Here is a 45,357-nt window from a genome sequence, read left to right as displayed (position 1 = left end):
AATCCAACCGCTTAATTTTGTCACCCTGAGAAAATCTCCACCAGAATTATTCAACTCTCTGCTCTTCCTCTGCGCCCTCTGCGCCCTCTGTGGTTAAAAAAAATCCTCAAAAACTAATCCAACCGCTTAATTTTGTCACCCTGAGAAAATCTCCACCAGAATTATTCAACTCTCTGCTCTTCCTCTGCGCCCTCTGCGCCCTCTGTGGTTAAAAAAAATCCTCAAAAACTAATCCAACCGCTGCAACTTAGCACTCCTGGGATCGATAATTTTTCGACCCAAACCCGAAAACTTAATAGCCAAATTAACCTTCTCTCCATCCCCCAAAACATGAGTAATTTCTCCCAGCCCAAAAGCAGGATGAACAACTCGATCCCCCGCTTTCCAATCTACCAATTGTAAATTTTTACTCTGTTGAGAACGCCGGGAATTCGATGCTGAACTATTGGTTTTACCAGGGGAAGCAGCAGTTTTTCCAGCCTTAGTTTTCCCCGCACTTCCAGCGATAAATTCTCGTGGCAATTCCCCTAAAAATAGCGAAGGAGTACAATGTTCGCGGAAACCTCCCCACAGGCGGCGTTCGCGAGTGTGAGTTAAAAAGAGTAGTTCGCGAGCGCGAGTGATCCCAACATAACACAAACGCCGTTCTTCTTCTATGGCTCTGGGGTCATCTAAACTGCGGAAATTGGGAAATAAACCTTGTTCCATTCCGACTAGAAATACTACGGGAAATTCTAACCCTTTGGCAGAGTGTAGCGTCATCAGCGACACGCGGGAATCTTCTTCTTGTAAGTCGTCTAAATCTGAAGCTAAGGATACTTTTGACAAAAATGCTGTGAGGGTGGCTTCTTCGTTTTGTTCTTCAAATTGCAGCACCGCATTGTACAATTCTTGGACGTTTTCGATGCGATTTTCGGCTTCTTCGGTTCCTTGATTTTTGAGGTCTTGAATATAACCAGAATCTTCGATAATTCCTTGGACAATTTGCGAAGCAGGCAAGGTTTCAACTTGCGATTGCCAATGGGAAATCATTGTGGCAAACTTAATCATAGCTTTTGCCGATCGCCCTGCGATGGTATTCACATCAGACTCATTCTTGAGGATTTCCCACAGCGGAATGCCCAATTGAGTTGCAGCATCTTCGATTTTCCCAAATGTAGTATCGCCAATACCGCGCCGGGGAGTATTAATGATGCGTTTGAGGCTCACGCTGTCGTCGGGGTTGGCAAGGGTTCGCAGGTATGCTAGGATGTCTTTGATTTCCTTGCGATCGTAGAACTTCAAACCGCCGACAATATTGTAGGGAATATCTAAACGCATTAATGCTTCTTCAAAGGAGCGGGATTGAGCGTTGGTGCGGTAGAGAATCGCAAAATTACTCCCTTGTTCAAATTCCGAATTTTGACGCTTCAAGGTTTGAATTTGACCACCCACAAATTCTGCTTCCTCTATTTCATTGTCAGCGCGCCAAATCGTAATCGGAGCTCCTGGTTCGCGAGTGGCACGCAGAACTTTGTCGATGCGTTCGGTATTGTTTTGAATTAAGTGGTTTGCCACTTCCAGGATATTCGATCGCGATCGATAATTCTCTTCTAATTTTACCATTGTCTTAGTTTTTGCGTCAGACAAACCATCCCCAAAATCTTCTTGAAATTCCAGCAATATGGTATAATCTGCCATGCGAAAACTGTAGATTGATTGATCGACATCACCGACTATAAATATAGAGCGATTTTGCCATCTATCGAAGTTTTTCGGGTCGGCATTATTTGTCACCAAGAGCCGAATTAAATCAGATTGAGTCCGGTTAGTATCTTGGTATTCGTCCACTAAAATATGACAAAACTTTTGATGCCAATAATTTAATACTTGCTCATTTTGGCGTAAAAGTTGCACAGGAACTAGGATTAAATCGTCAAAATCTAAAGCATTGTTTGCTGCTAAAGCATCTTGGTAACGAGTGTAAACGTCAGAAATTACGCGACCTCTATAATCCGGTTCTGCTAACAAGTATTCCTGGGGCGACCAACCTTTGTTTTTAGCATTGCTAATCGCGTATCGTACTTTGCGAGGGTCAAATTTCTTGTCATCGAGGTTGAGGGTTTTGGTGACAATTTGTTTGACCAGAGTTTGAGCATCTGATTCGTCAAAAATTGAAAAGTTGCGTTTCCACTGTCTGCCTTTTTCGTCTTGATATTTCTCAATGTCATAGCGAAGAATCCGGCCGCACAGAGAGTGGAAAGTTCCCATCCAAATGTGTTTGGTAATGTTACGATAAATTTGCGATCGCAATCTAGTTTGCACATCCGGTGCTAACTCTTCCAAAGGTAAGCCATATTCTGCTTCAGCTTGTTGAGTGGCCAGCAGTTTCTCAATTCTTTCTTTCATTTCCCTGGCGGCTTTATTGGTAAATGTCACCGCCAGAATATTTTCAGGATTGACTCGATTGGTGCGAATTAAATTAGCAACTCGGTAAGTTAGAGCCCGCGTTTTGCCAGAACCTGCCCCGGCTACTACTAACATTGGCCCGTTATAGTGCACGACTGCTTGACGTTGAGATGGGTTGAGAGTGCTCAGAAAGTCGGTAGTTTGAGTCATAAGAAGGAAGAAGGAAAATACACCTAAAGTAATAGTTTCAGTGCTTCAGAATATCCTATTTTTTTAACGTTTAAATATTTGTTTGAGGGAAATTGCAGCTAATATTCCGAATCCAATCCAGATGGCGACAATTACGACAGCAGCAGCGCGATTTATCCGTTTTTCTCGCTTTATTTGTGCGGTGGCTTGTTCTCGACACTCGGCTAAAACCTGTGGCGGAATCATTTTGATTACTAGCCAAATCCCCAAAGGGACAATGATTAAATCGTCTAAATAGCCCAAAATTGGTATGAAATCGGGAATTAAGTCGATCGGGCTGAAGGCATAGGCAACCGTAACACCGGCTAACATTCTCGCATACCAAGGCACTCTGGGGTCAATACTGGCTAAATAAATAGCGTAAGTTTCTTTTTTTAGTTTTCTAGCAACTTGTTTTAATGATTGCATATATTAATGACTCTACGCTCAATTCCCAATCCCCAATCCCCAATTCCCAATTCCCAATTCCCCAATCGCAATTTAAGTTTCTAAAAGTGTAACCGTGCGGATGTCTCAAAATTTCCATTGCAACATAAGATTATACCATCTATTGTATCTCAAGAGAATCAAGTTTATGAATCCAATTGTCCGATCGCGCGATCGCATAAATTTCCGCAGTCTGCTAACAGCTTTATGTTTAACCTTAACTCTCGTTAGTTTCACCGGATTGGGCGAGGCGAGGGCTCAAGAACAGCGGCTCAGAACGCTAACAGTTACTGGGCGGGGGATCGAAGTAATTCCGACTACACAGACTCAAGTTCGTTTGGGTGTTGAGGTGCAGGGGAAAACGGCGGCGGAGGTGCAACAGGAAGCGGCGAGGCGATCGTCTGCTGTGGTAGAGTTACTGCGATCGCGCCAAGTCGAAAAACTCGAAACCACCGGCATCACCCTCAATCCCAGCTACAGCTACGAAAACAATCAGCAGCGCTTGACTGGCTATACAGCGACGAATACCGTCACTTTTCGGATTAATACTCAATCTGCCGGAACTTTGCTCGATGATGCAGTGAATGCCGGGGCCACGCGCATTGATGGTGTGAGTTTTGTGGCTGTCGAAAGTGCGATCGAATCTGCTCGAAAACAAGCACTCCGCAAAGCAACCCAAGACGCTCAATCCCAAGCCGATGCCGTCTTGAGCAGCATCAACCTCAAGCGGGGAGAAATTGTCAGTATTCAAGTTAATGGTGCTTCCGCACCGCCTCCTATGTACCGGCAATTGGCTGGTACTCGTGGTGTTGCTGCTGAGGCTACAACACCCGTGGTGGGAGGGGAACAGCAGATTGAAGCATCGGTGACTTTGCAAATTAGTTATTGATTGGGGGCTGCATTCTAATTGAACCTAAAATGCGAGATATGTTAGAAACCAGACTTTTTAAATAAGTCTGGTTTCTGGGTATTTTAGTTTGTTATTTATGTCTAATAATTGCTATATAAAACAGCTTAAGTATCAGACTAATATGATAATATTAAATCATTCAATATCAAAATCTATTTTTATGACGCGATTTATTCACGATCGCTTTGCCAAAGAATACCTGGAAGAATTACTGTCACCAATCGGAACCGTCTATATCGGTCGTGATGTGACTTCGGAAGTCCGAGAAGTAGATGTTTATTTCACTCCAGGTACTGCAATTCCAGAATACTCAGCTACCCTGGGATTATTGGGAAAAATGGCTAGCACGAGTGCAATTTTTGAACCGTTTCGCAATCCTGTAAGTGTCAGCGAAGTTATTAGCTGCATGAGTAAGCTATGGGATTTGCGAAGTGAATTGGAGCGACAAGCCAGAAGAGAAAATACTCACTATGATGACGATCAGTTACCCAGGCTGTGGATTCTAACGCCTACAGCATCGAAACCATTGCTGGAGGGTTTTGGCGCGATACCCAACCCTGAGAATTGGGTGAATGGCGTCCATTTTTTGCCGACGCATTTGAAATCCGCAATTGTGGTGATTCACCAATTGCCAGAAACTCCAGAAACCATGTGGTTGAGGATTTTAGGGAAAGGGGGAGTGCAGCAAAGGGCGATCGCCGAATTGAGCAGTTTAGCAACGGACGATCCGTTACGGATTATCGCGCTAGAATTATTGTATCGCCTACAATCACATTTAGTAGTCGAAACTCAAGAAGAATCAGAGCCAGAAGAGCGGGAGTTAATTATGGCCATTGCACCACTTTTTCGAGAACAAATACAAGCTGCACAGCAACAAGCTAGAGAACAAGGGTTAGAACAAGGGTTAGAACAAGGGTTAGAACAAGGCAGACAAGCACAACAGCGCTTGATTTTAGAAAATTTTCTGCAAGTAAGATTTGGAGAAATTAACTCAAAAATGACGGCTTTTTTATCTCCAATATCAAACTTTTCCGCAGCGGATTTTACGGTACTGTTGCTGGCAATATCGATGCTGACAGTCGATGAAGCAGGAAGACAACAAGCGGTCAGATTATTAGCCGAAAATGTCTTGAAAATGCGCCAAAGTGAGTTGGGCGATCTTCTGCCTACAGCCCTTACTAATTTACTAGCATTATCTGTGGATGAATTGACCTTGTTTGTAGAACAATTACCTCGGTTATCGGCGGATGAATTGAGAGCAAGGTTGGGATAAAAACCGGGATAAGACCTGTTCGGGTAGTCATCAACTCTACCCGAATTTTCCGCCATCTCGTGAAAGTCATCCGAAAAATCTATGGGCGATCGATCCCTAACTTTTAGCGTGACATACAACCAAGTGCCGTATATAATGGAGAGATTAGATAAACCGTATTTTGTATGACTAAAACTACTAAATCGGAACCATCAGCCCTATTAGAGGCTCGTATCAGTCCAGAGATTAAAGCCCTTTGGCAAAAAGCCGCTGACTTAGAAGGACGTACCCTAACAGATTTCGTTATCGCCAGCGTTCAAGCAGTCGCTTCCAAAGTTATTGAACAGCACCAAAGGCTGAAACTTGACTTTGACGACAGCGAGGCTTTCGTGAATGCCCTCCTGAATCCAACCCAGCCGAATCAAGCTCTCAAAGCAGCAGCCTTGCGCTACAAACAAGTGATGGGCGATGGTACTCATAATTGAACCCTTAGATAGCAGCAGGCATCACAGAGAGCTTTTTTGTTGCGGCCAAGATAGTTTGGACAACTACATTCGCAAACAGGCTTCTCAGGATCTCAAAAACAAAGTCGCAATCGTATTCGTTTTAGTGGACTCTCCAAACACTGATGTCATTGCCTATTATACGCTTTCTGCCTACACCATTGAACTCACAGATTTGAGTGAATCGTTTGCAAAAAAAACTGCCTCGCTATCCCCTTCTACCTGCTACATTGCTCGGTCGTTTGGCAGTTGATCGTACTTACCAAGGTCAACATCTCGGCGAGTTGATTCTGATAGATGCTTTGACCAAAGCACTCTTAGCAACTGCACAAGTTGCATCTCTCGCTGTCATTGCAGAAGCTCTGGATGAGCGAGCAGCCAATTTCTATCAAAAATATGGTTTTCAAAAGTTCAAACAAAACCCGATGAAGCTTTATCTACCAATGAAATCGGTTGAAGAACTTTGTCAAAATTCTAACATTTAGTTGATTTTGTTAAAAACCGATCGCACATCCCATCCCCAACCTCGCCACAGACACCCCACCGGCCCCAACAACCCCCAGAACTTCAATTACTACCAGATCGGCGATCGAAGTAACCGAGATCGACTACAGTAAACAGAAATTATTATTAGCGGTGATTAGAGTGATTGAAACTTTAGCAACAGGAATCGCAGCAGCAGGTTCGCTGCTAGCATTAGGCGGGCTAGGCCTGGAGTTGAACTATCGCCTGCTTCCCCGTGGAAATAAACTAGAACTCACAGCCGGAGAATGGCACTTAGCCATAAACGAAGCCAACCACTATCTGTTAATAGGGGAAATGGAGTTCCAGAACCTGACACAGCGGTTTGAGATCATGTTGCCGGAAGTGCACGCAGAGGTGAAACTGATCTCAGATGCTAGTTTAGATGATGTGACTTCCAAGACCAAGGTGATTCCTTGCCACAAAGACGCATCAGCTAGAGCCGACGATTACTGGTTCGGCTACATAGTCAAAGCCCAAAAATCGACGAAAATCAAAGTCTCCATAGACATTCACGGACAAGATTTGAGCAAGCTACAGTCAGCTTGGGTGCAAGTACATTTCACCACCTACGGCCCAGGCGGCCGCATCCCGAAAGTCCGCCACGTCGTAGTACCGCTGCAATTTCCCAACTCCGAGACAGTACCCAATGCGCGTAATGTCGGAGTTGCAGAAGTGTTGCCAATTCGCACCCACATCCTGACGGAAATAGACAATCCCGTCGAAATTGTCAAGCGTTACGTGCTTCCCCGCGCGCAGAAAGGCGATATTGTCGCCCTAGCAGAAACTCCCTTAGCTTTGATGCAGGGACGTTATCGCCATCCCAGCGAAGTCAAACCCGGATGGGCGGCGAAGCGAGTGTGCTTGTTTTTCTTACCGATGTCCAGTTTGGCTACAGCCTGTGGGATGCAGACGTTGGTGGATGTAGTTGGTCCTTGGCGGGTTGTTGGAGCATTTGCGATCGGCGCTGTAGCTAAAATATTTGGTAAACCCGGAGTCTTCTACCAACTAGCAGGGGAACAAGCTAGACTGATTGACGATGTTACCGGAACATTGCCTCCCTTTGACCAATTTATCGTGCTTGGACCGGACAATCCCCAGCAAGTTGTAGAGCAAATTCAACGAGAAACCGGACTTGCCGCGGCGATCGTAGACGCTAATGACTTGAAAGCAGTTAAGATATTAGCAGCGACCTCCGATTTATCGGTAACATTTTTAGAGCAAGCCTTGCGTAGCAACCCCGCAGGCAATGCAGATGAGCGCACACCGGTGGTTGTAATTCGACCCACGCCAAAGCACTCTTGAGTTAAAAATTAAAAATTAAAAATTTAAAAAGTGATTTTTAATTTTTAATCCAAGGAAAAAGGGGAGAAAACAGAAAAATTTTGAGTTATCAGCAATGAATTCAAAACTCAAAATTTCCTTAATTCTTCCCCTTTGGAACTTTTTAATTTTTAATTTTTAATTTTCTATTCCCCACTTTCCTGCTATGACTTCACTCCCTTCCCCAAACCAAAACCAGGTTGCGATCCGCCCGTTTCAGTATCGCGACATAGAGGCGATGGAACAACTTTGCGCGGAAACAACCGACGAGGCAGAAAACCCCAAGGGCGCAAGCCCGGACTTGGTATTGAATCGCAAGTTGCAGCAACTTCGCCGTTGGTACGGACTGCTAAAGATTTTGAGCCTGTTTCCTAACCCTTTTCAGTCGCTGTTTCGGGCTCATGTTGCTGAAGAAGAGGGTATTGTTAAGGGCGTAATTCAGATTTCTCCCTTCAACCGCACTCGCAGCACTTGGCGGATCGATCGCATCGGCGTAGACTCAGAAGCCCGTAGCAAAGGAATTGGTTCCATGCTACTGCGACACTGCTTCGAGGCAGTGTGGGAGGCTAGGACATGGCTGCTAGAGGTGAATGTGGGCGACAAATCAGCCCTGGCTTTGTATCGGCAAAATGGGTTTCAACCTTTAGCCCAGATGACATATTGGACGATCGCCCCAGAACGTCTTCAAGAAATGGCCATTTCTACCCCAGATTTGCCCAACCTACTGCCAGTGAGCAACGCCGACGCTCAGTTACTTTACCAACTAGATACCGCATCCATGCCACCGCAAGTGCGGCAAGTATTCGATCGCCATATTCAAGATTTCAAAACCAGTTTTTTAAGTGCTTTAATCGAAGGTGTCAGACAGTGGTTAGGCAAAACAGAAGTAGTCAGTGCTTACGTGTTTGAACCACAGCGCAAAGCTGCGATCGGCTACTTTCAAGTCCAGCTATCCCGCAGCGGTAACGAGCCTCACATCGCCCAATTGACAGTACACCCAGCCTACACCTGGCTCTACCCAGAACTGCTATCCCAAATGGCCCGCCTCGTCCAAGATTTTCCAGTACAAAGCCTAAACCTAGTTTCTGCCGATTATCAACCCGAACGAGAAGCATATTTAGAGCAATTTGGAGCCGTGCGTGTGGAACACAGTTTGCTGATGTCGCGATCGGTATGGCACAAATTACGCGAGTCCAAATTGGTCTCACTCGAAGGACTCCAACTATCAGAAATGCTGCAAAGCTTCCAACCAACTCGCAAACCCGTACCCGGTAGGATGTCGTGGCTAGGACCGATCGCAGCCGAACCAGCCGCCGGCCCCCCATCCTCAGAGATTAAACCCCTGTTGACTGACTCAGGAAACAACCAAGGCAATCAAATTAACCCCTTGAACTTTCAAAACTCAGAATCAGCAGCAACAGATACTAGCAACATCTTACCTGTAAAATTCCCAGAATTACCTCAAGACCGAGACTCCCAAGAAAGAAGTTAATAATTAATATTTGAAAGCAGAAAGTAGAAAAAAAAATCAATTACTTCCTGCTTTCTTCTCTTCTCCCTTCCCTTCTTTCTTAGCGTCCTTCGCGTCTTCGCGGTTCGTTAAACAAGAATTTTGGGAGGACTAACTAACTCTCAAATCAATCGATCATGTCAGACCAAAAATTGTGGATTTCAGCACTAGGATTAGACATCGGACTCAAACGAGTCGGCATCGCCGGGTGTGATGGCACTGGTTTAATCGCTACGGGTATTACAACTCTAGTGCGCTCCTCCTTCGATCGAGACGTAGCTTACATCAGACAGCTCGTCCAAGAGCGGAATGTGCAAATTTTGGTGTCAGGCTTGCCCTACTCCCTGAGCGGAGACGTAGGCCCCCAAGCCCGACAGGTACAGAAATATGCCACTCGCATCGCCAGAGCCTTAGAACTGCCTCTAGAATACGTGGATGAGCGCTTGACTTCTGTTCACGCAGAGGAACTCATCCAAGCACAAGGAATTTCGCCGTCCCAAAACAAAGGTTTGATCGATCGCAAAGCCGCAGCCCTAATATTACAGCGCTGGCTAGACGAGAGAAGGCAAGCATAGGCAGATCGATCGATTGTCGATCGCCCCATGGCCCAAGCCCCATTAGCAATTTCGCAGCAGCTTAACAAAGCCGTGATATCCTAGTTGTGCAAGTTTGCTACGCACACCTGTAACCGTTGACACACGGCCGAAAATTTCCCAGTAAACTCGGTACTGAAGAAGGAAAATAAGATACACGCGATGTCCTCATCCCCATACCGCAAACAGAATAGCAAATCCGACGCAGTTTCCGTCACCCTGACTGACGAAGTTGGGCGATCGCTGACTTGCAACATAGAATATTCTATGGACTTAGAAGGTCAAGAATACGCCTTACTGCTTCCAATTGACTCCCCAGTAGAAATTTTTACTTGGAACGAAGACGACGCAGACGAAGCAGCCATTCCAGTAGAAGACGAGACCGAAATTGACAAAATTTTTGATACCGCTAGAGTTGTCCTGCAAGAGCAGAACTTGACACTCCAGCGCACGGCTGTGACTCTGACGGTAATTGGCGAATTGCCAGATTTTCCCGACGAGGATGCGGAGCCAGATGCCGACCCAGAGCAGGAGTCAGATTTTGAGGAATTGATGTGGTTGACCAGCTTCTATCACGAAGAGCAGGAATATGCTATTTATACGCCTCTCGACCCGTTCTTTATCTTGGCTAGAATGAATGATGACGGTCAGCCAGAATTGCTCTCGGAAGAAGAGTTTGAAAGACTGGAACCTATGTTACCTATGCTAGAAGACCAGTTCTTTGACGAGCTTGATTAGATCTTAATTGAAGGCAGAAGGGACTATGGATCGAGAACAACTGACAAAAAGCAGCGCGCGCGAGGGCCGAAAAGGTACTCCGCAAGTTTCTAAATGGTTGTTTTATCTAGCGTTACTCCCGGCGGTTTGGGGTGTGTGCGCTTGGCAGGGCTGGGCTTGGTGGAGCTGGGCTTGTGCCCCTGCTAAACTAGCTGCTGAGTCAACGACCCCAGCAGTCAAAAATGCTGTTTCTATCCAAATTCCCGAAGGTACTTCTAGCCAACAAATCGGACGAGATTTGGAAGCTGCGGGGTTAATTAGATCGGCCTCCGCATGGAATATGTGGGCCCGCTGGTTGACTCTGCAAAACCGGGAGGGAGGTTTTAAAGCAGGGACTTACCAACTGTCACCAACTCAGCCACTGAGCGCTGTGGCGGACAAAATTTGGAAAGGTGAAGTTGTACAGCAAAGTTTCACGATTCCCGAAGGTTGGTCGCTCACACAAATGAGCGCTTATTTTGAAGCACAAGGTTTTTTCCCAGCTAAGAGTTTTATGGCGGTGGCGAGTCAAGTTCCCTACGCTCAATACCCTTGGCTACCGAGCGGTTTGCCTCATTTGGAAGGTTTTTTGTACCCGGATACTTATCAGTTAGATGGGGATGCTGTCACCCCAGAAGCTGTGATTAAGCAAATGCTCAGCCGTTTCGAGCAGGTGGCTCTGCCTGTCTATCAAAAAAATCAGAAAAATACTAAGCTGGATTTGAAAGAGTGGGTCACTTTGGCAAGTATTGTGGAAAAAGAAGCGGTGGTGGCCAGTGAGCGCCAGCGCATTTCTGGGGTATTCAACAACCGTCTGAAAAAGGGTATGCCCTTGGGTTCTGACCCGACAGTTGAATATGCTCTCGGCATCAGGCAAACTAAGGAGAAGCCTCTGACTTTTAAGCAGGTAGAAACGCCTTCTCCTTACAATACTTATATAAACGCAGGACTACCACCAACTCCGATCGCAGCTCCGGGAATCGCGAGTCTGGAAGCGACTCTAGCTCCTGAAAATACCGAATATCTGTATTTTATGGCGCGGTATGACGGCACTCACATTTTCAGCCGCACTCAGGCGGAACACGATGCTGCTGTGGCTCAAATTGACCAAAAAGTGCGATCGGGGCAATAGCAGAATATGAGACAATTGTTAATTGGTAATGGGTAATGGGTAATTGGTAATTGGTAATTGGTAATTGGTAATTGGTAATTGGTAATTATCACCAACAAAAAAGAAGCAATAAATAACAAGTAATACATTCTCAATGCCCAATCCCCAATTCCCAATGTAAAATCTAAAATCTAACATCTAAAATAATTATGTCTTGGGGTAAACTACTACAGCCCGATTTAGTTCTTGGCACTGCTGTCGTGAATTTAACGGCTGATATTCTTCAGAAATATCACATAAAAGGATTAGTGTTAGATGTGGATGAAACTCTCGTCCCTATCACAGCATCAAATGCTTCTCCCGAACTCAGTTTGTGGGTAAAAGAGATTAAGCCCGTCGTATCCCTATGGTTGGCCAGCAATAATTTAAGTCAGAATCGGATTGGTCGAATAGCTGATTCTTTGAATCTACCATACATCACTGGTGCTGCTAAACCCTCGCGGCGCAAATTACGCAGAGCACTGGATGCGATGGATTTGCCCGTGGGACAGGTGGCGATGGTGGGCGATCGACTTTTTACCGATGTTTTAGCCGGTAATCGTTTGGGTATGTTCACTATTTTAGTAGAACCAATGGTGGATGCTGGGGATGCGGTGCGGAAATATCCGGTGCGCTCTTTTGAAGTTTGGGTTTCTCAAGCTTTGGGCGCATCTCTGAAAACTAAAGATTAGTCATTCAACCAATAACCAATAACAACTAACCAATAACAAATGACTAAAACCATTGTTGTTAAAATAGGAACTTCGACACTCACTCGATCGACTACAGGAAACTTAGCCCTTTCCACCATTGCTACATTAGTCGAAGTTTTGACAAATTTGCGACACCAAGGTCATCAAGTAGTTTTGGTTTCTTCCGGTGCAGTTGGAGTTGGCTGCGCGCGCTTGGGTTTGACAGAAAGGCCACGAAATATCGCTCTCAAACAAGCTGTAGCCGCCGTAGGACAAGGGCGGCTGATGCGGGTGTACGATGACTTGTTTACTACTCTACAACAGCCGATCGCCCAAGTTTTACTAACACGCCACGATTTAGTGCAGCGTAGTAGTTATGTTAATGCTTCCAATACCTTTGGGCAACTGTTGCGATTAGGGGTGATTCCGATTGTCAACGAAAACGATACTGTAGCTGTAGACGAACTCAAATTTGGCGATAACGATACGCTTTCAGCATTAGTAGCCAGCTTAGTCGAAGCAGATTGGTTATTCGTGCTCACAGATGTCGATCGACTTTATTCCGCCGATCCCCGCAGCAATCCCGACGCCCAACCCATAGCCCTAGTCCAAAGTATGGCACAGCTCACAGAATTTCAGGTACAAACCGGAGATTCCCGCAGCGGTTGGGGCACAGGCGGAATGGTGACAAAAATTGAAGCAGCCAGAATCGCCACAGCATCAGGAGTCCGCACCGTCATCACCAACGGGTGCTTTCCCGCGAACATTGAAAAAATCCTCAACGGAGAGTCCATCGGTACCCAATTCGAGCCTCAACCGCGCCCTGTAAACGCGAGGAAACATTGGATAGCCAACGTGCTAATTCCTGTGGGGAAACTCTACTTAGATCCGGGTGCTGTCAACGCAATTACTCAAGGTGGAAAATCGCTGCTAGCCGCCGGAATTTCGCAAATAGAAGGAGAGTTTCAAGCAGAAGATGCCGTCCGGTTATGCGACACGGAAGGCAAAGAAATTGCCAGGGGACTGGTGAATTATCACAGTTTAGAATTGAGACAAATTCAGGGCTGTAAGTCAGATAAAATTGCCGAAATTTTAGGTTATCCAGGAGTAGAAACTGTGGTTCACAGAGATAATTTAGTCATTGTTTAAGCGATTTTAGGAAGATACTCTTAACGGAAAAAATCTGCCTCCTTTTCTTTCTTCCTTCTTGGGAGGGGCTGTTTCATTCTCAAAAAAACGATGATGGGGCATAATACCCACCCCTAGCCCCTCCCTGGAGGGGAACCGAAGATGGAGAATAATACCCACCCCTAGCCCCTCCCTGGAGGGGAACCGGAGATGGGGCATAATACCCACCCCTAGCCCCTCCCTGGAGGGGAACCGGAGCTCGTCGCTCGCGAGGAGGGTAAGCACACACCATGCTTTCAAGCGATTGTTGATACTAATGGGGGGTGACTTCTTCCTTCTATTTATCACAAAAAATCCAAACAGTCGATCGAGGAATCTAACCCCACAAAGGAAGCCACTTGCAGCACCGTATTGCAAGAATTGGTTTTGGTGTGTCTAAATAATTCGTTCATCGCGTCTGTAAACAATTCAAATACTTTTTCAGCTAATTCTAAAGCTTGTTGTTTTTCCCACTCAGTCATTTGAATTTCTTTAAGTAATTGCAACATTTCGGGTGTATTTAAAATGTGATGATTCTCCAAACGCACATAAGCGCCTCCAAAATAGACATATTCTTTTTTTGTAATTTTCTGTAATTCCATCACCACTTCCAGGGCAGCCTCAAAAAAAACTGTCGCCGTTGCTTCGAGAACTTCTACTAACACAATTTTTTGCAGAGGAGATGCTTCAAAAGCGTAGCGTTCCAGGGCGGCACAGAGCGATCGGGTTTTTTTCGTTTCTTCACCCCAAAGCAGTCTAAAGTCGCCGTAACTCATGGATTGGTTAAATCCCAGTTCCTCCAGGTATTCCAGATAGCCGTGCCAGTAGTAATTTTCTTTGTAAGTATATTTATTGATCAGTTCCTGAACTTTGTTATTACTTGCATAATCTCGGAGGACGTACTTGTTTAAATCGCTCAATCCCACTGCCAAAGGATCGAGTACAGGTGCAAAAATTAGCCTTTGATTAGGGTGGATACTTTTATTGGTTAGAAATTCAAACAACGGCAATTTCACAAATTCTTGCTTTTTGTGTTCAATGAATGCTACAATCTCTTTCATCTTTATAGCCTTTGCTTTGCGATCGCTGTTTTCAATATACGGTTAATGCCTAGTTCTATTATCTATGTTAAAAGCATAGATAGCAGTGTTTGTCATCATAGATATTGGTATTGTACATCAGGGAAAATTGTGATTTGCATCATAGGGTGCAGAATCCATCAATGGGGGCCAGAGGGAACCCTCCCCTAGTGGCACCGCAATGGTAGCAAAGGACAATTTGCCATTTCCTCAATTGCCTTTGGGTACGTTCTGGGTTAATCTATTTTTTGGATCAGTTAAGAAAATTCTAGGAGCTCAGCTTGGAACGCACTTTTTTAGCGATTAAGCCCGATGGCGTACAGCGCGGACTCGTTGGCGAAATTATCGGTCGTTTTGAGGCCAAAGGCTTTACGCTAGTTGGCATGAAACTGATCGTGGCGACTCGCGAATTGGCCGAACAGCATTACGGTGTCCACAAAGAAAGACCGTTTTTTGAAGGATTGGTAAACTTCATCACTTCAGGCCCCATGGTGGCGATGGTGTGGGAAGGCGACGGTGTTGTGGCTTCGGCGAGAAAAATCATTGGCGCAACCAATCCTCTGAATTCGGAACCGGGGACAATTCGTGGTGATTTGGCTGTGAATGTCGGCCGCAATATTATTCACGGTTCGGATGCTGTGGAAACTGCCAATCAGGAAATTAGTCTCTGGTTCAAGGATGAAGAATTGAGTGCTTGGAAACCTTGTTTAACTCCTTGGATTGTGGAGTAGTTTTGAGATTCTCCCGATTGATGAATCGGGAGATGATCTGAAATTATTAGGCGATGGAAATAGGCTCTTGGCTAATTCTGGGGGTGATATCAATTCCGGTTGTATCGGAATGATTTAACCGCGAAGGCGCTAAGGACGCGAAGGAAGAGAAGAGAGAGTTTAATACAGGACGATGAAGACAGGATTTTATATGAAGAGTCATAAAAGATTATTTAACCCACATATTTTACGATCAAAAAACCCAGAATTAGGGAAAAATTCTGGGTTATATCATTGACTGTTGCATCGGAATGATTTAACCACAGAGAACGCAGAGAACACAGAGGGAGATAACAGAGATGAATAATTCCCATGCTACCAGATTTTATATTATGGCTATGGGATTTTTCAATTATGGCAAGCGCCAAAGTGCTTGCTAGATCAAGGATTAGACTGAGTTTGCTGTGGCTGCTGGTTTTGGAGGAGAAGTTGCTGTTGTTGAATCTGAAGTTGCTGATTTTGCAGGTCTATTTGCCGCTGTCTGTCTTCTAGTTGCAGTTTTCTGTCTTCGGCTTGCTGTAATCTATCTTCACGTTGTATCTCTCTTTCTAGTTGTCTGTCTTCACGTTGCTGTTCTCTATCTTGACGTTGTTCGCGAATCTGTCTAAGCTGATTGCGTCGGTCGAAATCTCCGCCTAAAAATAAGTTCTGAAAAGTATTGATAGTTGTTTGAAAACCACTCAAAACTCCGCTAACGCTGTTGATGACACCTGCAACTCCGGTGAAGGGCTGCAAGAAACTGTTGACATTATCGGCTACCCTAGTATAGCCCGATCGCGCTACAAGAATCACATCATTGTTGCGGAGAGTGGGATTGTTGTTTGGATTCAAACCCTGGGCAAAGTCAACATCTATGGTGCGGCGAGAAACAGTGCCATTGGCGTTCAAACGTAGCAGTTCCACCTTGTCTTTTTTGGCACGCAATTGATTGAAACTGCCAGCAGTTAGCAAAGCTTGGTGGAGAGATGTACTGGGTTTAACTAACAAAGCTCCCGGTCTGACCACTTCGCCTACAATATTGATGCTAATGGCGTTGGGAGAGAAGCTACTACTGCCAATTTGTGAAATTTCTGTCAAGTCTACATTCGTTGCGGTGGGGATAATAACGCTATCGCCTTCTTGGAGCAAAACATCTTGGGTAGCATCACCTTTTTGCAGCAAATTCCAGAGATTTATCATGATAGTTTGTTCGTTTCCTCCTCTGATTTGGCGGCGGATTTGCACGCGGCGAATGTCTGCTTCTGTGGTGATACCGCCAGCAATTTTGAGTGCTCTAGTGATAGTTGGTAGACCCACCACGGCTCCTTGTTGTTGCTCGATGCTAACAAAACCCAGTTCGGTTTGTTGGTTGGTCGATCGCAAATCAGCAGCAGATATAGTATAAGGTCCAGGGCGACTTACCTCGCCGACAATGACCACACCAATTGGTTTAGTAATATCAGCGGAAAAATTGGCACTGGCTCTTTGACGTACTTCTTGAGTATTGAGAGAACTAGCTGTGGGTATATAAATTGTATCTCCATCTCGGATAGTGACATCTTGCCGCAGATTTCCGGTATCTAAAAATTCCTGCAAATTAACAGTAATAACTTGCTCTGGTCCCCCTCTGCGGGGACGGCGGATTTGGACGGCCCGCATATCTCCTGCGGATGTGACTCCTTTTGCAAGTTGCAGCATTTCCATCAAAGTGGGAAATTTGACTCCTCCCCCTTCTCTGGAGGGATTAATCTTGTAGGAACCGGGACGAGTAATTTCACCAGCAATCCCGATGTTTAGGGGTCTAGCAACCATCAAAGTTACGGTGACAACGGGCACATTGATGAAGGGTTCATATCGCTTGGTAATGGCGCTGGCGGCTTGTTGCAATGTGAGCCCTTGAATTGATACACTACGAATGATTGGTAAATTGAGAGTACCGTCAACTAATACTTGGTATTCTTTGCTAAATTCAGGCACACCGAAAATATCTAAAGCAATGCGATCGCCCGAACCTAAAACATAAGGTGATTCCTGGGTGGGTAAACCGGAATTGCCGAGGGGGACACGAGCACCAGGAAGAGGTGGAGGTGGAGGTGGCGGTAGTCTCACTGGATTTGGGTTAGGAAGGGGTGGTCTGGGTCTGAGGGCTGGTAACTGAGCTATAGTGGGTAGTGAACTGCTCAATAACACGAGTGCCGATAAACTAAGACTGGTAGCGCCTTTAACGGTTTGTTTCATATTTTTTTCGGGTTGCAGTCTGTTCCGGGGCGATCGCAATTCGGTTAATTAGTTTATAATTTTAGACCCAAGTTTAAGCTCCACATTCATCTGGGGAGAACTCACTAAAATCTAAAATTTAAAATCTCAAGTCAACTCACATCCAGTGTAGCCTCACTTTGCTGTAAAATCCAGATCGTCTATTCTTATTTGCGAGTCAAAAATACGTGGGACTTAAGCTTGATAAAGTGATTCCTTGGGGTCGCTGCTTGGACGAATATATCGGAATGTTTCACCTGACATCGGCAGACCGGAAGTTAAAGATACTTGACTGTGCCGGAGGTCCAGCTAGCTTCAATGCAGAAATGACTCGCCAAGGTAATCAAGTAACTTCTTGCGATCCTGTTTATCAATTTTCGGCGGTCGAAATTGCCGAACGCATCCAGGAAACATATCAAAGGGTGATTGATGGAGTTAGGGCAAATCAAGACGACTACCTGTGGACAAATATCGAGTCACCAACCCACTTGGGCGAAGTGAGAATGGCGGCGATGCAGCAATTCTTGGAAGATTTGCCCCAAGGGATTCAGGAACGCCGCTATGTAACTGGTGAGTTGCCGATATTACCTTTTGAGAATGGCCAGTTTGATTTGGCACTATGCAGTCATTTTTTGTTTACTTATTCCGACCATTTTACCGAATTATTTCATCTGGAATCAATTCTAGAAATGTGTCGTACTGCGAGGGAAGTGCGTATTTTTCCTGTTATAAAAATTTCTGGTGAACCTTCTATTTTACTAACACCAATTATCCAAGAGTTAAAAGGACAAGGATATAAAGTAGAAGTTCAGGATGTATGCTATGAGTTTCAAAAGGGAGCCGACCAATTGTTGCGAATACAGCCTGGTTTTGATTCCACTCGAATTCCCTAAAGCTCCAAAATCTACATCTTTGATATAATATTACACCACAATCTAAACTCAAAACAACTCATGCCACAAACAGTCTGGATCGCACGACACGGAAACCGCATCGACTTCGTTAACCCCGACTGGTTTCTCACCGCAGAACACCGCTACGATCCCTATCTTTCAGAAGATGGACACATTCAAGCCAAACAATTGGCTAACCGCCTCAAAGGTGAAGGAATTTCTCACATTTTTGCCTCTCCTTTTCTGCGAACAGTCCAAACGGCAAACTACGCTGCGGAAGCTCTGGATTTGTCGCTAAAACTAGAGTGGGGATTGTGCGAGTGGCTGAATCCTGAATGGATGACGGAAATGCCAGAAACTCTTTGTGTGGATGCTTTATGTGAGCGTTTCCCTCGGATTGATGCTTCCTATAAAGGTGGGATGCCAAATTATCCCGAAACAGGGGAGGCTTGTCTCCAAAGGGCTGGGGAAACTGCTAGACGCCTTGTCGCTGAGTTTCCTGAAGATATACTGTTAGTAGGTCACGGTGCGTCGGTGTTAGGGACTGCGATCGGACTGGCGGGGGGTATGGAAACGGAAATTAATGCTTCTCTGTGTTGTTTGGTGAAAGTGGTACGGGATGGGGGAGAATGGTCGATCGAACTTAATGGCGATACTTCTCATCTGATCGATACGGAAGCGACGCTCCGGTTTAATTAAAATTGAGAATTATGCAATCTTGTGTATTAAAATGAGGCTGAGATTGTTCAATTTCAAAAATATCAAATCGAAAATCCCGAATCGGTATGGCTGGACATAGTAAGTGGGCGAATATTAAACGCCAAAAAGCTAGAGTTGATGCTGTTAAAGGCAAGGTTTTTGCTAGAATATCTCGTGAAATTATTGTCGCAGCCCGCAGTGGTGTGTCAGATCCGGCGGGCAATTTTCAATTGCGAACGGCTATTGAAAAAGCGAAGGCGGCAAGTATTCCTAATGAAAACATAGAAAGGGCGATCGCCAAAGGTGCGGGTTTGTCTGGGGCGAGTTCGGAATTAGAGGCTATCCGCTACGAAGGTTACGGTATTGGCGGTGTGGCTATTTTGATTGAAGCGCTGACAGACAATCGCAATCGCACGGCGGCTGGCTTGCGGGAAGCTTTTACAAAAAATGGTGGGAATCTGGGTGAAACTGGCTGCGTGGGCTGGATGTTTGACCAAAAAGGGGTTTGTACGGTAGGCGGTTTTATTGATGAGGAAAAATTGTTTGAAGCGTCCCTAGAAGCCGAGGCTCAATCCTATGAGTTGATATTTATTGATGAAGATGAGGAAGGTGGTGAGGTGTTTACGACTGTGGCTAATTTGGAAAATCTTTCTGAGGTTTTGAAACAGAAAGGTTTTCAAGTTTTGCAGTCAGAGATTCGTTGGATTCCCAGTATTATAGTGGAAATCGACAATGCTGAAAAAGCTCGATCGCTCTTGAAGCTGATGGATGCACTGGAAGATTTGGATGATGTCCAAAGTGTGACTGCTAATTTTGAAATGACAGATGAATTGATGTCTTTGAGTATGGTTTAATGCTTTAAAGATGAGGGATCTGGATCGTCATGCTGGCACTGCAAAAGATGAAAACTCGCCAGCGGGACGATCGCGCTACACTATTACCAGGAAACGAATCCCCATGTGTAGGCGAGGGGGGAGTGTCAATCCAACGCCTGGCTCAAAAAGCTGCATTGAAAATCTCAACCCACACAAAAGCCATGCTAGATAACAACGAAAGCAAAATAGACAGCACCCACTCAGAAGAAGTTCTCTCAGCAACCGAAGTGTCAGAAACCAAGGATCGATCCGAATCGGAGGTGCAGGCTGAACCAGGGGATAAATCCAATTGGTTCGGTTCCATTTTCGGAGCCGTCTCTGCAAGGGCGAGTGCGGTAGGGAGTGCGGCAGCGAGTGCTGGAAGTGCGATTGTTGATACGGCGAGTGCGGTGGGGAATGCCGCCGGCACTGCTGGAAGTGCGATTGTTGATACGGCGAGTGCGGTGGGGAATGCAGCCGTCAGTGCTGGAAGTGCGATTTTTGTTAATACCGCGAGTGCGGTGGGGAATGCAGCGGCGAGTGCGGGAAGTGCAGCAATGCAAGTTCCCAATTTTTTTGGTTCATCCCTAGTTTTTATTTCGCAGAGTCCTATTCTGAAAAAACTGACCCAAAAGTTCAAAATCGACTGGTTAGTTAATGCTATAGATGCTGTTGATGTCGTAAATGCCGAGGCGCAAGTTCGAGAGTTACAGCGCCAATATCCTCACGAGAAACCCGAAGAGATCGCACATCACTTGATGGTGGAAAAAGCCTTGCTAGCGGCAGGAAGTGGCTTGGTGAGCAGTTTAGTTCCCGGCGTGGCTTTGGCGTTGTCTGGCATGGATTTAGCGGCAATGACGGCGTTATCTGCCGAGTTGGTTTATCAAATTGCTGCCGCCTATGGCATGGATTTGCGATCGAGCGATCGCAAAGCAGAAGTTGTCGCTATTTTTGGTTTGTCCTTGGGTAGCAATTTAGCGATCGAAGCTGGAGTTACGCTTGTCAGCAATATTCCCTTGGCGGGTGCGGTAATTAATGCTAGCGCCAGTGCGACAATGATTTACGCGCTGGGATACGGTGCTTGTCGGTTTTATGAAGCGCATCTCGATTTCTCGGAAATCGAAACCAAGCTCGAAGATTTACAAGAGGTATTGCAAGCGGAAAGTGAGCAATATTTAGAGACAGCGATCGCACAAGAAACGGTGATGGATTGGATTTTGGTGTATGTCGTCTATGCCAGCAAAAACTTCACCCGATGGGATGAGTTATTACCGGAATTACGAGCGGCGAATTTAAATCCCAGGACTTTAGCTGAGATTGAAGCTGTGACAAATAAGTCTAAATTGCTTCCCAAGTTGGATATTTTACTCGCACAACTCGAACTTGACTTTGCCGAACCACTTTTAAAGCGATGCACTGAGATCATCGAGGCTGACGGTGAAATTAATCAACAAGAGGGGAAAATTTTGCTGACAATTCAACGAGCTGTTTTGAGCAAAAGAAAGCAAGCTCAAAAGCCAGCCCAGCAAACTTCGATCGAGGATGGGGTATCGGAAGCCACTGAAGCACAAACTGAAGTCCAAGCTGAATCACAAATTCCCTCTTTATCTTCTGATTCTCCTTCTACTGATAAGTTGAGTTCGAGTATGCTGCAAAATTTCCAAAAAATCATAAAAGTTGCAGGGCGATTAGACGTGCCAAAGATTGCGAATTTAATAGATACTGAATCACAAACTCCCCCCTTATCTTCTCATTCTCCTTCTACTAAGTTGAGTGCAATTCTGCTGAAAAAATTCAAGCAGATTTTAGCAGGTTCTACGCGGTTAGAAGTGGCAGAGATTGGGTATTTAATCGATCAGGTCGATCGCATGACGGGAGAAGAGTTTGAGGAATTTTTAGCCTGCTGTTTCCGCAATCTCGGTTATGCGGTCGAAATGACACCCAAAACGGGCGATTTTGGTGCGGACTTGATTCTCTCTAAAGCCCGCAAGAAAACCGTTGTCCAGGCAAAACGCTATCAAGGAAAAGTGGGAAATTCCGCCGTGCAAGAAGTGGTTAGTGCGGTTAAGTATTACGGGGCGCAAGATGCGATCGTTATTACAAACAGTATGTTTACATCCAATGCTCATAAACTGGCTCAAGCGAATGGGGTACAACTCTGGGGAAGAGAACAGTTAATTGATTTAGTGATTAGAGCTAAAAAATAAGGGATCTATGAACCAAGAATCGCAGTCTATGAAAGAGCGGGGAGTGTCATTTGAAACAAAAAAAATTTGCAGTTTTGCCGTCGGAAACTCGCTGGATTCCCAGTATGACAGTGGAAATCGACAATGCTGAAAAAGCTCGATCGCTCTTGAAGCTGATGGATGCACTGGAAGATTTGGATGATGTCCAAAGTGTGACTGCTAATTTTGAAATGACGGAAGAGTTGATGTTGTTGACAGTTGATAGTTGACAGTGGGCCGTGGAAAGTGGGAAGGGTGCACTAACCAATAACCAATAACCCATAACTAATAACCAATGACTATTCTTTCGGACCAGTTAGCAAATAAGTAATCATGTAGCCTTTGCCTTTAATTTGAATAGCGCCACGCTTCTGAAAAGTATACTTATCCTTTAAGAGTTCTTGGGTTTCTACGGTGACTTGAATGCAGCCGGTAATCCCATGGGATTCCATGCGCGAAGCAATATTTACTGTGTCGCCCCACAGATCGTAAATAAACTTTTTGAGCCCGATAACTCCGGCTACTACTGGCCCGGTGTGAATGCCGATCCGAATGCTGAAAGGTTCTGAATGTTGTAAACTGAGGCGGCGAATTTCTTGTAGCATATCGATCGCCATTGCTGCGATCGCCTCGGCGTGATCTGTTCGGGGCGTAGGCAAACCACCGACTACCATGTAAGCATCACCGATAGTTTTAATTTTCTCTAAACCGTGGCGATCGGCCAAGTGGTCAAAAGCGGAAAAAATATCGTTGAGCACTTCCACCACCGCCGTGGCTGAAATTCTCGAAGAAAGCTCTGTAAACCCCACAATATCAGCAAACATGACGGTTACTTCGCCAAAACTTTCGGCAATATTTTTTTCGTTGTGCTTCAAACGCTCGACAATCGCTGCCGGTAACACATTTAGCAAGAGTCGATCGGACTTTGTTTGTTCGGCTTCCAACTGTTTGTAAGCATTCTGCAACTGGGAAGCTTGGCGGGCTCTTTCTTGGGCTAGTTTTTCGATTTGGGCAGTGCGGCTCAAAGCTGTCAGCATATAAGTGACGGGAATGAAAGTCCATAACATCCCCATGGTGAGAGTTCCCCAAGAACGCCAGTGTTTTCGACTTTTACGAATTTCCCGACTGGCTGAGACGTAGACATACCAATCGCGATCGCTAATTTTGAGGCGTCTCCTGCAAGCGGTATAATCTGGACCCGGATTGTTGAGAATGGGACAGTTTGACTTGACTTGCTGTTGCAAATCGGCGGACCCCGGCAAGACTTGTTGGCTGTCGGACTGAAACAGCACTGAAAATTCGTTAATTTGGCTGGTGGCTGGTGTATCTTGCCGAACGGGGGGGCGGCTATCCCGTGAAATTGAGGATGCTTCTGGCTTGTCTGGAGCCTCGCTAGAGATATAAATATTCAGATAGTCGGTATTGCGTCCTTTTAAAGAAGTTTGCAACACATCTTTGCCTCGAAATACTCCCATGACAAATCCTTGCAGCAGTTGGCGACGGGAGGCGACGGTAGTTAGTTTGGTGCTGGTTTCGTAAATCGGGACTATGGCTAATAGATTTAATTCCGAGGAATTATTTTGAATTAAACCGATGTAGCTGGTGACAACCATTTCTCCGGTATCTCGCCCGCGAGAGAGTGCGGCCCGGATTTGTGGTTGGGAGGCGAAGTCAAAGCCCAAAACAGTTTTGTTGCTTGCTGCGGGTTCTAGGTATAAAGCAGGGAAGTATTCGGAACGTTGACGGGCTGGGATTGGTTGTCCTTGGAGACCTAATTCTGTAATCTGGAAGTTGGGCTGGTTTTGGGTTTGGTTTTGGGCTTCGTAGTCGGCGCGATCGCGATCGGGGACGCGGGGTAGCCAAGCCAGGATTTGCAGACTGGGGTGGACTGATAGGGGACGACCCACAAATCGGGCAAAGGAGGACTTATCGACTGTGCGGAAAGCTTTCATGTAGTCGCTGAGGGCGAGAACAGTGTCTAAATCTGAGTTTAGCTGCCTTTCGAGGGCGATCGAGATATCATCCATGCGACGGTGGGTTTCGTAGTCCCAGCGCCCGTTTTCCCAGTTCCACACAATGGCAAATGTAAACACAGACAACCCTATACCCAAACTCAGCGTCAAACCTGCTGGAATGTAGCGAAACCAGGGCAAAGGTAATTTTTTCAACATAATCGAGTCGCCAATAGGGGATTTAGGATAGCGCAGCACTGATTTCGATTAATTTCAGCTAATTTCAGCGTTTTATGCTGCGAATTTAAAGCCCCGATCGCTCAAAAACGGAGGGCAATTGGGAATTAAAATTTAGAGGTTTCTGACATTTTGCACCTTTGTCAACAACTTAAGAACCTACTCCCACACTGGAATTTAAATCCACAGTTCTCTTCCCTGGCAAGATTGCCCAGATACACCGCAGGCTTCCCTTATATTTTTTTACCATAATTTGATAGCCGATCGGCAGTTCCAAACCTGTCATATCCTGTGCGCTTCGCCCATCACTCTACACCGACAAGCTGATACAAGAACCGCGAGCAGTTTTGTTAACTTCTATTCTGGCTTGAAAAGCTTCTTTTAAGTGTGGCATATGGGTAACGGTTAGAATGCAGGCGAAATCCGAGGCGATCGCGTTAATAGCTGCAATCAGTCGATCGCATCCTTCGGCATCCTGAGTCCCGAATCCCTCGTCAATAATCAACATTTGCAAAGCCGTTCCTGCCCGCTGAGATAACAATCTCGCCAGGGCCAACCGAATCGCAAAATTAATCCGAAAAGCTTCACCACCAGAGTAAGTTTCGTAGGGACGAGTGCCACGGGCATCGGCGATTAAAATATCTAAAGTATCAATCAATTTAGTCGCTTTTTTAGAAGCAGCAGCCCGCTGAGTAATAAATTGAACGTGCAATTGATTGGCGCTCAACCTGGATAATATTTGATTAGTTTCTGCTTCTAGTTGAGGCAACACATTTTCAATCATCAAAGCTTGAATACCATTTTTACCAAAGGCTTGACCAAGCTCTTGATAAACTCGCTGCTGGCGTTTGGCAACTTGCATTTGCTCCTTTTGAGCTACTAGCTGAACTTGCCAAGCTTCTAGACTTTGCTGCTGTTGCTGAAGCCGTCCCAGACTTCCCAAATGTTGGTCTAGCTGCTGGCGACGGCGACTGATTTGTTGCTCGATCGCACTTATTTGTGGTCTGGAATCGGGATGTTCTTGCAACTGCTTATTCATGGCCGCAATTTGAGCGCTGACAGCTTGCAAATCTCGATCGCGCACAGCCATCGAACTAGCTATTTCATTAACTCGCTGCTGCACTTGCGGGTGCTGCTGAGTTGCCGCCCGCAGTTTTTCGGCCCTAGGAAGCCAAAATTGCGTCCGGCGCATTTCGCTGCGGACTTGTTCGTGCTGTTCAAAATTGTAACCAACTTCCGCAATATATCTATCTAAAGACAGAATTTGCTGCTGTATGGGCGAACTGTTTTTTTCCTGTTCTAACTGCTGCTGCAATGCGACTAATTGAGTTTGCAATTCAGGACGGCGGGCCTTAATTTTATTAAATTTTTGTTGAGCATCTTTGATTTGAGATTGCTGAATTTCTGCCCACCGCAAACGCTTTTCTTCACTGCGGACGAGGGAGTGACTGAGATCGCTATAATTGAGTTGTTGCAGTTGCTGTTCGATTTGTTGGAGTTGGGCATACTCATCGGATGCGTAATCCCCAGTACGGAGCGATCGCTCTATTTCCCCAGCATCTTTTCGCAGAATTTGCAAGCGTTTTTCATCTTTACCCAGTGCCTCCAATTGAGCCTGCAAATTAGCGCGCCGTTCCCGCAATTCTTCATAGGGGGCTAATTCAGCTTCTAGTTGGCGAAATTCCTGTCTGAGGACATGAATTTCCCGTTCCGACACGGCTAACTGTTCGCGGACTACCCAGAGTTGATTCCAAATTTCTTGCTGTTGAGTATGATGTTTTTTGACTACCAAATTCCAGTAGTGTTCGTCTAAAGGTCGATCGCACAAAGGACAATTCCCAAAATCGGCATCGCGCACAACTAAATGGGAGTGAGATTGCTCATTGTCCAGCAAATTCGCTGCTTGACTTTCCCGAAGCAAAGCCTTCTCGGCAGTTTTTTCGCCTTCTTCTTTCCGTAAAAGTTGCAGTTTGCGATCGATTTCATCTAATTTAGTTTGATAGTCCAGGCTTTTAGCTTTCAGGTTTTCCAGAAAGTTGTGTCTTTCTCTGCCTTTTTCTCGGACTCGCTCCTGATAAACTCGCTTGTTTTCTAACAGTAAAATTTGATTAGCAATTGCCGAAATTTCCTGTTGCAATTGGGGCTGTCGCTGCTGCTGTTCCACTTGCAACTGTCGGTTAATTTCCTGTAAGCGGGCGGTTAAACCTGCGTGGGCGCGATCGAGTTTAGTTTGTGTCTGTTGTTGCTGCTGGAGTAGGGGCGAAACTTGCACTTGCAATTGTTCTAGTTGTTGGAGTTGCGATCGGGCTACTTGCAATTTAGCCAGTCCTTTTTCCACCTCCGGCTGCTGTTTCAGAACTTCTATCACTTCGGTTTCTTGCTGTTGCAAAACATCTAATTGAGCTTGCAATTGTTGAATTCTGCCTTGCAAAACACTCAATTCTTGCCGCTGCTGTTCTTGCAATTTTTGACGTTGATTTTGAGCCTCTTGGTTAGCTTTAAATTTTCCGGCTAGACTCTCTTCATTGGCTTGTAGACTGTGGAAATAAGTAATTCCGGTTGTAATTTCATTTTCTTGCTCTAGCAGGGCTTGCAGCTCATTTTGCTGCTGTTTTGCTGCGGCGAGTTCTTGCTGCAAGCGACGGCATTCTTGAGAGATGTTGTTATGTTGTTGTTGGTAGCCACCCAGGAGTGTTTGCCAAGTTTGGCGATTGTGGTGTTGCAGTTGCAGTTGCTGCAACAGTGCGGTGTCGATTTGCTGCTGTTGTTGCAATTGCGTCGTAGTTTGCTGCAATTGGGCTTGTTCTGTGGCGATCGCATCTTTTTGTTGCAGTTGCTCTTGTATGGTTTGCAAACTCTGCTTGAGCACTTCAACTTGAGTTTTAAATTGTCTCGATTTATCCTTGGCTTGTTCCGATAAAGCATCGTAGCGATCGAGTTTGAGCAGATTTGCTAACACTTGTTTGCGCTCGATCGGCTTTTTCAGCATAAACTCATCAGCTCGCCCTTGTCGCAGATAGGCTGAGTTGATAAAAGTATCGTAATCTAATTTAATGTATTCGAGAATTTTCTGCTGAGTGATTCTCAGACCTTTATCAGTCAGCGTGCGAAAATTCACCCCTCCTAGCCCCTCCTTAGTAAGCGGCCCAGAAGAAGTAAATTCTGCTTGCGTTCCCTTACCAAGGGCACAATTCTCCTCTTGCGCCCCCCCTTTACTCAGGGCGTGGAAGGGGAGGTTGGTTGCTACTTGAAATTCCAAACTCCCGGATTGTCCGCGGCGGCGATGGCGAATCACCCGATAAACTTGGCCACCAGTAGCAAAAGTGAAATCAACCCGAACATCAATTTCGCCCATGTGGATGATCTCATCTTCATCGCTGCGACAACAGCCCCAAACAGCCCAGGTAATCGCTTCCAAGAGTGAAGATTTGCCAGCACCGTTAGGCCCGCAAATGCAAGCAGTGTGCAAGCCGCGAAAGTCTAAAGCAGCTTCGCGATAGCTGAGAAAATTTTTGAGTGTCAGTTGTATAGGAATCATTTAAGGCATCGCGCCATACAATCTCTTATAAGTAACACTATTTGTGTGGTGTTGGCTAGTTGTTCAATCCAGATCCAGAATAATATCAATTCCGGTTGTATCGGAATGATTTAACCGCGAAGGTGCTCATGACGCGAAGGAAGAGAAGAGAGGATTTGATATAACTTCTCAAAGAAGTCCCGACTCTGGGGATCGCTCCTAAATCAAAAAAAAGGTTGGCTGCAATCCTACAGCCAACCACCTACTTACTTGTTATAGATTTGCTCAAACAGCCCAACTATCGAGCAATATTGGGGAACGTATAACCGACACCCAGTAACAATCCCACTTCAGTACCATCCAGAAAACCAATATTCAACCCGGCGGTTGCTGTAAAATTTCTCGACAGTGGCACATCTACGCCCCCGGAAATCAGGAAGCCAAAATTGCTGTTGTCTCCGGTAGAAAATGCCACGCCAGCACCTGCATAAGGAGCAGCAGTAATCACAAAATCATCGCTGACTTCTACTGCATTTCCCGCTCCAAAATCGTAGGTAACAGGAATCAAAACCGTCAGGTTGTCCCGGAACAAAACACTAGGCCTCACCGAGAAATTGTTGGTCAAACCAATTTTGCTAATAATCGCAAAGGAAGTGTCGCCCAAGGCTGTATCTCCCCCAAAACCTAGATTACCGCCAATGCCGATGTAGCTAGGGCCAGAACGGGTAGAGCGTCCGGGTCTGACTTGGTTTTCTTGAGCCACTTTTTGAGTTGGTGCCGAGGCAATTTCCGGCTTTTCATTAGCAGTTGTCGGTTCCTTTGTCAAGGCCGATGCCGAAGTGCTCACAGGATGACTCAAGACTTCCTTGGCAGTTTTGACTTCTTTATCAGCATTGACTGCTGTCAGTTCCGAAGTTCGATCGCCCTTGGTGGCGTTTTCGGCAGTAGGCTGGACTTTAATGCTATTATCGGCGATGGTAGCTGCGGGTTCCGAGTCTTTAGTCTCAGCAGCCATAGATGTATTTTCCAGATTTTCAGTCGCCGGGATTTCCGCATTTGCCACATCTGATGTGGCTGGTGCCATGGCAGATGCTTGCACATTGGTGGATGATTCCGAAGTTGCTGTCTCTGGTACTAACTCAGATTTGACTCCCCCATCTAGTTGTAGAGAACTTATAGAATCAATTTGTTTATTACTAGCAGTTGTTACTGCATCGGTTTTAACCGCCGCAGTCGCAACGGACTCGGAAAGTTCAGGGATGTTTTGAGAGGGCAAACTTGCTGATGTGGCGGTATCTGGCAAGTTGCCAGTTTCAGCTTTAACTGACAGGGTAGTGCAACAAACAGCCAAAGCGGCAAGATTTACTAAGGCGAAAGTAGACCTGGAAAATAGATTATTCACAGATTCTCCTCAATCAATGGTGTGTTAAAAGTGTATCAGAGATAAAGTCGAGAGCGTTGTGTGAACTTGACAAAAATCTGAGTTGTCTTGTTCCTACATTGCCACTTAACCGTTGAACAGTCAACTCTCCAGCCGATACACTTCTTTGAGTGTCTATCAGTTGTGGGTTTTATTATAATTTGCCGATCGGCCAAAAATCAATCCCAGGGAAGATTTTATACAAAAGCTGTGTCGTTACCAGAGTACAGAGTCGATCGCGGGTAAGACCAAGATAGAATCTTGTAGTGAGTAGCAGCACCGACAGGCACAGGGAAAAATCCGGCAAGTCTGGCCACACTAGCGGGAAACCAATAGACAGCCAGAGTTCAAAACCGTCTAGGCAGCATCCACAGTTAACAATTGGTCTACATACTATCTAATCTCAACCTGATTTTATGAGCAAAGTTTTAATTATATTAGGGGAATTGAGCGATCGGGACATTGATTGGATGGTTGCTAACGGGAAGCGCACCCAAATCAAAGCCGGCACCACACTCATCACCGAAGGCAAACCCTTAGAAGCACTATATATCGTACTCGATGGCACTTTGAGCGTATTTGCCTCATCCCTAGGCAACAAACAAATTGGGACAATTATTTCCGGCGAAGTCCTAGGCGAAATGTCCTTTGTAGACGGAAGACTGCCATCTGCTAGTGTCATCGCCCAAGAAGAATGCCTAATCCTATCAATTTCTAGACGTCTACTAACCGAAAAACTCGAACAAGACGTACTATTTTCCCTGCGATTTTATCGCGCCATTACCAAATTTTTATCATCCAGATTGCGTGGTACTGTAAAGCGTTTAGGCGAAGATACCAATGACCTAGTATATCAACAACCACAGGACGAACTCCCCATCTCCCAAACGTTAGAAAATGCCGATTTAGCCCAATCGAGATTTAAATCCCTCTTGCACCGTTTAAGAGGAAATTGAAACAATTTTCACCAATCCCAACTAGACATCTCCCATAATTATAGTGAAACAAGCCAGACAGCCTCTGCTTCAGAAGCTTTTTGGGAGATGTCTATAGCCTTTCTCAGTTAGGTGAGTACAGGGTAATGGGGAACCCCCTCTGACTACTGCAATAATAGCTTCAATTAAGTTCATTAGTGATGCACGCCCGCTCTTGATAGTATTGGCGATCGGGTTTGACCCGATCGCCAATACCATAAGCTAAAAGAAGTTTTATGAAAGTTAAATTTAGGTTAATTTCAGTCTGTTTGGCCTTAGTTTGTGTTTACATCCCCTTTCGAGTGCTAGCTAATCCCCAAGGGTCGGGAGATACTGTCAGCTCGGCGCTGTGGTGGCAAATGGCCGTGTACAATCAGGTACAGCAAATTCAAGACAAGCAATATCTAGGGTGCGTCTGGGGCGATTCTATTTCTTCGGCTCTGGGCAATTCTTTGGGAGAGGAAAACTTTAATTTTGCGATCGGTGGCATGAGTACGGTTTCTCTGTTGGAACAGTTTCAACTGGTAGTACCAAAGGGTTTTAAGTGCGAAAAATCTATTATTGCGATCGGCACAAATGATGCTATGTACGGCATTAGTGATGAGCAGTTTGTCCATAATTTGCAAGAGGCGATCGCCAAATTGCGTTCTATAGGCACTAAAAAGATTATTCTGATTCCTGCTTTTTACTCCACACTTGCCGCCAGCTACAATCCTAAATTAGCAGGAACAATTTCGAGAGTTGACGAAATTAATGTTCTCATAAATCAAGTAGCGGCTGCGGAAAAACTTCCTGTGGAATCTCAAGGAATACAAGCATTATTTAACCAGAAGGAACTAAATCAAGATTTAACAATTGATGGAGTTCACCTGAATACCAAAGGTTTAGATATCTACAGAAAAGTGTTATTAAATATTTTAAAGTCTCCGCTATAAAATGCAGATTCGGTAGCCCCAAAATGGGGTATTTAATGTGTATTGATTACACCATGATTGTGGCTATTCATAGTGACTGTATTTATTGAGATTATCACTTCGGTTCCCTCTCCTGGCTGGCTGTGGACTGTTAGCTGTGCATTAATGCGATCGAATCGTTCTCTGATTCCTAAAAAACCAAATCCGGTATCAAAAAAATTACTTTCCATATCAAATCCTTGTCCGTTGTCTTTGACTTGCAACATCAACCTTAGCAAAAAGAAAACTGCTTAAGGCAGGTAACGGAAGAAAAGGATGAACACCTTCACCCATGTATACGTTGAGTTCGGCAAAACTCACGAGGCAATTTGGCTCTATTTTGTTCATCTCTTCGATGAGCTGTTTGTCAAGCAAACGGACTACAGCGGTGGAACATCCGGGAGCGTCCTGAAGTGTGACAGTACCGCGAGTGCCTACTTCTTCTATGTCACAAACCAAAAATTTGATCGACCCGCCGCAGCCAACGAATAATCGGAATTGCTATTTTGGGAATACGATCGCCAAATCTGGCAAAATCTTAATGGTTTCACAATTTAGTTCCACCCTTCGCCGTTTTGATTTCACTCTCCCAGCATGAAAACTCTCCAGTGGCCAGCTTGGTTCCCCTATCCGATTTCGTGGTTAAGGGCATTTGCTCTGGCTCAGAGTTTTAGCTTTGTAGTCAACAGGGGCATTCCTCTGGTTAACGATGATAGGGGCTTCCTGAGTTTACTGCTAACCGCTTGGCTGATTCAGTTGCCTTTGTTCTTTGTTGCTCACTTTTTTGCCACCACAATCTTAAATCCCCTCATCACTCTGGTTTCCGCCAGCTTTCTCCGGGGGCGCAAGTTCCAGCGCCGACATACGGGGATGCGCCAGCACCTGCGGGAAGGCTTGAATGCTCTAGTAGTCATTTTTCTGGCCTTTAATCTGTCCCTGCTGGTGCAAATGGCGATTTTTTATTGGCCCGCACACTCCATCGATCCACGCCAATTATTCACAGGAATATCTACTCTAACCAATGTGGCGATCGCCGGTGAATTCGATTTTTGGCTCATCAAACTAGCCGCCGCTTTGTCAAGTTTAACACTATTAGCAGCACCCCTATATCAACACGATTTCCGAGTCCGCCAAATGCGGGCTGCTCAAAAATTGACCGAAATTGCCGAACTGGAAATGACTTTGTTGCAAGCTAAAAAACTCCAGCGTCAAAGAATCAATTTATTGAGACAGTCAGAAATTCAAATTCTCGGATTTTTACTGATAATCGCTGTGGTGATTGGTGGCGCTGTTTTTTTGGCTGCCAATTTGCGGGGAAATCAGCCGTTTTTATCCCCCGCAACTGATGGGATCAAAATCCCGCCTTTGGCTATGAAATCTGGCGATCCTTACCTTCGGGCACTGATGCGAACTATTTCTGCTAGCGAATCCAATGTTTCTCGACCTTATCACGTTGTTTACGGTGGTAAATACCTGTTAGATTTGAGCCATCATCCTGATTGGTGCGTCAAGATTGTGAATGGTCCCAATCGCGGCAAATGTACTACGGCTGCGGGCAGGTATCAATTTTTGAGTTCGACTTGGAAAGATAAAGCTCAGCGCTATCACCCGCGCCCTGCTAATTTTATTGTTTGGCAAGATTACAGTTTTGAGCCGGAATATCAAGATGCGGTGGTTTATGCTTGGTTGAGCGATCGCCAATTTTGGAAAGCTGATATTTCACAGATGTTGAAGGAAGACAAATTAACTGAGGTTTTGCGGATGTTGTCGGGAACTTGGACGAGTTTGGGATATGGCATTGAAAACAATTCAATGAGTTCTAGTTTGCCGAAAGTTTACAGGAAAATGCTCGATGAAGAGTTGAAAAATGCTGGTTCTTAGTTAATAGTTATTGGTTATTGGTTATTTGTGATTCATATTCATTCCGGCTCCTTCGCTAATAACTAAATAGGTGCGATTTTTTTAAAGTGTAGATAAAGTGATTGAATCACCAACTGTCAAAAATTGTCAAAAATATGAAAACTTCTCAATCTCAGTCTTTAATTCTGTGGCGACAAGTAGGCGGCGTGGCGGCTTTGCAGGGAGCAATTACTCTAACTTGGATGCTTTACCGATTGTATTTACCTCAACTTTTAGCGGGGTTTGGTTTTGCGGGATTTGACAGGGGAATCACTATTTTAGAGGATAGTTTGGCAATTGCGATCGAACCTTTTGCTGGCTGGCTTTCTGACAAGCAGCGTCACTGGATGGGAACTCGTTTTCCGCTGATTGTGGTGGCTACTATCCTGTCGTCGGTTATATTTATGGCGATTCCGGCTATTTTTATTTTCGGCAATCCAGTCTCTCCTCTCCGCTGGATTTTCCCTGTGGTAATTGTGGCTTGGGCGATCGCCATGGCGATGTTTCGATCGCCCGCCGTGTCGCTGTTGGGCCAATATGCAACTCAAACGCAGTTGCCCCACGCCATGAGTTTATTGGTGCTTGTGGGGGGATTGGTTGGGGCTGCAAGACCTGTGGCGGGGGATTTTATTCTGAGTTGGGGTCCAGCTTTTGCCTTCGCTCTGGGTTCGTTTGTATTGTTGGGTGCGGTGGCTTTTTTGCGATCGGTTAACCCTGATGCTGCGGTGTCGGAATTGCCACCGGATACTGCTATTTCTGGGGCAGTTTCTATCAAAGCCTTGGGGTTAGTTGCGCTGACGGGAATGGCTGTTGCTTGGGGAAGTCGGGCGATGGGAGAACGGATTTTGCCCTATGTTTTTCAAACTCAAATTGTGGGGGTTGATGCTAAGTGGTTAATGGCTGGATTTACCTTGGGTTTAGCTGTTTCTTGTTTGCTGGCTGGAGCGATTGCGGTGCGTTTGGGAAACCAGCCCACGCTGTTAGCTGGATTGGTAGCAACGGCGGTTTTGTTGTTGGTAATGGTTTGGAGTCAGGGTTTTGTAATGGTGGCGGTGACTGTTTTGGCTGTGATTTTTACTAATAGTTTCATTACTACTGGTGCGATTCCTTTTGCTTTGTCTCTGGTACCTCCGCATCGGGGAGGATTGGGAGTAGGATTTTATTTTGGTGGTTTTTCCCTGGGGATGAGTTTGTATTCTCTGGTGTTTGTCGCACCTTTGGCAGTTGCTGTTGTGACAACGGCGATGGTGGGGGCGATCGCCTTTTTGGTTGCTGCGGTTTGTGTCCTAGCGGGCGATCGACTTAAATTGACACCCTATGTAACAAATTAATAAGAGTTATTATATAGTTGTTATACAGTTTTCGTCGATCCCCAGCTATCGTGAATTATTATTTCATCATTTCATTTATTTGGCCGATCTGAGCAACAATGGGAGTATGGCTCAAGCGCTGAAAAATTTTGCGGGCGCGGCATTAGGGAATAAATGAGGATACAGCTATGTTTTGCCTGACGCGAGAAACTAGAAGTTCTGGGCTAGTGGAAACCGGAAATCGGGAACTGCGAGGATCTACAACCTCTAATTCCCAGAGAACCCGCATTATCCAAGCACGGGTTTACAAGGATGAAGTTTTGGTGTCAGCGGCGCTGGCGGGATTGCCCACACTTTTGGCATCTCTGGAAAGCTTTTGTGAACAGTAAAATTGGGCAGGTTGAAACCTGGAAATGATGATTTTTTGGTCAAGTGAAATAACCCAAAACTTCCCTATTTCTGGGTTTTGATATCGAACGATTTGCTCTTGCCGCCAGATTCACCGGACTACAGAAAAAAGCTCCCTATCTTGACTATTCATAGCCCACGGATTTATCCGTGGGAGTGATATCTATTCCCGTGGTATCGGAATGATTAAACCACAGAGAACACAGAGGACACAGAGAAAGAGAAGAGAGAAATAGTAAGTAAGGGCGAAGCATGACCGCAGACAATTTATTAGCTCGCGCCAGAGATTTACAGCGGTGATGCTAGAGCATCGTACGAATATATTTGCAACACACAGATTCACCCTAGCGGAACTCATATCTAAAATCCCACTCAGTTAATTATTTCCAGACACCAGAAAAAATATTTTTAACGGCGATCGCAATTCGATTCAAGTCTTCTTTCAGCAGTGGCGGCCAAGAAACTCCCCTGCGAACTCCTGCTTCAAATTGCAGCAAACTTTCTACTGACAGTAAATGCAGTGCCGAGATTAATTGCCGATCGAGCATGGGAGATTCTTGCAAACCCTCAAACAATATTTTTAAAGCTAATAAAATCGATGTCACCTGTCCAGGGACGGGAGAGAGTCCTTGTTGGAGGCGCATCAAGAAAGCGTCGGGATTTTTCTTTGTTTCCAGGGCACTTCCCTGGTCTATCAGGAAACTGCGGGCGGTTTTGTAATCCATTTGATGTGCGATCGAACTCCTGAAATTAATGAGCTGACAGATAGACATCTCCCATAATTTCTGCGCCACAAGCAGTCTGGCTTGTTCTGGACTATCTTTTGAGGAGATGCCTCATGAAATCGCTGAATAAATACCAATTAGATTATAACATTTGCCAGTCCTTTGTCAACTCTTTACTCCTGGCATTTCTGGGCGACACGGCTAAAATTGCTATAGTCTATCAAATAGCTCCCGCCCCTCCATATCGGGTCTAGATTCAAGGAGCCTCAAAAATATAAAACAATGAAAAAATACCCTAGCCCTAGCATCAAATCAAAAATTTATCGTCACTTCTGGGTATTTTGTTTATCTCTGGTTGTCCTGTTGGTTTCATCCCTCGACAAAATCAATGCTACACAAGGATTTCCCCCACCAGTTTCCCAGGAAAACAGTGCTAATTTTGGAGCTAATATTCAAAGGACCATGGGATTGCTGGCTAGCAGCACTCCAGGCGATCGCAAACCAGTACGCATCCTATTTTATGGTCAATCTATCACCAAACAAGATTGGTGGCAAGATGTAGCAAACGATATCAGAAAGCGATTTCCCGATGCAGATTTGACCATTGAAAACCGCGCTATCGGAGGATTTGCCGCCGGGTTGTTAATCCGTCCCAGCGAACACGACTTATATCCTTTTTATCCAGATTTGGTAATTTTTCACGTTTACGGAGGAGATGAAGATTACGAAGCAATCATTGCTAATATCCGCCGTCGCACCACTAGCGAAATACTCATACATTCAGATCACATCGACTGGATGCCAACAGGAGAAAAAGACGATGCAGATCAGCTCAAAAGATACGAATGGCACAACAGTCATTCTACCCAATGGTTGCCTCAACTTGCCGAAAAATATGGCTGCGAAATTGCGGAAATTCGCACACCTTGGAGACGGTATTTACAAGACAATAGCTTGCTGCCAAAACAGCTATTGAGTGACGAAATTCACCTCAACAATTGGGGCAACTTTCTCCTAGCAGCCCTGATTAAGCCCCACCTGCGATACAATCCAAATTTTCCTAAAAAACCTGAGCCAGATTTAGTAAAAACCTATAGAGTTGGTAGGGAAGTCCAGTGGAAAGATGGCAAATTGCGGTTAGAATTTGAAGGAAATAGAATAGATGCGATCGCCGCTAAAAACTTCAAGGACAAAGCCAGCAGTGCTAGGATTACCATAGACGGCAAAAAACCATCAGAATTTCCCGAACTTTATGCAATTACCCGCCCCAGTCCCACCGTTGGCGTCGGTTGGCCAGCCATTATCCAAGTATCCAGTCAGAAACCCCTAATCGTGGAAGATTGGAAAGCAGTAATTACAGAAATTAACAGCGATTCCAGCAAGTTTAAGTTTCAGGTTTTTGGTTCAAAAACAGGTTATGACGGTAGCGGTACAAATGACAAATTATTTGTATCAAATTCTGGTCGCGTTGTCATTGAACCCAAAAACTGGTGGCTGCAAAGTTCCTATGAATATTCTAAACAGCCAACACTCAAAGGATTTGAGACCGCATGGCAGGTAAAACCAATGTTTGTGGATGCCTATGTGCAGCCAGAAAGTACCGATTCAACCCGCGAATATTTTACCACATTGGCTCAGAATTTAAGCAATTCCAAACATATTTTGGAAATCGTTCCTGAAGCTAATGGGAAAGTTCCTATTCAGGAAATTCGAGTGTATCGTCCTCCTTACAAGCCGGAACCGAAAAGCCCAAAAAGTCAGCTAGGGACCGATAAGATATTCACCCCACCGACAACTTGATTTTTTGTAAACAAGGCATTTAGCCTGGGGAGTATCAATAAAATATCATCAACTTCTCGTAATTCCCAACTCATGAAAAAGTAACAACGACAAAAAGAAATCAGCCACAAAAATAAACACCCAAGAAGTTACCACTGCGGCCGTCGCAGCTTGTCCAACTCCCTTACCTCCCCCCGTTGTAGTCAATCCCCAACCGCAACCCACAATGGCAATAATCAATCCAAAAATAAAACTCTTAATCGCCACCGTGACTAAATCCCAAGGGCCTAAAAAAGTCCGAACAGATTCTAAAAATACTGACGGTTCCAACTCATAAAAAATAGCAGCTACAAACATTCCACCTATAATCCCCACCGCCACCGAAAAAATGGTTAATACCGGCAGCATGACACAACAAGCTATCACCCGTGGTACTACTAAATAATCAACCGGATTTGTTCTCAACATATACAGCGCATCTATTTGTTCCGTCACCTGCATTTCGCCGATTTCCGCTGCAAAGGCTGAACCTACTTGTCCCGCCACTACGCCGGCAGTTAAAACTGGTGCTAATTCGCGGCAAAATGCCAAAGCAAAAGCACCTCCTACCGCCCCCACAGCCCCAAATCTAATCAATTCTCTGGCCGATTGAATGGTAAAAATCATGCCGGCAAAGAAGGCTATTAATAATACAGCACGCAAAGAATCTAATCCTACTGTGACTAAGTGTTCCATGATTTTGCGGCGGTCAACTTTGCCACTGAGTATGCGCCACAACACTTGTCCACCTAGGAACATAGTGACAGAAAATCGCTGAAACCATCTGTTGTTAATGGTTTCATCTAAGGGTCGATCGCGCTTGTCTTGGTATTTTTTCACCAATGATTTAGATTTTATATGTGAGAGTGCTGTACGCTAATAACTCATAACTAATAACTCATAACCAATAACCAATAACCAATAACTAATAACTAATGATTGATTATTCCGCAAGCAATAAGTCAATAAAACGATCCAATTCTCCCTCGTACTTTTGTGCTTGCTCCTTGCCAATTTTCACCAGTTGTGATATTTTTGGTTCCGACGCATCATCGATGGGTAGCGGTTCTGTATATAAACTCAAATCGGGAGTAATTCTCAAATATTGATGTGCTCTTTCAATGGCATCAAAAATTTGCATGAGTTGATAATGGACAGTTTCAGAAACTCCGGTCATCAGTATATTAATCAAAGGCTCAATCCACTCCACTTGACCCCAGTCTTTGGCTTCTTCGTAGGGATATTTTTTTTGAGCGTCTCCGGTGCCGAGAGATAAGATTACCATCTCCTTTGCCGTCGGACCTCTGTCTGGGCGATCGTCGGGAATGCGGAATTTATTTCTCACTTCTGCATAAGCACAAAGTGCGGGATTGTTGGCAAATACTCCCCCGTCAACTAAAACGTAGGATTCGTTGGTCAAAGAGCGAATTTTGGGAACTTCAAAATAAGAAGGAGCAGCCGATGTGGCTCTGGTTATATCTTTGATGAAATAGTCTTCTTCGGGATTATTTACAGCATCTTGTTGATTGAAAAAGTGAGCTTTTCTCCTTTCGATGTCGTAACTGGTAATTAAACAAGGTTTCAGCAGTTGACTGAGTTGGCAATCTCTAAAGTGTTCTAAAAAGAATTTTTCTAGGCGATCGCTCGAATATTTTTCATCAACTAAACCGTCTAGAGATGTGAGGGTTTGCCAAAAGGAACTCTTAAAAATATCGCGACCACTTTTGATGGAGAAATTAACAGCATCTTCGGCAGACCAAAGAGGTCTGCTGGGATTATCTGGGTCGGGAAATAAGTAAAGACAAGTTAAAATTCCTCCGGCACTTGTGCCTGCGATTAAATCAAAATAGTCAGCTATTTTTGCCTCTGGGTTGCCACTTTTTTGTTTCAGCTTTTTTTCAAGGGCTACTCCTACTTGTCCCGGAATAATTCCTCTAATACCGCCTCCATCTATGGAGAGAATTCTGGTATATTTAGCCATAAATATTACCTCAACTGGTTATCTAAAATGTATAATCTAAAATTGATTGACGGGCTGTCACCATGTAGCGAAAAATGTATTCGACAATTTCTATGTAGTTGTAGGCTGTAGCTGGAGAGTTTGCCCAGACTGTAACGCCGTGATCGCGAATTAACAAAGCGGGTACTTGCGGGGGGGAAATGGCAAATAATTCGCCAATTTCCTGGGCGATTTTTGGGACTGAAAAATAATTAGTAAATAAGGGCATGGATACTTGGGGGTTTTCTTCCCAGACTCCCAAACCTTTGAGCATTTCGATCGCAGGTAAAGACACGGCATCTCCCGTTGCTAACCGAGAGACTAAATTTGCCTCGATGGAGTGAACGTGATAGCAAGCTTGAGCTTCGGGAAAACTCTGATACACCGCTAAATGAATGCTGGTTTCTGCGGAAGGGCGACTATCTGGATCGGGTTGCTCTAGAATTATGCCGTCTAAGTTCATTCTAATAAAATCCGTGGCAGTTAGTTTGCCTTTTTGGCGGCCGCTAGCGGTAATCCAAAAACTGCCGTCATCTAAGCGAGAGGAAAGATTGCCGGCTGTCCCAACCATCCAACCTCGATCGTAAAAATGTTTTGCCGCTGCTATTAAATCTGTTCTCACATCGCCGCTCATTGTTTGCCAATCCTCAGCTTTTTGTGCATGGTTTTACTTGAGTTTTAATCCCATTGTTGAGAGAGCTTTTCTAGCACATCAAAAAAATTATCCCATTTAGTATAGGGCTTTTGCTGTTCGTCTAGATATTCCGCTAGTCGATCGCGCGCAAACACCGATGAAGCGTGCAAAGCCATGTTAAAGTCAGTGATCGAATCTCCGATCGCCACCTGTTCCTGGGCTGGGTACTGTTCCATTACCCGCACCTTTGACACCAATTCCGTATCCCCCTCAAACTCCGACTTTACTTGCAACCGAGGCCCGGTGGTGTCCACATCCACAGCATAAATAGCGCGAACCCGATGGACTAAATCGCCGAGGACGGTTTCTACCATAATTCGTAAACCCCCGGAAACAATCACAAAATGCACCCCTTTAGCATCCAAAAAATCCAGTAATTCTACCAATCCCGATCGCATCAGCTTGGGCCGGGAAAATTCGATAATTTCCCCGTAACATTCCGAGGGAATGGACTCCAATAACTGCCGCACTCCCGATCGCAAACTCAGCCTTCTAGCATACATTTCTGGCATCAGTTCCGATGACAGTTGTGGCGCGAAATGCTTCAGCATAGCCACAAAAGTTTCTTCTACTGTAATCGTGCCATCAAAGTCACAGAAGAGGACTCGTTGCTGATGGTTCGGGATGGTCAATTTTGGCTGGTCATCGGTCATGGTCGATAGCACAAAAGAGAGAACCGTAAAATTTTACACAATTCATCCTACAATGTGGAGTGACAAAGACCGCGATCGGCTAAAAAAACTAACTGTTGCCCGCTGTTTCGGAACAATCTGCCCCTGGGTTCGACCCAGATTATTCCATCGACGCTTCCGGTTTCGGCTTAGGATTTTTAGTTTTGGGCGAATCCGGGCTAGCCGGTAAACAGATTAAATTGTCATCCTCAGTATTAATCAAACCTTTCGATCGCAACTTACCCATCAACCTAGTGACTGTCACCCGCGTTGAACCAATCGCACTGCCAATTTGAGCATGAGTCAGGGTCCAAGGGAGGCGATAGCCGCGAACCACATCAGGTTCCGTCTCACCTACGTAGGGTTCCCCAAACTCTTCTATCAACAATGTGAGAAATCCCAGCAAGCGGTCGATTGTCCGGCGCTGTCCCAAAGTGCTTAGCCAGAGCAGTTTCCGCTGGTGCTGGTAGCGAAACGCATCCAAAATTTCTCGGCGGAAGTGAGGCCAGTTATCTAAATCGTGCCAGTACATCCACACTACGTGAGTTTGGTCAGCGTGGGCGTAGGCTTGCAGAGTAAACGGCGACTGTGCCACCAGTTCAAAAGGCTGACCCGCTCCTACGAACCCCAGAAAAGCTTCTTCTGGTGCTTCGCGATCGGATTTTGACGATTTTGAAGTGGCGCTGACCTGAGCGCTACCTACGAGCCGCACAGACCCCTTCTGTACTAAATACAGGAGTCCGGGTCTAGCTGGAATGCGCTCGTCTTTGCTAAAAGTCCGGCAGCGGTAGTGTTCCTGGGCCCAGTCTATAATTCGTTGCCAAGTTATAAACGGTCGATCGATCGTCTCTAGAGATGTGGAAGTTGATTGCATGGGTGAGGGATTGGGATATGTGTTACCAGTGAAAAAAACAGGTTTTGCCAATATGGCGATACAAAGTGAGATGACTGACCCCGATCAAGCTTACACTAGCTTAGCTGTGCTTGCTTATTTTTGTCAGTTTTACATAAATATTCAATGTAACAAAAAATACATCTCAATGGTTGAATTCAGCAAATATAAAGTTTTGAATATGGAATCAAAATCACAAGACTGGGAGTTGGAAAAACTCACAGTCAAAACTCTGTTGCGCTCACGGCTACAAACAGCAATGGAACGGGCTAATATGCCAGAAACTGCCCTAAAACTAGATGAAATTCCCTTAAATCGGTCTCAGAATAGTCTAGGAGTAGTGTACATTTCGGCGATCGCCCTCAAATTGGCTAAAGTGTGCCAGCAGACGCCCCAAGCCATCGCCACACAGTTAGCTGAAACTCTGCAAAGTATGTGTCATCGAGATTTTGCCGTTACAGTCGCGCCGTCAGCCATCATTGAATTTGAGTTCACCCCTCCAGCTTTGGCCTGGTGGTTGCAGCGTTTAGCTCAAACTCCCATTCCAGTTACACAATCTCGAATAATATCACCCGTATTGTCAGCCGATCGACTGTTTCCCCTTCAATACAGCCACGCCCGCTGTTGTTCTCTGGTGCGAATGGCCAATCGCGATCAACTAATTGCGATCGGCCAACCCGATGTCGCCACAACACCGCAAATTTGGTCGCTGACAGCCCCCAATCCCTTACCCTGGATCGACAACGAACAACTGAGATTAATACATCCAGCCGAAAGCAATTTAATTTCCCAACTATTGACAGTGCTAGACAGTCTAGCTTTTGTGTTTGGGGAGTGCAACCAAGAAAGAGCGATCGATTATTTCAAATTAGCAAATAGTTTGAGCACAGCCTTTCAGACTTTTTACAGCCAGTGTAGAATTTGGGGCGAAATTAAAAAAGAAAACCTCAAACTCGCCCAAGCCAGATTGGGCTTAGTATTAGCAACTCAGTCCTTGCTGCGATTTATCTTAGAAGAATTATTGAACGCTGTTGCTCCTTTAGAACTGTGATTTATTTTTAGGATCGATCCCCCCTAGCCCCCCTTAAGAAGGGGGGGACAAGAGTCTTCTCAAAGTCCCCCTTCCCCCATCCCCCCTTGGGGGGGGCAGGGGGGGGGTGGGGGGGCTAGGGCGTGTTTTCAAACTACTGCTTAAGATTTAGATCCCCCTAAATCCCCCTTAAAAAGGGGGACTTAAAGACTCTTTCCCCCCCCTTTTTAAGGGGGGCTGGGGGGATCTTTGGGTTTGAAAACACGCCCTAGGGGGGGGTGGGGATTTAGGGGGATCTAGACTGGTGCATATGTGTTTTGTAAATATATTCGTAGGGGCGAAGCATGACCGCTGTAAATCTCTGGCGACAGCTAATAATATCAAATCCGGTAGCATCTGAATGATTCAGATCTCTATTCTCTCCCTCTGTGTCCTCTGTGTTCTCTGCGGTTAAATCATTCCGATGCAGCCGGAAACGATATAAATTGTCTGCGGTCATGCTTCGCCTATGCGAAATCGGGATGCTCTATTTCATTCTCAAGAAAACGAGGATTTTGTAGGGGTAGTGGATGGTGCGTGCCTACCCCGCTGCTACTCTAAGCTAAATTGAAATTGGCAGCACTAATAGCACTTGCAGACACCCCATTCAGAGAGGCTAAAATTTCACCTGTTGCTGACAAACGGATGAAAGTTGCACTGTTTTCTTGAGTAATTGACAATTGCGAGAAAGTGAGATTATTGCCCAGTATTAGCAAATCTTTGCCATCCTCAAAATCCAAGATAGTATCGATACCAGAATTGGTAGAAAGCAAGAATTTATCATTGCCAGCACCTCCTGTCAAAATATCACTTCCCAAACCGCCTGTGAGCAAATCATCACCCTTACCTCCCAGCAGAATATCGTTGCCATCACCGCCATTCAAAATGTCGGCACCGCGACTGCCAAACAAGGCATCATTTCCGCTACCTCCCAGCAGAATATCATTACCTTTGCCTCCGAAAAGCGAGTCATTGCCGAGGCTACCGTCGAGGTAATCATTCCCCATCATGCCCATCAAAACATCATTTGCGCTGCCGCCAGTCAGGATATCGTCGCCGTTTGTACCGATAATTGCGTCGGGCGAATTGCTGCCCAAATCAGCATCGCCGGTGACAACAGGAGTCGCAAGCCCAGCAGGTGTTGTTATAGTTTCAATTTTGGTGTCTAAAGCAGCAGCAGTATTTTCAGAAACTACCTGAGAAATTGTCTTAGTTCCCGCACCAACAGCTTTGAAATCTTGAGTAGTTTGGCCCAAAGTTACTTTTTGGACGCGGGCGACTGCTTCAGGAATGGATGTTCCTGTTGTGCTGGAGACAGCGGCATCAATGCGTTGATTGGCTGTTGCCATTACAGTCGCAGCTTGTGAGGTAATTTGGGTAAAGTTTTGAGTGTTAAAACTGGAGTCAACTTGCTTGATTCTACTGACAGCTTGCTGAATAATTGGTTCTAAATCGGCTGCATTGCTCAGATTTAAAACTGTGCTGGATTGAATTCGACTGGTAATTGAACTGACAACAGCCTTGACAATATCCTTAGTTAATGCACTAGAAGCACCGTCAATCAAAGCGCTAGTTTGAGTGATGAAGTTTTGGACTTTCACCATTGCGGATAAAGTTGCAATACCCCCTGGCTGGTTGTTGTTGGTAGCCACGATCGGATCGAAGCTAGTTAGGTCAACATTAGCGGGGATAGCAAGGGATTTTTTGACGGAAGATTGTGCTGATTCTGATGTCAATCCTTTGTCGATTAAATCGGCGACCAAGCTGGTTAAAAGAGTGACAACAGTAGCATCTGGTGGGGCGGTGACTGGTGTTTCTAGCGGTAAACCCGTGGCGGTGTCGATGCCACCTATGGCAACTAGATTGCCTTCTTCTGGGTCAATTTCTCCGTTTTGATTTTTGTCGAAAATATCGGACGCGAGATTCAGATCGAATTCACCATTAGGTCTAGTTATGGCAGACGGTTCGTTAGCATCGATTATGCCGTTTTTGTTAGCATCAAAGAAGATAGTAGAACCAGCAATGTAACCATCAATCACAAAACCGCCGAAATTGAAACTCTTGAACCGAACGAGTTCGCTAACACTGGCACCTGATGAATCCGTTCCCGTTACCTTCAGCCAATAGTTGAAAGATTTTGGGCGACTCGCATCTAAATTGATAGTACGGGTTTCGGGATTGAAAGTTAACCATGAGGGGAGAGGAATTTGAGGAAAACTTAACCCATCTACCGGCTGGCGATAGGAACCGCCGCTGAGGGATCTCTCCCAAGTGAATGCAGACTCATTCAAAGCATTGTAATCTGTCAGACCGATCGTATAACTAACGCGATCGCCCGGATCGGGGTCAGTATCGGTATTTGCAGCGAAGATCAACTCATTGGTTTTGGAACCTCCTTGCGACAAGACAGGACGATTTACAACTGGCGGGCGGTTGTTAGGTGTGGGCGTTGGTGTTGGAGTTGGTATTGGTATTGGTATTGGTGTCGGCGTGACTGGTATTGGCGTTGGTGTTGGTGTTGGCGGTGTTGGTGTCGGCGTGACTGGTATTGGCGTTGGTGTTGGCGGTGTTGGTGTCGGCGTGACTGGTATTGGCGTTGGTGTTGGTGTTGGCGGTGTTGGTG

Annotated in this window: 37 protein-coding genes and 2 pseudogenes; 24 read left to right on the top strand and 15 right to left on the bottom strand. The window is 45.4% G+C overall.

The features are described 5' to 3' along the window. Nucleotides 1-228: 228 nt before the first annotated feature. Nucleotides 229-2,598 (bottom strand): DNA helicase PcrA, encoded by a 2,370-nt coding sequence (gene pcrA / locus ACBR23_RS15100; RefSeq protein ID WP_371119806.1) that lies wholly within the window; start codon nt 2,596-2,598, stop codon nt 229-231. Between the two features lie 63 nt (nt 2,599-2,661). After that, nucleotides 2,662-3,045, bottom strand: a complete 384-nt coding sequence (locus ACBR23_RS15095; RefSeq protein ID WP_371119807.1) for a YkvA family protein — start codon at nt 3,043-3,045, stop codon at nt 2,662-2,664. A 166-nt stretch (nt 3,046-3,211) separates the two neighbouring features. Between ACBR23_RS15095 and ACBR23_RS15090 the strand changes: the two genes are divergently transcribed. From ACBR23_RS15090 to proB, 11 genes are all read left to right on the top strand, one after another. After that, nucleotides 3,212-3,952 carry an SIMPL domain-containing protein gene (locus tag ACBR23_RS15090; protein ID WP_340520410.1) on the top strand — a complete coding sequence of 247 codons (741 nt, stop codon included), beginning with the start codon at nt 3,212-3,214 and terminating at the stop codon, nt 3,950-3,952. A 181-nt stretch (nt 3,953-4,133) separates the two neighbouring features. Further along, nucleotides 4,134-5,246: a flagellar assembly protein H gene (locus ACBR23_RS15085; protein ID WP_371119808.1), complete on the top strand. Its 1,113-nt coding sequence runs from the start codon at nt 4,134-4,136 to the stop codon at nt 5,244-5,246. Between the two features lie 164 nt (nt 5,247-5,410). Then, nucleotides 5,411-5,710: a DUF1778 domain-containing protein gene (locus tag ACBR23_RS15080; RefSeq protein WP_371115284.1), complete on the top strand. Its 300-nt coding sequence runs from the start codon at nt 5,411-5,413 to the stop codon at nt 5,708-5,710. Nucleotides 5,711-5,907: 197 nt separating this feature from the next. Beyond that, nucleotides 5,908-6,213, top strand: coding sequence for a GNAT family N-acetyltransferase (locus tag ACBR23_RS15075; protein ID WP_371115285.1), 306 nt, complete (start codon nt 5,908-5,910; stop codon nt 6,211-6,213). Nucleotides 6,214-6,373: 160 nt separating this feature from the next. Further along, nucleotides 6,374-7,555, top strand: coding sequence for a F420-0:Gamma-glutamyl ligase (locus ACBR23_RS15070; protein WP_371119809.1), 1,182 nt, complete (start codon nt 6,374-6,376; stop codon nt 7,553-7,555). A gap of 184 nt (nt 7,556-7,739) precedes the next feature. After that, nucleotides 7,740-9,065 (top strand): GNAT family N-acetyltransferase, encoded by a 1,326-nt coding sequence (locus ACBR23_RS15065; protein WP_371115287.1) that lies wholly within the window; start codon nt 7,740-7,742, stop codon nt 9,063-9,065. Between the two features lie 155 nt (nt 9,066-9,220). Continuing rightward, nucleotides 9,221-9,658, top strand: coding sequence for a Holliday junction resolvase RuvX (ruvX, locus tag ACBR23_RS15060; RefSeq protein WP_371119810.1), 438 nt, complete (start codon nt 9,221-9,223; stop codon nt 9,656-9,658). A gap of 180 nt (nt 9,659-9,838) precedes the next feature. Continuing rightward, nucleotides 9,839-10,414: a DUF3727 domain-containing protein gene (locus tag ACBR23_RS15055; RefSeq protein ID WP_371115288.1), complete on the top strand. Its 576-nt coding sequence runs from the start codon at nt 9,839-9,841 to the stop codon at nt 10,412-10,414. 25 nt (nt 10,415-10,439) lie between these two features. Then, complete coding sequence (gene mltG, locus ACBR23_RS15050; RefSeq protein ID WP_371115289.1) at nt 10,440-11,564, top strand: endolytic transglycosylase MltG; 1,125 nt, start codon at nt 10,440-10,442, stop codon at nt 11,562-11,564. Between the two features lie 188 nt (nt 11,565-11,752). Continuing rightward, a complete protein-coding gene (locus ACBR23_RS15045; RefSeq protein ID WP_341732478.1) occupies nt 11,753-12,274 on the top strand; it encodes a YqeG family HAD IIIA-type phosphatase in 522 nt (173 codons plus the stop codon). 39 nt (nt 12,275-12,313) lie between these two features. Beyond that, the gene (gene proB, locus ACBR23_RS15040; RefSeq protein ID WP_341738927.1) at nt 12,314-13,423 is read left to right on the top strand and encodes a glutamate 5-kinase; all 1,110 of its coding nucleotides are present in this window, start codon (nt 12,314-12,316) and stop codon (nt 13,421-13,423) included. 323 nt (nt 13,424-13,746) lie between these two features. On the opposite strand, the gene ACBR23_RS15035 is transcribed toward proB, so the two are convergent. Further along, nucleotides 13,747-14,502, bottom strand: coding sequence for a hypothetical protein (locus ACBR23_RS15035; protein ID WP_341738926.1), 756 nt, complete (start codon nt 14,500-14,502; stop codon nt 13,747-13,749). A gap of 299 nt (nt 14,503-14,801) precedes the next feature. Between ACBR23_RS15035 and ndk the strand changes: the two genes are divergently transcribed. Then, complete coding sequence (ndk, locus tag ACBR23_RS15030) at nt 14,802-15,251, top strand: nucleoside-diphosphate kinase (protein ID WP_340550205.1); 450 nt, start codon at nt 14,802-14,804, stop codon at nt 15,249-15,251. 420 nt (nt 15,252-15,671) lie between these two features. Here the strand turns inward: ndk and ACBR23_RS15025 are convergent, their stop codons facing one another. After that, a complete protein-coding gene (locus ACBR23_RS15025; protein WP_371115290.1) occupies nt 15,672-17,507 on the bottom strand; it encodes a polysaccharide biosynthesis/export family protein in 1,836 nt (611 codons plus the stop codon). Between the two features lie 206 nt (nt 17,508-17,713). Here ACBR23_RS15025 and ACBR23_RS15020 point away from each other — a divergent pair, with 206 nt between their 5' ends. The 5 genes and pseudogenes from ACBR23_RS15020 to ACBR23_RS15000 all read left to right on the top strand — a co-directional run. Beyond that, nucleotides 17,714-18,418, top strand: coding sequence for an SAM-dependent methyltransferase (locus ACBR23_RS15020; protein ID WP_341738924.1), 705 nt, complete (start codon nt 17,714-17,716; stop codon nt 18,416-18,418). 60 nt (nt 18,419-18,478) lie between these two features. After that, a complete protein-coding gene (locus tag ACBR23_RS15015; protein ID WP_371115292.1) occupies nt 18,479-19,117 on the top strand; it encodes a histidine phosphatase family protein in 639 nt (212 codons plus the stop codon). Nucleotides 19,118-19,203: 86 nt separating this feature from the next. Next, on the top strand, nt 19,204-19,971 hold the full coding sequence (locus ACBR23_RS15010) for a YebC/PmpR family DNA-binding transcriptional regulator (protein ID WP_371119811.1): 768 nt from the start codon (nt 19,204-19,206) through the stop codon (nt 19,969-19,971). Between the two features lie 29 nt (nt 19,972-20,000). Further along, entirely contained in the window at nt 20,001-22,178 is a 2,178-nt protein-coding gene (locus ACBR23_RS15005) for a restriction endonuclease (RefSeq protein ID WP_371119812.1), read from the top strand. Between the two features lie 50 nt (nt 22,179-22,228). After that, nucleotides 22,229-22,426, top strand: a pseudogene (locus ACBR23_RS15000) (YebC/PmpR family DNA-binding transcriptional regulator); the annotation flags it as partial. Between the two features lie 69 nt (nt 22,427-22,495). Here the strand turns inward: ACBR23_RS15000 and ACBR23_RS14995 are convergent. From ACBR23_RS14995 to ACBR23_RS14985, 3 genes are all read right to left on the bottom strand, one after another. Continuing rightward, the gene (locus tag ACBR23_RS14995) at nt 22,496-24,367 is read right to left on the bottom strand and encodes an adenylate/guanylate cyclase domain-containing protein (RefSeq protein WP_371119813.1); all 1,872 of its coding nucleotides are present in this window, start codon (nt 24,365-24,367) and stop codon (nt 22,496-22,498) included. Between the two features lie 328 nt (nt 24,368-24,695). Next, on the bottom strand, nt 24,696-27,923 hold the full coding sequence (locus ACBR23_RS14990; RefSeq protein ID WP_371119814.1) for an AAA family ATPase: 3,228 nt from the start codon (nt 27,921-27,923) through the stop codon (nt 24,696-24,698). A 277-nt stretch (nt 27,924-28,200) separates the two neighbouring features. Next, nucleotides 28,201-29,304, bottom strand: a complete 1,104-nt coding sequence (locus ACBR23_RS14985; protein ID WP_371119815.1) for a hypothetical protein — start codon at nt 29,302-29,304, stop codon at nt 28,201-28,203. Between the two features lie 434 nt (nt 29,305-29,738). Here ACBR23_RS14985 and ACBR23_RS14980 point away from each other — a divergent pair, with 434 nt between their 5' ends. Together ACBR23_RS14980 and ACBR23_RS14975 are read left to right on the top strand one after the other, a co-directional pair. Continuing rightward, nucleotides 29,739-30,278, top strand: coding sequence for a cyclic nucleotide-binding domain-containing protein (locus ACBR23_RS14980; protein WP_341738918.1), 540 nt, complete (start codon nt 29,739-29,741; stop codon nt 30,276-30,278). Between the two features lie 254 nt (nt 30,279-30,532). Beyond that, a complete protein-coding gene (locus ACBR23_RS14975) occupies nt 30,533-31,231 on the top strand; it encodes an SGNH/GDSL hydrolase family protein (RefSeq protein WP_341738917.1) in 699 nt (232 codons plus the stop codon). 210 nt (nt 31,232-31,441) lie between these two features. Here ACBR23_RS14975 and ACBR23_RS14970 read toward each other — a convergent pair whose 3' ends face one another. Further along, on the bottom strand, nt 31,442-31,708 hold the full coding sequence (locus ACBR23_RS14970; RefSeq protein WP_371125658.1) for a hypothetical protein: 267 nt from the start codon (nt 31,706-31,708) through the stop codon (nt 31,442-31,444). 135 nt (nt 31,709-31,843) lie between these two features. Here ACBR23_RS14970 and ACBR23_RS14965 point away from each other — a divergent pair, with 135 nt between their 5' ends. From ACBR23_RS14965 to ACBR23_RS14955, 3 genes are all read left to right on the top strand, one after another. Next, nucleotides 31,844-33,130: a glycoside hydrolase family 24 gene (locus tag ACBR23_RS14965; RefSeq protein ID WP_371119817.1), complete on the top strand. Its 1,287-nt coding sequence runs from the start codon at nt 31,844-31,846 to the stop codon at nt 33,128-33,130. Between the two features lie 134 nt (nt 33,131-33,264). After that, nucleotides 33,265-34,479: a hypothetical protein gene (locus ACBR23_RS14960; protein ID WP_371119818.1), complete on the top strand. Its 1,215-nt coding sequence runs from the start codon at nt 33,265-33,267 to the stop codon at nt 34,477-34,479. Between the two features lie 167 nt (nt 34,480-34,646). Continuing rightward, a complete protein-coding gene (locus ACBR23_RS14955) occupies nt 34,647-34,847 on the top strand; it encodes a hypothetical protein (protein ID WP_341732456.1) in 201 nt (66 codons plus the stop codon). A gap of 399 nt (nt 34,848-35,246) precedes the next feature. Here ACBR23_RS14955 and ACBR23_RS14950 read toward each other — a convergent pair whose 3' ends face one another. Next, entirely contained in the window at nt 35,247-35,591 is a 345-nt protein-coding gene (locus ACBR23_RS14950; RefSeq protein ID WP_371115319.1) for a Dethiobiotin synthetase, read from the bottom strand. A gap of 282 nt (nt 35,592-35,873) precedes the next feature. Here ACBR23_RS14950 and ACBR23_RS14945 point away from each other — a divergent pair, with 282 nt between their 5' ends. After that, on the top strand, nt 35,874-37,391 hold the full coding sequence (locus ACBR23_RS14945) for an SGNH/GDSL hydrolase family protein (protein WP_371115300.1): 1,518 nt from the start codon (nt 35,874-35,876) through the stop codon (nt 37,389-37,391). 48 nt (nt 37,392-37,439) lie between these two features. Here the strand turns inward: ACBR23_RS14945 and ACBR23_RS14940 are convergent, their stop codons facing one another. The 5 genes from ACBR23_RS14940 to ACBR23_RS14920 all read right to left on the bottom strand — a co-directional run bounded on the left by ACBR23_RS14940 (nt 37,440) and on the right by ACBR23_RS14920 (nt 41,647). Then, nucleotides 37,440-38,252: an MlaE family lipid ABC transporter permease subunit gene (locus tag ACBR23_RS14940; protein WP_341740039.1), complete on the bottom strand. Its 813-nt coding sequence runs from the start codon at nt 38,250-38,252 to the stop codon at nt 37,440-37,442. Between the two features lie 100 nt (nt 38,253-38,352). Next, complete coding sequence (locus tag ACBR23_RS14935) at nt 38,353-39,390, bottom strand: patatin-like phospholipase family protein (protein ID WP_341740038.1); 1,038 nt, start codon at nt 39,388-39,390, stop codon at nt 38,353-38,355. A 22-nt stretch (nt 39,391-39,412) separates the two neighbouring features. Further along, complete coding sequence (gene mtnB / locus ACBR23_RS14930) at nt 39,413-40,042, bottom strand: methylthioribulose 1-phosphate dehydratase (protein ID WP_341740037.1); 630 nt, start codon at nt 40,040-40,042, stop codon at nt 39,413-39,415. A gap of 44 nt (nt 40,043-40,086) precedes the next feature. Beyond that, nucleotides 40,087-40,755, bottom strand: coding sequence for an HAD-IB family phosphatase (locus ACBR23_RS14925; protein WP_341740036.1), 669 nt, complete (start codon nt 40,753-40,755; stop codon nt 40,087-40,089). 139 nt (nt 40,756-40,894) lie between these two features. Continuing rightward, nucleotides 40,895-41,647, bottom strand: coding sequence for a Crp/Fnr family transcriptional regulator (locus tag ACBR23_RS14920; protein WP_341740035.1), 753 nt, complete (start codon nt 41,645-41,647; stop codon nt 40,895-40,897). On the opposite strand from ACBR23_RS14920, the gene ACBR23_RS14915 reads away from it, so the two are divergent. Continuing rightward, nucleotides 41,646-42,716 (top strand): DALR anticodon-binding domain-containing protein, encoded by a 1,071-nt coding sequence (locus ACBR23_RS14915; RefSeq protein ID WP_371120962.1) that lies wholly within the window; start codon nt 41,646-41,648, stop codon nt 42,714-42,716. The two genes, ACBR23_RS14920 and ACBR23_RS14915, sit on opposite strands and share 2 nt — an antisense overlap. 575 nt (nt 42,717-43,291) lie before the next feature. Here the strand turns inward: ACBR23_RS14915 and ACBR23_RS14910 are convergent. Further along, nucleotides 43,292-45,357 (bottom strand): annotated as a pseudogene (locus ACBR23_RS14910) (peptidase C11 clostripain); the annotation flags it as partial.

The sequence above is a fragment of the Microcoleus sp. genome (assembly GCF_041354475.1).
Taxonomy (GTDB): Bacteria; Cyanobacteriota; Cyanobacteriia; order Cyanobacteriales; family Microcoleaceae; genus Microcoleus.
This window is presented reverse-complemented; position numbering and strand designations above follow the sequence as displayed.

What these genes read in the sequence shown, in the direction of transcription:
- ACBR23_RS14955 (WP_341732456.1), top strand. Translation starts at nt 34,647, where the DNA reads ATGTTTTGCCTGACGCGAGAAACTAGAAGTTCTGGGCTAGTGGAAACC.
- ACBR23_RS15085 (WP_371119808.1), top strand. Translation starts at nt 4,134, where the DNA reads ATGACGCGATTTATTCACGATCGCTTTGCCAAAGAATACCTGGAAGAA.
- pcrA (WP_371119806.1), bottom strand. Translation starts at nt 2,598, where the DNA reads ATGACTCAAACTACCGACTTTCTGAGCACTCTCAACCCATCTCAACGT.
- ACBR23_RS15095 (WP_371119807.1), bottom strand. Translation starts at nt 3,045, where the DNA reads ATGCAATCATTAAAACAAGTTGCTAGAAAACTAAAAAAAGAAACTTAC.
- ACBR23_RS14995 (WP_371119813.1), bottom strand. Translation starts at nt 24,367, where the DNA reads ATGTTGAAAAAATTACCTTTGCCCTGGTTTCGCTACATTCCAGCAGGT.
- ACBR23_RS15090 (WP_340520410.1), top strand. Translation starts at nt 3,212, where the DNA reads ATGAATCCAATTGTCCGATCGCGCGATCGCATAAATTTCCGCAGTCTG.
- ACBR23_RS14945 (WP_371115300.1), top strand. Translation starts at nt 35,874, where the DNA reads ATGAAAAAATACCCTAGCCCTAGCATCAAATCAAAAATTTATCGTCAC.
- mtnB (WP_341740037.1), bottom strand. Translation starts at nt 40,042, where the DNA reads ATGAGCGGCGATGTGAGAACAGATTTAATAGCAGCGGCAAAACATTTT.
- ACBR23_RS14920 (WP_341740035.1), bottom strand. Translation starts at nt 41,647, where the DNA reads ATGCAATCAACTTCCACATCTCTAGAGACGATCGATCGACCGTTTATA.
- ACBR23_RS14925 (WP_341740036.1), bottom strand. Translation starts at nt 40,755, where the DNA reads ATGACCGATGACCAGCCAAAATTGACCATCCCGAACCATCAGCAACGA.
- ACBR23_RS14965 (WP_371119817.1), top strand. Translation starts at nt 31,844, where the DNA reads ATGAAAACTCTCCAGTGGCCAGCTTGGTTCCCCTATCCGATTTCGTGG.
- ACBR23_RS15035 (WP_341738926.1), bottom strand. Translation starts at nt 14,502, where the DNA reads ATGAAAGAGATTGTAGCATTCATTGAACACAAAAAGCAAGAATTTGTG.
- ACBR23_RS15080 (WP_371115284.1), top strand. Translation starts at nt 5,411, where the DNA reads ATGACTAAAACTACTAAATCGGAACCATCAGCCCTATTAGAGGCTCGT.
- ACBR23_RS14960 (WP_371119818.1), top strand. Translation starts at nt 33,265, where the DNA reads ATGAAAACTTCTCAATCTCAGTCTTTAATTCTGTGGCGACAAGTAGGC.
- ACBR23_RS15005 (WP_371119812.1), top strand. Translation starts at nt 20,001, where the DNA reads ATGCTGGCACTGCAAAAGATGAAAACTCGCCAGCGGGACGATCGCGCT.
- ACBR23_RS15025 (WP_371115290.1), bottom strand. Translation starts at nt 17,507, where the DNA reads ATGAAACAAACCGTTAAAGGCGCTACCAGTCTTAGTTTATCGGCACTC.
- mltG (WP_371115289.1), top strand. Translation starts at nt 10,440, where the DNA reads ATGGATCGAGAACAACTGACAAAAAGCAGCGCGCGCGAGGGCCGAAAA.
- ruvX (WP_371119810.1), top strand. Translation starts at nt 9,221, where the DNA reads ATGTCAGACCAAAAATTGTGGATTTCAGCACTAGGATTAGACATCGGA.
- ACBR23_RS15015 (WP_371115292.1), top strand. Translation starts at nt 18,479, where the DNA reads ATGCCACAAACAGTCTGGATCGCACGACACGGAAACCGCATCGACTTC.
- ACBR23_RS14950 (WP_371115319.1), bottom strand. Translation starts at nt 35,591, where the DNA reads ATGGATTACAAAACCGCCCGCAGTTTCCTGATAGACCAGGGAAGTGCC.
- ACBR23_RS14915 (WP_371120962.1), top strand. Translation starts at nt 41,646, where the DNA reads ATGGGTGAGGGATTGGGATATGTGTTACCAGTGAAAAAAACAGGTTTT.
- ACBR23_RS15055 (WP_371115288.1), top strand. Translation starts at nt 9,839, where the DNA reads ATGTCCTCATCCCCATACCGCAAACAGAATAGCAAATCCGACGCAGTT.
- ACBR23_RS15045 (WP_341732478.1), top strand. Translation starts at nt 11,753, where the DNA reads ATGTCTTGGGGTAAACTACTACAGCCCGATTTAGTTCTTGGCACTGCT.
- ACBR23_RS14980 (WP_341738918.1), top strand. Translation starts at nt 29,739, where the DNA reads ATGAGCAAAGTTTTAATTATATTAGGGGAATTGAGCGATCGGGACATT.
- ACBR23_RS14990 (WP_371119814.1), bottom strand. Translation starts at nt 27,923, where the DNA reads ATGATTCCTATACAACTGACACTCAAAAATTTTCTCAGCTATCGCGAA.
- proB (WP_341738927.1), top strand. Translation starts at nt 12,314, where the DNA reads ATGACTAAAACCATTGTTGTTAAAATAGGAACTTCGACACTCACTCGA.
- ACBR23_RS15010 (WP_371119811.1), top strand. Translation starts at nt 19,204, where the DNA reads ATGGCTGGACATAGTAAGTGGGCGAATATTAAACGCCAAAAAGCTAGA.
- ACBR23_RS14975 (WP_341738917.1), top strand. Translation starts at nt 30,533, where the DNA reads ATGAAAGTTAAATTTAGGTTAATTTCAGTCTGTTTGGCCTTAGTTTGT.
- ACBR23_RS15065 (WP_371115287.1), top strand. Translation starts at nt 7,740, where the DNA reads ATGACTTCACTCCCTTCCCCAAACCAAAACCAGGTTGCGATCCGCCCG.
- ACBR23_RS14935 (WP_341740038.1), bottom strand. Translation starts at nt 39,390, where the DNA reads ATGGCTAAATATACCAGAATTCTCTCCATAGATGGAGGCGGTATTAGA.